Source organism: Pseudonocardia sp. CA-107938, assembly GCF_050936315.1.
Taxonomy (GTDB): Bacteria; Actinomycetota; Actinomycetes; order Mycobacteriales; family Pseudonocardiaceae; genus Pseudonocardia.
On the sequence record NZ_JBNJNA010000001.1, the window covers coordinates 5,488,609 to 5,543,349 of the forward strand.

At 72.7% G+C, this 54,741-nt stretch carries 60 protein-coding genes (2 of these 60 cut by a window edge); 25 read left to right on the forward strand and 35 right to left on the reverse strand.

The genetic code is table 11. From position 1 onward, the window contains the following. The 7 genes from whiA to ACQEVB_RS27140 form a co-directional block, all read left to right on the forward strand. Window positions 1-792, forward strand: the 3' portion of a protein-coding gene (gene whiA, locus ACQEVB_RS27110) for a DNA-binding protein WhiA (RefSeq protein ID WP_432976855.1). The gene continues 192 nt to the left of window position 1, outside the view; 792 of the gene's 984 nt are visible here — the last part of the coding sequence; its start codon lies off the left edge, out of view; it ends in the stop codon at window positions 790-792. 171 nt (window positions 793-963) lie between these two features. Next, the gene (gene gap / locus ACQEVB_RS27115; RefSeq protein ID WP_432976858.1) at window positions 964-1,977 is read left to right on the forward strand and encodes a type I glyceraldehyde-3-phosphate dehydrogenase; all 1,014 of its coding nucleotides are present in this window, start codon (window positions 964-966) and stop codon (window positions 1,975-1,977) included. Next, a complete protein-coding gene (locus ACQEVB_RS27120) occupies window positions 1,974-3,146 on the forward strand; it encodes a phosphoglycerate kinase (RefSeq protein ID WP_432976861.1) in 1,173 nt (390 codons plus the stop codon). Before gap ends, ACQEVB_RS27120 begins: the two co-directional genes overlap by 4 nt. After that, the gene (tpiA, locus tag ACQEVB_RS27125; RefSeq protein ID WP_432976864.1) at window positions 3,143-3,961 is read left to right on the forward strand and encodes a triose-phosphate isomerase; all 819 of its coding nucleotides are present in this window, start codon (window positions 3,143-3,145) and stop codon (window positions 3,959-3,961) included. The genes ACQEVB_RS27120 and tpiA overlap by 4 nt, the downstream gene beginning before the upstream one ends. 156 nt (window positions 3,962-4,117) lie before the next feature. Continuing rightward, the gene (gene secG, locus ACQEVB_RS27130) at window positions 4,118-4,354 is read left to right on the forward strand and encodes a preprotein translocase subunit SecG (RefSeq protein WP_432976867.1); all 237 of its coding nucleotides are present in this window, start codon (window positions 4,118-4,120) and stop codon (window positions 4,352-4,354) included. Between the two features lie 12 nt (window positions 4,355-4,366). After that, window positions 4,367-4,708: an RNA polymerase-binding protein RbpA gene (locus tag ACQEVB_RS27135; protein ID WP_432980608.1), complete on the forward strand. Its 342-nt coding sequence runs from the start codon at window positions 4,367-4,369 to the stop codon at window positions 4,706-4,708. 44 nt (window positions 4,709-4,752) lie between these two features. After that, window positions 4,753-5,517, forward strand: a complete 765-nt coding sequence (locus ACQEVB_RS27140) for a class I SAM-dependent methyltransferase (RefSeq protein WP_432976870.1) — start codon at window positions 4,753-4,755, stop codon at window positions 5,515-5,517. Between the two features lie 11 nt (window positions 5,518-5,528). Here the strand turns inward: ACQEVB_RS27140 and ACQEVB_RS27145 are convergent, their stop codons facing one another. The 9 genes from ACQEVB_RS27145 to ACQEVB_RS27185 form a co-directional block, all read right to left on the reverse strand. Continuing rightward, entirely contained in the window at window positions 5,529-6,392 is an 864-nt protein-coding gene (locus ACQEVB_RS27145) for an alpha/beta fold hydrolase (protein WP_432976872.1), read from the reverse strand. Window positions 6,393-6,469: 77 nt separating this feature from the next. Beyond that, the gene (locus ACQEVB_RS27150) at window positions 6,470-8,032 is read right to left on the reverse strand and encodes an HD domain-containing phosphohydrolase (RefSeq protein WP_432976875.1); all 1,563 of its coding nucleotides are present in this window, start codon (window positions 8,030-8,032) and stop codon (window positions 6,470-6,472) included. 32 nt (window positions 8,033-8,064) lie between these two features. Further along, entirely contained in the window at window positions 8,065-8,541 is a 477-nt protein-coding gene (locus ACQEVB_RS27155; RefSeq protein ID WP_432976879.1) for a thioesterase family protein, read from the reverse strand. After that, window positions 8,522-9,493 (reverse strand): 3-hydroxyacyl-CoA dehydrogenase NAD-binding domain-containing protein, encoded by a 972-nt coding sequence (locus ACQEVB_RS27160; RefSeq protein WP_432976882.1) that lies wholly within the window; start codon window positions 9,491-9,493, stop codon window positions 8,522-8,524. Before ACQEVB_RS27160 ends, ACQEVB_RS27155 begins: the two co-directional genes overlap by 20 nt. Beyond that, window positions 9,490-10,377 (reverse strand): 3-keto-5-aminohexanoate cleavage protein, encoded by an 888-nt coding sequence (locus tag ACQEVB_RS27165; protein ID WP_432976885.1) that lies wholly within the window; start codon window positions 10,375-10,377, stop codon window positions 9,490-9,492. Before ACQEVB_RS27165 ends, ACQEVB_RS27160 begins: the two co-directional genes overlap by 4 nt. Window positions 10,378-10,392: 15 nt before the next feature. Beyond that, window positions 10,393-12,171, reverse strand: a complete 1,779-nt coding sequence (locus tag ACQEVB_RS27170; RefSeq protein ID WP_432976888.1) for an ABC transporter ATP-binding protein — start codon at window positions 12,169-12,171, stop codon at window positions 10,393-10,395. A 1-nt stretch (window position 12,172) separates the two neighbouring features. After that, complete coding sequence (locus tag ACQEVB_RS27175) at window positions 12,173-13,003, reverse strand: ABC transporter permease (RefSeq protein ID WP_432976891.1); 831 nt, start codon at window positions 13,001-13,003, stop codon at window positions 12,173-12,175. Then, window positions 13,000-14,031, reverse strand: coding sequence for an ABC transporter permease (locus tag ACQEVB_RS27180; protein ID WP_432976894.1), 1,032 nt, complete (start codon window positions 14,029-14,031; stop codon window positions 13,000-13,002). Before ACQEVB_RS27180 ends, ACQEVB_RS27175 begins: the two co-directional genes overlap by 4 nt. 4 nt (window positions 14,032-14,035) lie before the next feature. Continuing rightward, entirely contained in the window at window positions 14,036-15,631 is a 1,596-nt protein-coding gene (locus tag ACQEVB_RS27185; RefSeq protein ID WP_432976897.1) for an ABC transporter substrate-binding protein, read from the reverse strand. 65 nt (window positions 15,632-15,696) lie between these two features. On the opposite strand from ACQEVB_RS27185, the gene ACQEVB_RS27190 reads away from it, so the two are divergent. Further along, the gene (locus ACQEVB_RS27190; protein WP_432976900.1) at window positions 15,697-16,476 is read left to right on the forward strand and encodes an IclR family transcriptional regulator; all 780 of its coding nucleotides are present in this window, start codon (window positions 15,697-15,699) and stop codon (window positions 16,474-16,476) included. Window positions 16,477-16,480: 4 nt separating this feature from the next. Here ACQEVB_RS27190 and ACQEVB_RS27195 read toward each other — a convergent pair whose 3' ends face one another. Together ACQEVB_RS27195 and ACQEVB_RS27200 are read right to left on the reverse strand one after the other, a co-directional pair. Then, window positions 16,481-16,999, reverse strand: coding sequence for a nitroreductase family protein (locus tag ACQEVB_RS27195; RefSeq protein ID WP_432976903.1), 519 nt, complete (start codon window positions 16,997-16,999; stop codon window positions 16,481-16,483). Next, window positions 16,996-17,487, reverse strand: coding sequence for a glutathione peroxidase (locus tag ACQEVB_RS27200; protein ID WP_432976906.1), 492 nt, complete (start codon window positions 17,485-17,487; stop codon window positions 16,996-16,998). Before ACQEVB_RS27200 ends, ACQEVB_RS27195 begins: the two co-directional genes overlap by 4 nt. A gap of 35 nt (window positions 17,488-17,522) precedes the next feature. Here ACQEVB_RS27200 and ACQEVB_RS27205 point away from each other — a divergent pair, with 35 nt between their 5' ends. Next, window positions 17,523-18,782: a TrpB-like pyridoxal phosphate-dependent enzyme gene (locus ACQEVB_RS27205; RefSeq protein WP_432976909.1), complete on the forward strand. Its 1,260-nt coding sequence runs from the start codon at window positions 17,523-17,525 to the stop codon at window positions 18,780-18,782. Window positions 18,783-18,784: 2 nt separating this feature from the next. Here ACQEVB_RS27205 and ACQEVB_RS27210 read toward each other — a convergent pair whose 3' ends face one another. Continuing rightward, window positions 18,785-19,186, reverse strand: coding sequence for a rhodanese-like domain-containing protein (locus ACQEVB_RS27210; protein WP_432976912.1), 402 nt, complete (start codon window positions 19,184-19,186; stop codon window positions 18,785-18,787). Window positions 19,187-19,286: 100 nt separating this feature from the next. On the opposite strand from ACQEVB_RS27210, the gene ACQEVB_RS27215 reads away from it, so the two are divergent. Further along, on the forward strand, window positions 19,287-19,781 hold the full coding sequence (locus tag ACQEVB_RS27215; protein WP_432976915.1) for an Lrp/AsnC family transcriptional regulator: 495 nt from the start codon (window positions 19,287-19,289) through the stop codon (window positions 19,779-19,781). Between the two features lie 7 nt (window positions 19,782-19,788). Here ACQEVB_RS27215 and ACQEVB_RS27220 read toward each other — a convergent pair whose 3' ends face one another. Then, window positions 19,789-20,634 carry a helix-turn-helix transcriptional regulator gene (locus ACQEVB_RS27220; protein WP_432976918.1) on the reverse strand — a complete coding sequence of 282 codons (846 nt, stop codon included), beginning with the start codon at window positions 20,632-20,634 and terminating at the stop codon, window positions 19,789-19,791. A 100-nt stretch (window positions 20,635-20,734) separates the two neighbouring features. Between ACQEVB_RS27220 and ACQEVB_RS27225 the strand changes: the two genes are divergently transcribed. Next, a complete protein-coding gene (locus ACQEVB_RS27225; protein ID WP_432976921.1) occupies window positions 20,735-21,337 on the forward strand; it encodes an NADPH-dependent FMN reductase in 603 nt (200 codons plus the stop codon). On the opposite strand, the gene ACQEVB_RS27230 is transcribed toward ACQEVB_RS27225, so the two are convergent. The 7 genes from ACQEVB_RS27230 to tkt are packed head-to-tail and all read right to left on the reverse strand — an operon-like array spanning window position 21,338 to window position 28,620. Further along, entirely contained in the window at window positions 21,338-21,775 is a 438-nt protein-coding gene (locus tag ACQEVB_RS27230; RefSeq protein ID WP_432976924.1) for a YunG family protein, read from the reverse strand. It abuts the gene before it with no gap. Next, window positions 21,772-22,173, reverse strand: coding sequence for a hypothetical protein (locus ACQEVB_RS27235; protein WP_432976927.1), 402 nt, complete (start codon window positions 22,171-22,173; stop codon window positions 21,772-21,774). Before ACQEVB_RS27235 ends, ACQEVB_RS27230 begins: the two co-directional genes overlap by 4 nt. Further along, window positions 22,170-22,910, reverse strand: a complete 741-nt coding sequence (gene pgl / locus ACQEVB_RS27240) for a 6-phosphogluconolactonase (protein ID WP_432976929.1) — start codon at window positions 22,908-22,910, stop codon at window positions 22,170-22,172. The genes ACQEVB_RS27235 and pgl overlap by 4 nt, the downstream gene beginning before the upstream one ends. Continuing rightward, a complete protein-coding gene (opcA, locus tag ACQEVB_RS27245; RefSeq protein WP_432976932.1) occupies window positions 22,907-23,857 on the reverse strand; it encodes a glucose-6-phosphate dehydrogenase assembly protein OpcA in 951 nt (316 codons plus the stop codon). Before opcA ends, pgl begins: the two co-directional genes overlap by 4 nt. After that, entirely contained in the window at window positions 23,858-25,384 is a 1,527-nt protein-coding gene (gene zwf / locus ACQEVB_RS27250) for a glucose-6-phosphate dehydrogenase (protein ID WP_432976935.1), read from the reverse strand. It lies immediately after the preceding gene. A gap of 1 nt (window position 25,385) precedes the next feature. After that, window positions 25,386-26,501: a transaldolase gene (gene tal / locus ACQEVB_RS27255; protein WP_432976938.1), complete on the reverse strand. Its 1,116-nt coding sequence runs from the start codon at window positions 26,499-26,501 to the stop codon at window positions 25,386-25,388. Window positions 26,502-26,505: 4 nt separating this feature from the next. Next, window positions 26,506-28,620: a transketolase gene (gene tkt, locus ACQEVB_RS27260; protein WP_432976941.1), complete on the reverse strand. Its 2,115-nt coding sequence runs from the start codon at window positions 28,618-28,620 to the stop codon at window positions 26,506-26,508. A 238-nt stretch (window positions 28,621-28,858) separates the two neighbouring features. Here tkt and ACQEVB_RS27265 point away from each other — a divergent pair, with 238 nt between their 5' ends. Continuing rightward, on the forward strand, window positions 28,859-29,782 hold the full coding sequence (locus ACQEVB_RS27265) for a heme o synthase (RefSeq protein WP_432980611.1): 924 nt from the start codon (window positions 28,859-28,861) through the stop codon (window positions 29,780-29,782). A 5-nt stretch (window positions 29,783-29,787) separates the two neighbouring features. Continuing rightward, on the forward strand, window positions 29,788-30,291 hold the full coding sequence (locus ACQEVB_RS27270) for a DUF2505 domain-containing protein (RefSeq protein ID WP_432976944.1): 504 nt from the start codon (window positions 29,788-29,790) through the stop codon (window positions 30,289-30,291). On the opposite strand, the gene ACQEVB_RS27275 is transcribed toward ACQEVB_RS27270, so the two are convergent. The 4 genes from ACQEVB_RS27275 to ACQEVB_RS27290 are packed head-to-tail and all read right to left on the reverse strand — an operon-like array spanning window position 30,275 to window position 34,619. Beyond that, window positions 30,275-30,676, reverse strand: a complete 402-nt coding sequence (locus tag ACQEVB_RS27275; RefSeq protein ID WP_432976947.1) for a DUF3806 domain-containing protein — start codon at window positions 30,674-30,676, stop codon at window positions 30,275-30,277. The genes ACQEVB_RS27270 and ACQEVB_RS27275 overlap by 17 nt on opposite strands. Before the next feature lie 4 nt (window positions 30,677-30,680). Beyond that, a complete protein-coding gene (locus ACQEVB_RS27280) occupies window positions 30,681-32,702 on the reverse strand; it encodes a S9 family peptidase (protein ID WP_432976950.1) in 2,022 nt (673 codons plus the stop codon). Between the two features lie 24 nt (window positions 32,703-32,726). After that, complete coding sequence (locus ACQEVB_RS27285) at window positions 32,727-33,671, reverse strand: quinone oxidoreductase family protein (protein WP_432976953.1); 945 nt, start codon at window positions 33,669-33,671, stop codon at window positions 32,727-32,729. Next, window positions 33,672-34,619 (reverse strand): COX15/CtaA family protein, encoded by a 948-nt coding sequence (locus tag ACQEVB_RS27290; protein WP_432976956.1) that lies wholly within the window; start codon window positions 34,617-34,619, stop codon window positions 33,672-33,674. It abuts the gene before it with no gap. Window positions 34,620-34,849: 230 nt separating this feature from the next. Here ACQEVB_RS27290 and ACQEVB_RS27295 point away from each other — a divergent pair, with 230 nt between their 5' ends. Then, the gene (locus tag ACQEVB_RS27295; RefSeq protein WP_432976959.1) at window positions 34,850-36,127 is read left to right on the forward strand and encodes a DUF6777 domain-containing protein; all 1,278 of its coding nucleotides are present in this window, start codon (window positions 34,850-34,852) and stop codon (window positions 36,125-36,127) included. Window positions 36,128-36,147: 20 nt separating this feature from the next. On the opposite strand, the gene ACQEVB_RS27300 is transcribed toward ACQEVB_RS27295, so the two are convergent. From ACQEVB_RS27300 to mptB, 3 genes are read right to left on the reverse strand one after another with little or no spacing between them, the layout of a single operon-like run. Beyond that, window positions 36,148-36,924 carry an ABC transporter permease gene (locus ACQEVB_RS27300; protein WP_432976962.1) on the reverse strand — a complete coding sequence of 259 codons (777 nt, stop codon included), beginning with the start codon at window positions 36,922-36,924 and terminating at the stop codon, window positions 36,148-36,150. Continuing rightward, entirely contained in the window at window positions 36,921-37,841 is a 921-nt protein-coding gene (locus tag ACQEVB_RS27305) for an ABC transporter ATP-binding protein (RefSeq protein ID WP_432976965.1), read from the reverse strand. Before ACQEVB_RS27305 ends, ACQEVB_RS27300 begins: the two co-directional genes overlap by 4 nt. 11 nt (window positions 37,842-37,852) lie before the next feature. After that, a complete protein-coding gene (gene mptB, locus ACQEVB_RS27310; RefSeq protein ID WP_432976968.1) occupies window positions 37,853-39,445 on the reverse strand; it encodes a polyprenol phosphomannose-dependent alpha 1,6 mannosyltransferase MptB in 1,593 nt (530 codons plus the stop codon). Between the two features lie 294 nt (window positions 39,446-39,739). Here mptB and ACQEVB_RS27315 point away from each other — a divergent pair, with 294 nt between their 5' ends. Genes ACQEVB_RS27315 through ACQEVB_RS27345 form a run of 7 tightly spaced genes read left to right on the forward strand, consistent with a single transcriptional unit; the run spans window position 39,740 to window position 45,969 of the window. Beyond that, window positions 39,740-40,501: a helix-turn-helix transcriptional regulator gene (locus ACQEVB_RS27315; RefSeq protein WP_432976971.1), complete on the forward strand. Its 762-nt coding sequence runs from the start codon at window positions 39,740-39,742 to the stop codon at window positions 40,499-40,501. Continuing rightward, on the forward strand, window positions 40,485-41,912 hold the full coding sequence (gene sufB / locus ACQEVB_RS27320; protein WP_432976974.1) for a Fe-S cluster assembly protein SufB: 1,428 nt from the start codon (window positions 40,485-40,487) through the stop codon (window positions 41,910-41,912). Before ACQEVB_RS27315 ends, sufB begins: the two co-directional genes overlap by 17 nt. Further along, on the forward strand, window positions 41,909-43,072 hold the full coding sequence (sufD, locus tag ACQEVB_RS27325; protein WP_432976977.1) for a Fe-S cluster assembly protein SufD: 1,164 nt from the start codon (window positions 41,909-41,911) through the stop codon (window positions 43,070-43,072). The genes sufB and sufD overlap by 4 nt, the downstream gene beginning before the upstream one ends. 20 nt (window positions 43,073-43,092) lie before the next feature. Beyond that, complete coding sequence (gene sufC / locus ACQEVB_RS27330) at window positions 43,093-43,857, forward strand: Fe-S cluster assembly ATPase SufC (RefSeq protein WP_432976980.1); 765 nt, start codon at window positions 43,093-43,095, stop codon at window positions 43,855-43,857. After that, window positions 43,854-45,110, forward strand: coding sequence for a cysteine desulfurase (locus ACQEVB_RS27335; RefSeq protein WP_432976983.1), 1,257 nt, complete (start codon window positions 43,854-43,856; stop codon window positions 45,108-45,110). Before sufC ends, ACQEVB_RS27335 begins: the two co-directional genes overlap by 4 nt. A gap of 2 nt (window positions 45,111-45,112) precedes the next feature. Then, window positions 45,113-45,556, forward strand: coding sequence for a Fe-S cluster assembly sulfur transfer protein SufU (gene sufU, locus ACQEVB_RS27340; protein WP_432976985.1), 444 nt, complete (start codon window positions 45,113-45,115; stop codon window positions 45,554-45,556). Then, a complete protein-coding gene (locus ACQEVB_RS27345; protein ID WP_432976988.1) occupies window positions 45,553-45,969 on the forward strand; it encodes a metal-sulfur cluster assembly factor in 417 nt (138 codons plus the stop codon). Before sufU ends, ACQEVB_RS27345 begins: the two co-directional genes overlap by 4 nt. Window positions 45,970-45,982: 13 nt before the next feature. Here ACQEVB_RS27345 and ACQEVB_RS27350 read toward each other — a convergent pair whose 3' ends face one another. The 4 genes from ACQEVB_RS27350 to ACQEVB_RS27365 form a co-directional block, all read right to left on the reverse strand. Continuing rightward, window positions 45,983-46,798 (reverse strand): hypothetical protein, encoded by an 816-nt coding sequence (locus ACQEVB_RS27350; RefSeq protein ID WP_432976991.1) that lies wholly within the window; start codon window positions 46,796-46,798, stop codon window positions 45,983-45,985. Between the two features lie 84 nt (window positions 46,799-46,882). Then, window positions 46,883-47,737, reverse strand: coding sequence for an adenylate/guanylate cyclase domain-containing protein (locus tag ACQEVB_RS27355; protein ID WP_432976994.1), 855 nt, complete (start codon window positions 47,735-47,737; stop codon window positions 46,883-46,885). A 152-nt stretch (window positions 47,738-47,889) separates the two neighbouring features. Beyond that, a complete protein-coding gene (locus ACQEVB_RS27360) occupies window positions 47,890-48,339 on the reverse strand; it encodes a universal stress protein (RefSeq protein ID WP_432976997.1) in 450 nt (149 codons plus the stop codon). Window positions 48,340-48,414: 75 nt separating this feature from the next. After that, a complete protein-coding gene (locus ACQEVB_RS27365) occupies window positions 48,415-49,605 on the reverse strand; it encodes a lycopene cyclase family protein (protein WP_432977000.1) in 1,191 nt (396 codons plus the stop codon). Between the two features lie 63 nt (window positions 49,606-49,668). Between ACQEVB_RS27365 and ACQEVB_RS27370 the strand changes: the two genes are divergently transcribed. Continuing rightward, a complete protein-coding gene (locus ACQEVB_RS27370; RefSeq protein ID WP_432977003.1) occupies window positions 49,669-51,129 on the forward strand; it encodes a deoxyguanosinetriphosphate triphosphohydrolase family protein in 1,461 nt (486 codons plus the stop codon). On the opposite strand, the gene ACQEVB_RS27375 is transcribed toward ACQEVB_RS27370, so the two are convergent. Together ACQEVB_RS27375 and ACQEVB_RS27380 are read right to left on the reverse strand one after the other, a co-directional pair. After that, window positions 51,126-51,428 (reverse strand): hypothetical protein, encoded by a 303-nt coding sequence (locus tag ACQEVB_RS27375; RefSeq protein ID WP_432977006.1) that lies wholly within the window; start codon window positions 51,426-51,428, stop codon window positions 51,126-51,128. The two genes, ACQEVB_RS27370 and ACQEVB_RS27375, sit on opposite strands and share 4 nt — an antisense overlap. Window positions 51,429-51,466: 38 nt before the next feature. Further along, the gene (locus ACQEVB_RS27380) at window positions 51,467-51,697 is read right to left on the reverse strand and encodes a hypothetical protein (RefSeq protein WP_432977009.1); all 231 of its coding nucleotides are present in this window, start codon (window positions 51,695-51,697) and stop codon (window positions 51,467-51,469) included. Window positions 51,698-51,764: 67 nt separating this feature from the next. Here ACQEVB_RS27380 and ACQEVB_RS27385 point away from each other — a divergent pair, with 67 nt between their 5' ends. Continuing rightward, a complete protein-coding gene (locus tag ACQEVB_RS27385) occupies window positions 51,765-52,319 on the forward strand; it encodes a maltokinase N-terminal cap-like domain-containing protein (protein WP_432977012.1) in 555 nt (184 codons plus the stop codon). A gap of 238 nt (window positions 52,320-52,557) precedes the next feature. Here ACQEVB_RS27385 and ACQEVB_RS27390 read toward each other — a convergent pair whose 3' ends face one another. Then, window positions 52,558-53,073 carry a putative immunity protein gene (locus ACQEVB_RS27390; RefSeq protein WP_432977015.1) on the reverse strand — a complete coding sequence of 172 codons (516 nt, stop codon included), beginning with the start codon at window positions 53,071-53,073 and terminating at the stop codon, window positions 52,558-52,560. Window positions 53,074-53,098: 25 nt separating this feature from the next. On the opposite strand from ACQEVB_RS27390, the gene ACQEVB_RS27395 reads away from it, so the two are divergent. Continuing rightward, entirely contained in the window at window positions 53,099-53,848 is a 750-nt protein-coding gene (locus ACQEVB_RS27395; RefSeq protein ID WP_432977018.1) for an inositol monophosphatase family protein, read from the forward strand. 7 nt (window positions 53,849-53,855) lie between these two features. On the opposite strand, the gene ACQEVB_RS27400 is transcribed toward ACQEVB_RS27395, so the two are convergent. After that, window positions 53,856-54,305 carry a MarR family transcriptional regulator gene (locus ACQEVB_RS27400; RefSeq protein ID WP_432977021.1) on the reverse strand — a complete coding sequence of 150 codons (450 nt, stop codon included), beginning with the start codon at window positions 54,303-54,305 and terminating at the stop codon, window positions 53,856-53,858. A 71-nt stretch (window positions 54,306-54,376) separates the two neighbouring features. Here ACQEVB_RS27400 and ACQEVB_RS27405 point away from each other — a divergent pair, with 71 nt between their 5' ends. After that, a protein-coding gene (locus tag ACQEVB_RS27405; RefSeq protein ID WP_432977024.1) for a tautomerase family protein crosses the window boundary here: on the forward strand, window positions 54,377-54,741 show its 5' portion. 37 nt of this gene lie beyond the right edge of the window; only the first 365 of its 402 coding nucleotides appear in the window; its start codon is at window positions 54,377-54,379; the stop codon falls past the right edge of the window.

Consider the following 54,741-nt stretch of genomic DNA (forward strand, 5'->3'; position numbering starts at 1 on the left):
CTCTACGGCCACACGTGCGAGGCGCACGTCATCACGGCCGGCGGGCTGCGCCGCGGTGCCCGCTACGTGATGCGGGTGGTGCGCGACGGCGAGGGGCTCGCCCGCCAGACGGGCCTGCTCGACGCCCGCGGGCGCCCCGTGCGGGGCCTGCCGCCGCCTGTCGTCTCGGGCGGGGTGTGCGACGCGGAGGCGGCCTGGCGGGGGGCGTTCCTGGCGCACGGCTCGCTGACGGAGCCGGGCCGCAGCTCGGCACTGGAGATCACCTGCCCGGGTCCGGAGGCGGCGTTGGCGCTCGTGGGAGCGGCGCGCCGGCTCGGGGTCACGGCGAAGGCACGCGAGGTGCGGGGAGCGGACCGCGTGGTGGTGCGCGACGGCGACGCGATCAGCGCGCTGCTCACCCGCATGGGCGCGCACGAGTGCGTGCTGGCGTGGGAGGAGCGGCGGATGCGCCGCGAGGTGCGGGCCACGGCGAACCGGCTCGCCAACTTCGACGACGCCAACCTGCGCCGCTCCGCGCGCGCTGCGGTCGCCGCGGCCGCGCGGGTGGCGCGGGCGCTGGAGATCCTCGGCGACGACGTGCCGCAGCACCTCATGCAGGCCGGGAAGCTGCGCGCCGAGCACACCCAGGCGTCCCTGGAGGAGCTGGGCCAGCTCGCCGACCCGCCCATGACGAAGGACGCGGTGGCCGGCCGGATCCGCCGCCTGCTCCACATGGCCGACAAGCGCGCCGCCGATCTGGGCATCCCCGACACGGAGTCGGCCGTCACCGCGGAGATGCTCGAAGAGGCCTGACCCACCTCCCGCACCGCACGCCCCGTGTGACGTGGCGATCGACGTGACGCGTCGCATGTTGATCGATACAGACCCTGCCCTCCAGCGCAGCGGCCGGCAACGCTAGGGTCGTGTGCGGAAGCCGCGCACCGACGGGTGTGACCGGCATACGGCGATCGAGGAGGCACGAGCGTGACAGTGCGCGTAGGCGTGAACGGGTTCGGACGGATCGGCCGCAACTTCTGGCGGGCGCTGGATGCGCAGAAGGCCGCCGGCGTCGACATCGAGATCGTCGCGGTCAACGACATCACGGACAACGCGACGCTCGCCAACCTGCTGAAGTACGACTCCATCCTGGGCCGGCTGCCCTACGAGGTCACCTCGACCGACGACGAGATCGTCGTCGACGGCAAGGGCTTCAAGGGCCTCGCGGTACGCGACCCCGCCGAGCTGCCCTGGAAGGACCTGGGCGTCGACGTGGTCGTCGAGTCGACCGGCATCTTCACCAAGCGCGACGCCGCCGCCAAGCACCTGGAGGCGGGCGCGAAGAAGGTCGTGATCTCCGCCCCGGCCACGGGCGAGGACATCACCATCGTCAAGGGCGTCAACGACGGCGACTACGACGGCTCGCAGGACATCATCTCCAACGCGTCCTGCACCACGAACTGCGCCGCTCCGCTGGCGAAGGTCCTCGACGACCTGGCCGGCATCGAGCAGGGCATGATGACCACGATCCACGCGTACACGCAGGACCAGAACCTGCAGGACGGCCCGCACAAGGACCCGCGCCGGGCCCGGGCCGCCGCGCTCAACATCGTGCCCACCACGACCGGTGCCGCGAAGGCCATCGGGCTGGTGCTGCCGCACCTCAAGGGCAAGCTCGACGGCTACTCGCTGCGGGTGCCGGTGCCGACCGGGTCGATCACCGACCTGACCGTCCAGCTGCGCCGCGAGGTCTCCGCCGAGGAGATCAACGCGGCCTACAAGGCGGCGTCCGAGGACGGCCCGCTCAAGGGCGTGCTGACCTACTCGACCGCGCCGCTGGTCTCGTCCGACATCGTCACCGACCCGGCGTCGTGCATCTTCGACTCGCCCCTGACCAAGGTCATCGGCAACCAGGTGAAGGTGTTCGGCTGGTACGACAACGAGTGGGGCTACTCGAACCGCCTCGTCGACATCGTCGGGCTCGTGGCTTCGAAGCTGTGAAGACCCATCAGGACCTGATCAACGAGGGCGTCGCAGGGCGCACCGTGCTGGTGCGCTCCGACCTCAACGTCCCGCTGAAGGACGGCGTGATCACCGACGACGGGCGCATCCGCGCGTCGGTGCCCACGATCAAGGCGCTGTCCGAGGCGGGCGCGAAGGTCGTCGTCATGGCGCACCTGGGCCGGCCGAAGGGCGGCCCGTCGGCGGAGTTCTCCCTCGCCCCGGCCGCAACCCGGCTGGGGGAGCTGCTCGGCACGGAGGTGGCGCTGTTCGCCACGCCGGCCGAGCGGTCCGAGATCGCCGACGGCGGGGTCGCGATGCTGGAGAACGTGCGCTTCGACGCGCGCGAGACCAGCAAGAACGACGACGAACGGGCCGAGCTCGCCCGCGAGCTGTCGGCGATGGCGCCCGAGGGCGCGTTCGTCTCCGACGGCTTCGGCGTGGTGCACCGCAAGCAGGCCTCTGTCTACGACATCGCGCTCGACCTGCCCGCCTACGCCGGCGGGCTGGTGCTGGCCGAGGTCGAGGTGCTGCGCCGGCTCACCACCACCCCGGACCGCCCGTACGCCGTGGTGCTGGGCGGGTCGAAGGTCTCCGACAAGCTGGCGGTCATCGAGGCGTTGCTGCCGAAGGTGGACGCGCTGCTGGTCGGCGGCGGGATGTGCTTCACCTTCCTCGCCGCGCAGGGCCTCGGCGTCGGCTCGTCGCTGCTGGAGGCCGACCGCATCGACACCTGCCGGGCGCTGCTGGAGACCGGCAAGATCGTGCTGCCGACCGACGTGGTGGTGGCCGACGCGTTCGCCGCCGACGCCCGCACCGACACGGTCCCGGCCGACGAGATCCCGGCCGGCTGGATGGGCCTGGACATTGGTCCGGCGTCGGTGGCGGCGTTCGCCGACGTCCTGGGCACGGCGAAGACGGTGTTCTGGAACGGGCCGATGGGCGTGTTCGAGATGGCCCCGTTCGCGGAGGGCACCCGCGGGATCGCCGAGGCGATCATCGCCGGCTCCGGGTACTCCGTGGTCGGCGGGGGCGACTCCGCGGCGGCCGTGCGCGCACTGGGCTTGGCCGAGGACGGGTTCTCGCACATCTCGACCGGCGGCGGTGCGTCGCTGGAGTACCTGGAGGGCAAGCACCTCCCCGGCATCGCCGTGTTGGAGGGGCCATGACCGAGGCGACACCGGGTTCCGCGCAGGCCGAGCCGCGCAAGCCGCTCATCGCCGGCAACTGGAAGATGAACCTCACGCACCTCGAGGGCATCCACCTGGTGCAGAAGCTGGCGATGGCGCTGCCGGAGAAGTACTACAGCAAGGTGGACGTGGCGGTGCTGCCGCCGTTCACGCACATCCGCAGCATCCAGACCATGATCGACGGCGACGAGCTGCTGATGGTCCACGGTGCGCAGGACATCTCCCCGTACGACTCCGGCGCCTACACCGGTGACGTGTCCGGCCCGATGCTCGCGAAGCTCGGCTGCCGCTACGTCGTCGTCGGGCACTCGGAGCGCCGCGAGTACCACGAGGAGTCCGACGCGCTCGTCAACCGCAAGGTGCTGGCGGCGCTGAAGAACGGGATCACGCCGATCCTGTGCGTGGGGGAGGGCCTGGAGATCCGGGAAGCCGGAGGGCACATCGCGCACATCACCGGGCAGCTGCGGGCCGATCTCGCGAAGGTGACCGCGGAACAGGCCGCCACCCTGGTCGTCGCCTACGAGCCGATCTGGGCCATCGGAACGGGCCGCGTGGCGAGCCCGGCCGACGCCCAGGAGGCGTGCGCCGCGCTGCGGGCCACCCTGGCCGAGCTGTACGACGCGAGCGTGGCCGCTGCCGTGCGGATCCTCTACGGCGGCTCGGTGAAGTCGGGCAACGTCGGCGAGATCGTGGCCGAGGCCGACGTCGACGGCGCGCTCGTCGGCGGAGCCAGCCTCGACGGCGCGGAGTTCGCGAAGCTGTGCGCCATCGCGGCGGGCGGCCCGCTGCCCTGACGGTCCGGTTCGCCGGAATCGGCCGGAACGTCGGTCATCCGGACGAGTGATCGATTCGAGATGTGGCCCGGGGCACGTGACCCTGCGTGCTCCGGGTACCCTCGAATGCCCCACCACCCGTCAGACCCGCGAAGGTCCGCGAAAGTCGAGGAACGGATGCAACTCGCCCTGCAGATCGTGCTCATCGTCACCAGCGTGCTGCTGGTGCTGCTGATCCTGCTGCATCGTGGCCGCGGTGGTGGGCTCTCGTCCCTGTTCGGCGGTGGCGTGCAGTCCAGCCTGTCGGGATCGAGCGTGGTCGAGAAGAACCTCGACCGCTTCACTCTGTTCGTCGGTGCCATCTGGCTCATCGCCATCGTCGGCATCGGCCTCCTCGTCAAGATCGGGGTGTGACTCCAGATGGCCATGGCCGGCGGTAACGCGATCCGCGGCACCCGGGTGGGTGCCGGACCGATGGGCGAGTCCGAACGGGGCGAGACGGCCCCGCGGGAGCGCATCACCTACTACTGCGCGAACGGGCACGTCACCACGCCCTCGTTCGCCAGCGAGGCCGACATCCCGGAGTCGTGGGACTGCCCGCGCTGCGGTCTCCCGGCCGGCCGTGACGGGCAGAACCCGCCCGCGGCGCCGCGCACCGAGCCGTACAAGACGCACCTGGCGTACGTGAAGGAGCGGCGCAGCGACGCCGACGGCGCGGCGATCCTGGAGGAGGCGCTCGGTCGGCTGCGCGCCTCGCGCGAGCTCTGAGTCCGATCGGACCCGCGCGCTACCTGCGCGCCGCCCGCAATGCCGTGCGGGACGGGCTCTACCGGGTCGTCGACGAGGCTGTCGCCCGGCACGCGGCGGAGCTGCACACCCGCATCGACGAGCTCCGGGACGAGGTGCGGTCGCAGACGCAGCGCGTGCTGGACGCCCTGCACGCGCAGGAGGTCCGCGACCGCCGCGACATGATCGCCGCCGCGGAACGGTCCGCGGTGGCGTCGTCGGCGGCGTTCGTGCAACGGGAGATGCGGGAGGCGCGCAACTTCCCGCACCCGCACGCGACGCTCGACCACGCGCTGTCGCTCGCTCCGCAAGGCGGCATGGCCCTGGAGTTCGGGGTCTACAGCGGCACCACGCTGAAGATGATCGCGGCGTCCCGGAACGGCGGCGAGGTCTACGGCTTCGACTCCTTCCAGGGGCTGCCGGAGAACTGGCGCACCGGCTTCGACACCGGCGCGTTCGGCGTCAACGCCCTGCCCGACGTGCCCGGCGCCGAGTTGGTTGTCGGCTGGTTCGACGACACCCTGCCCGGGTTCCTCGCCGAGCACGACGGCCCCGTCGACCTGCTGCACGTCGACTCCGACCTGTACAGCTCCGCCGCCACCGTGCTGCGGCTGGTCGGGCCGCGGCTGCACCCCGGCAGCGTGATCGTGTTCGACGAGTTCCTCAACTACGCCGGCTGGGAGGAGCACGAGGCCCGGGCGTGGCAGGAGTACGTCGCCGAGCACGACCTCGCGTTCCGCTACGAGGCCTACACCCACGACCACGAGCAGGTCGTCGTCCGGCTGCTCTGAGCCGGCGCCGGTCAGGCATCCGCTCCGTCGGTGGTGAGGAAGTCGGCCATCGCCGCGACCTTGGCGGCGGTGATGACGTGCCCGGTGTTCGGCAGGACGCAGAGCTGGCCGTGCGGCAGGTGCCGGTAGGCCCGGATGCAGTCCTCGACCGGCGAGTGCTCGTCGCGGTCGCCGACGAGGACGAGTGCCGGCACGTCGATCTGCGCGAAGTCGCCGAAGCCGTAGCCGGGCCAGTGCTGGGCGGCCTCGAAGAAGTGCTGCAGCATCGTCCGCCAGTGGCCGGGCCCGCCGGCCGCGTCGTGGTCGGCCTTGATCAGCTCCAGGAACTGCCGCATGTCCGGGTCGGAGCCGAACGCGGCCTCGACGGCGTCGGGGTTCGCCTCCTTGGCGTCGGGGCTGCCGCCGAAGACCTGACGGAGCATCGGGAACGATCTCGACTCGGGGTCGAAGATGTCGCATCCGGCGTCGTTGACCAGCGCCCGCGCGACGCCGGGGTGCCGGATCGCCGTGATCGTCGCGATCATGCCGCCGTTGCTGAACCCGGCGATGGCCGGCCGGTCCAGGCCGAGCGCGTCGACGAGCGCGGCCACGTCGTCGGCGAGCAGGCTCATCGACACCCTGCCGCCGCCGGCGTGCCGGGTCCTGCCGTAACCGCGGACGTCCGGGGCGACGACGTGGAACCGCTCACCCAGGGTGCCCAGGTAAGCGCCGTAGCTGAACGGGGTGCCGTCCCACAGGGGGTTCGTGCTGACCAGCCCGCCGTGGAGCAGGACGAGGTCGGGCGAGGTCGGCGAGCCGGCCTCGCGGTAGTGGACGTCGATGCCGTTGGCGTGGACGGTTGCGGTGCGGGGCGCTTCACTGGTGGTGGCGGTCATCGCGTGCTCCTCTGGCTCGGGGATGACCGACGCTAGGTGCGCGCCGCGGCCGCCGGATCGGGTGAACGCCCTAGTTTTCAGTTCGCGGGCTCGAAGTCCGACATGAGTCCGTGGCGCATGGCGAACAGCCCGGCCGTGGCGCGGTTCGTCGCCCCGGTCTTGGTGTAGATGTGCTCGACGTGGGCGCCCACCGTCTTGGGGGAGAGCACCAGGCGGTCGGCGATCTCGCGGTTGGTCAGGCCGCGGGCGAGGAGGCGCAGGACGTCGACCTCCCGGGCGGTGAGTCCGGCAGGCCAGGCCCGACGTCGAGGTGTCCGGTGGCCCGCCACGGCGAGGACCGCCTCGACGGCGTCGCCGTCGAGTGCGCCGCGGCGCACGTCGACCCGCAGCTGCGCAGCCGCGGCGGCCGGGTCGGCGGCACGGCGGTGCGGTCGCTCCTCGGTCGCCGTCGCGTAGCGGTCGGCAGCAGCCAGGATCCGGCCGGTGGCCGGGATCGCGGTCCCGGACAGGCCGCGCGGGTAGCCGGAGCCGTCGAGCCGTTCGTGGTGAAGCACGGCGATCGCGCCGAGCTCGGCCAGCCGCGGGGAGAACGCCAGCATCCGTTCGGTGAGATAGGGGTGGGTGCGTACGCGCTCCGTCTCGGCCAGCGTCAGCGGCGTCCGTTTGTCCCAGATGCCGTTGGAGACGCCGAGTCTGCCCAGGTCGTGCACCAGTGCGGCGCGGCGGAGCCGGGTGACGTCGTCGGCGACGAGGCCGAGCCCGGCGCCGGCTCCCTCCGCCAGGTGGGCCACGGTGCGCGCGTGCCCGATGAAGTACGGCGACTTGAGGTCGGCGAAGTCCCCGATCGCGCCCAGGACGTGGTCGAGCTCGGCCTCGTCGACGGTCCGGGCCAGGCCGGGTTCGCTGTCGAGGACCTGGGCCCAGTGGCTGCCGCCGTCGAGGCCGTCGAGCACCTCGTGACCGTGGCGGCACAGCAGCGCAACGAGATCGGGGTCGAACTGCCCGCCGGACCGCTCCCGCGCCATGCGCAGCGCGGCGTCCGCACCACCCAGCCGCTCGAAAGCCGCGACCACGTCGGCGAGGTGGACCAACCGGGACGTGAGCCGGATGCTCTCGCCCCGGAGCCCGGCGGCGCCGCGGCCGTCCCAGCGCTCGTAGCTCTCCACCAGGCTGCGCCGGATGTCCTCACCGAGTCCGAGCTGCTTCGCCAGCAGGTCGGTGGCCTTCCAATGGCTCTCGAGGAGCGTGGAGAACCAGCGCAGCCCGCTCAACGGGAACGTGACGGCGGTGCGGACCCGATCCGGGAGGGAGCCGCCGCTGCCCAACCGGCGCACCAGCAGCCGGGCCAGGTCCGCCGCGCTGTCACCGGCCAGCATCGCCTCGCGCTTCATCGCGATGTCGTCCCCGAACCACTTGGCCTGCTCGTAGGCGTCGGTGTGGCACCCGACCCAGGCCAGCAGGCCGGAATAGTAGACGACCGTCCGGTCCTGCTCGCTCAGGTCGAGCAGGGCGGCGAGGCGCAACGCGATGATCGTCTGGCGGATGACGTGCTCCATCGGCTGGCCCAGTCCGAGGTCCGTGCCCAGCGAGATGGTTGCCACGAGTTCGGCGAGGCGAACCCGGGCCGGCGCCGCCGCCACGGGCGGAGTGTAGGCCGTTCCGGCCGGTGCGGTCAGCCCAGCGTGATCCGGCGGGAGGCCTGCTCGGGGACGGGCACCTGCAGCTGCTCGATGCGCTCGCGCAGCGCGTCGGGCATCGGGCTGGAGCGCCCCACCAGCGCGTCGACGTGCACCATCAGCACCTCTTCCGTGGCCCGCAGCTCGCCGTCGCACCACATCTCGTGCCACAGCCAGAGGAGCTTCGCCGTGACCTGCAGGACGGACGTGCGCACCTGCAGCCGCGCGCCGGGCGGCACCTGGTACAGGTACCGGACGTGCGCCTCCAGCGTGTACATCGACGTCCCGACGGCGGCCACGTGGTCGGGCGACATGCCGAGCCACGCCAGGAACGCGTCGGTGGCGTGCCCGAACACCAGCACGTAGTAGGCCTCGGACAGGTGGCCGTTGTAGTCGATCCACTCCGGGCGGACGTCCTCCACCCAGAGCGGGTCGGGCAGTCGGACAGCGGTCTCAGTCGGCGTCTCGGTCATCGTCCTCCAGTTTGCCCAAGAACCGGAGGAGGGCGACGAGGTTGCGGTCGCGCTCCCGTACGAGGTCGGCGACGGTTCGCGTACCCGCTTCGGCCAGGCAGCCGGCAACGACCTCGTCGCGCAGCTCCGGGGTGAGCTCCGGCGCGGCGAGGCGCGTCCACGGCGACTTCAGCGACGGCCCGAAGTGGTCGAGCATGTGGCTCATCCCACCCGGTCCACCGGCCAGGTGGAACGTGAGCATCGGACCCTGGAACGCCCAGCGCAGGCCGGGTCCCTCGGTGATCGCGGCGTCGATCTGCTCGACGGTGGCCTCGCCGTTGGCGACCATGTGCAGGGCCTCGCGCCACAGCGCCTCCTGGAGCCGGTTGCCGACGAACCCGGGCACCTCGCGGTCCATCGTGATCACCGACTTGCCGACGTGCCGGTAGAACGCGGCCGTCCACGCGACGACCTCGGCCGCGGTCTTCTCCCCGCCCACCACCTCCACCAGGGGGATCAGGTACGGCGGGTTGAACGGGTGCGCGACCACGAGGCGGTGCGGTGCGGCGGCGTCGGTGGCCATCTCGGACATGCCGTAACCCGACGTCGAGGACGCGATAACGACGTCGTCGGGGGTGGCGGCGTCGATGTCGGCGAGCAGCCGCCGCTTCAGGTCGAGGTCCTCCGGGGCGCTCTCCTGCACCAGGTCGGCGCCGGCGACCGCGTCGGCCAGCTCGGCGGTGACGGTCAGCGCGTCGACGGACGCGCCGTCCGCGAGGCCCAGTTCGGTCAGCGCCGGCCAGGCGTCCGCCACGAGGGTCCGCAGCCGCTGCTCCGCGCCCGGTGCCGGGTCCCACGCCCGCACCCGGAGGCCCCTGGCCAGGAAGTACGCCACCCAGCCGCCGCCGATGACACCCGCGCCGACGCACGCGACGGTGCGCACGTCCTGCGGTGCGATGCGGATCCCGCTCATGCCCGCGGTCGCAGCGAGAGGATCTCGCGCGCCTCGTCCGGGGTGGCCACCGACGCCCCCATCGCCTCGATGATCGTCACCGCGTTGGTGACGAGCTCGGCGTTGGTGACGGCGTTGCCGCGACCCAGGTAGAGGTTGTCCTCCAGGCCGACCCGCACGTGCCCGCCGAGCAGGATGGACTGCGCCACCCACGGCATCTGCATGCGCCCGATCGCGAAGGACGCCCACACCACACCGTCGGGGATGCGGTCGACCATCGCGACCAGCAGAGCCGGCTCCGGGGGAGCGCCGTACGGGATGCCCATGCAGAGCTGGTACATGCCGGGCGGGTCGATCAACCCCTCCTCGACGAGCTTGTTGGCGAACCACAGGTGCCCCGTGTCGAAGATCTCCAGCTCGGGGCGCACCCCGAGCTCCTGGATGCGCTTGGCGCCGGCGCGCAGCATGTCCGGGGTGCTGACGTAGACGAGGCTGCCCTCGCCGAAGTTCAGGCTGCCGCAGTCGAGCGTGCAGATGTCGGGGAGCAGTTCCTCGACGTGCGCCAGTCGCTCGATGCCGTTCACGAGGTCGGTGCCCTCGGCGAACCCGTCCGGCCGGTCCGGGTCCAGGTAGAGGTCACCACCCATCCCCGCGGTCGTGTTGATCACCACGTCGACGTCGCTCGCGCGCAGCCGCTCGACGACCTCCCGGTAGAGCGCCACGTCCCGCGTCCCGGCGCCCGTGCGGGGATCCCGCACGTGCACGTGGACGATCGCGGCACCGGCCTTCGCCGCGGCGATGCCGGACTCGGCGATCTGCGCCGGTGTGACGGGCACGTGCTGCGACTTGCCGGTGGTGTCACCGGCCCCGGTCAGCGCGCACGTGATGATGACCTTGCGGTTCACGGTCCTCCTCGCTGGTCAGCGGATGGCCGGGGTGTTGCTGATGAGCCGGCGGGTGTACTCCTCGCGCGGGCTGTCGAGCACCTCGACGACGAACCCCGACTCGACGAGCTCCCCGGCGTTGAGCACCTGCACCCGGGCCGCGATCGAGCGCACCAGCGCCAGGTTGTGGGTCACGAAGAGCATGCTGATCCCGCGGCTCTGCCGGAGCTCCTCGAGCAGCGCGACGATCGATCCCTGCACCGAGACGTCCAGCGCCGAGGTGATCTCGTCGCAGATCAGCAGGTCGGGCTCGGCGGCCAGCGCCCGCGCGATCGCGACGCGCTGCCGCTCGCCGCCGGAGAGCCGGTTGGTCTGCAGGTCGAGCACCGCCGGGCCCAGCGCGACCGCTTCCAGCAGCTCGGCGACCCGGTCACGGGCCTGCTTCCCCTTCGCGATGCCGAACAGCTCCATCGGCCGCGACACGATCTGGGCGATCGTCATGCGCGGGTTCAGCGACAGGTACGGGTTCTGGAAGATGTACTGGATCCGCTTGCGGTCCTCGACGCTGCGGGCGCGCGAACCCGTGGCCAGCGGGCTGCCGTCGAACACGATGTCGCCGGTCCACTGCCGGTGCAGCCCGCCGACGCACCGCGAGATCGTCGTCTTGCCACTGCCCGACTCGCCGACGAGCGCGACCACCTCCGCCTTGGCCACGTCGAAGTCGACGCCGTGCACGACCTCCTTGCGGCCGTACTGGACGCGCAGGTCGGCCACCGACAGCAGGATCTCCCGCTGCTTCGCCGGGTCGGTGTCGGCCACGTCGCCCCGGTTGATGTCCCATGGCCCGATCTCGCCGATTCGCACACATCGGGCCACATGGTCGGGAGCGACCACCAGCTCGGGCGGCTCGACCGTCCGGCAGCGGTCCTCGACGTGGGGGCAGCGGTCGTGGAACCGGCAGCCCGAGGGCCGGCGGCCCGGCGCCGGGGTGTTGCCCGGGATGCCGGTCAGCGCCCTGGCCTGGGACAGGTGCGGGATGGCGTCGAGCAACGCGCGCGTGTACGGGTGCGCGGGTGCGGTGAACATCGCCGCGCGCGGGCCGAGCTCGACGATCCGGCCCGCGTACATCACCGCGACCCGGTCGGCGATGTTGGCGACGACGGCGAGGTCGTGGGTGACGTAGAGCGCGGCGACCTGGTGGCTGCGGCACAGCCGCCCCATCGTCTCGAGCACCAGCCCCTGCGTGGTGACGTCCAGGCCGGTCGTCGGCTCGTCGAGGACCAGCACCTTCGGCCGCGGCAGGAACGCCATCGCGAGCGCCACGCGCTGCACCTGCCCGCCCGAGAGCTGGTGCGGGTAGCGGGCGAGGAACTCGTCGTCGTCGGGGAGGCCCACCTCGACCAATCCGGCCCGGGCCCGTTCCAGCCGCTCGGCGGGCGTGCCGATGCCGTGCAGCTCCAGCAGCTCGACGATCTGGCGGCCGATGCGGATGGCCGGGTTGAGCGCGGCGCCGGGGTCCTGCGGCACGTAGGCGATCTTCATGCCGCGGATCGGCCGGACCTGCTCCCAGGTCATCGCGAGCACGTCGATGCCTTCGAACATGACCGAGCCGTGCTCGATGACCGCGCCCGGACGGGCGTAGGCGAGCAGGGCAGTGCCGGCCGTCGTCTTGCCGGAGCCGGACTCGCCGACCAGCCCGACCACCTCACCCGGTCGCAGCTCCAGGTTGATCTCGTCGACGACGTCGTTGCGGCTCGCGGCGAGCGCCACCCGCAGGTCGCGGACGATCGCACCCTCTTCCAGGGTCTCGGTCATGTCAGTCTCCCCGGCCGGTGAGCTGGGTGATGCCGTCGGCGATCAGGTTGGTGCCGATCGTGAAGACGCCGATGACGATGACCGGCGCCAGCACACCCCATGGCTGGACGAGCAGCGCGAGCCGGTTCTCGTTGATCATCTGGCCCCAGTCGGCCGCGCCCGGGTCGGTGGCGAAGCCGAGGAACCCGATGCCGGCCACCATGCCGATCGAGTACGTGAGCCGCAGCCCGGCCTCCGCCAGCAGCGGCGCGGTCATGGTGGGCAGCACCTCGGCCGTCAGCACCCGCAGCCGGCTCTCGCCGATCGCCTCGGCAGCGGCCACGAAGTCCCGCGAGACGACGCCGAGTGCCATCCCGCGCGCCACCCGCGCCACGCGCGGGGCGTGCGAGAGCCCGACCAGCGCCACGACCAGCCAGGACGTTGGCTGGTCGACGGCCGTGAGCACCAGCAGCGCCAGCAGGATCTGCGGGAACGCGAGCGCCACGTCGTTGAGCCGCATCACCAGCTCGTCGAACCAGCCGCCGGCGTACGCCGCGACCACGCCGATCGCGATGCCCACGACCATGCCGAGCAGCGTGGCGAGCACCGAGATCATCAGGATCGAGCCGCCGCCGGCCAGCACCCGGCTCCACACGTCCTGGCCCAGGTAGTCGGTGCCGAGGAAGGCGCCCTCGTGGCTGAACGGCTTGCCGACGATCTCCGTCTCGCCGTACGGGGCGAGCCACGGCCCGACGATCGCGAGGACGACCACGACACCGGTGATGACCAGCCCGGTGACGAGCCGGCGCTGGGACAGGATGCGGCGGCGCAGGCTGCGCACGGGGGCGGTCATGACGTGATCGCCGTTCGCGCGCGCGGGGTGAGCAGGATGGAGAGGACGTCGGCGACGAGGTTCACCACGACGTAGACGGTGGCGATCGTCATCGCGAGGAGCTGCACCACCGGGAAGTCGCTGTTGCGGACCGCGTCGACGAGGCTCGCGCCGACCCCGGGGTAGGAGAACAGGTACTCCACCACGACGATGCCGCCGGCCAGCCAGGCCAGCTGCAGCGCGACCACCTGGATGCCGGGGACGACAGCGTTCCGCAGCGCGTGTCGGCGCAGCACGATCCGCTCCGGCACGCCTTTCAGCCGGGCCAGCTCGACGTAGTCGCTGTCGAGCACCTCCAGCAGGCTCGCGCGCACGATCCGCGCGACGTACGGCGCGACGGCGATGACCAGCGTCACGACGGGCAGGATCATCGACGCCGGGTTGGACCAGGGTGGCGCACCGCCGCCGGCGATGGTGACGGCCGGCAGCAGGTGCAGCACGGTCGTCGAGAAGAGCGCGACGAGCAGGATGCCGACGACGAACTCCGGCAGCCCGGCGAGCGCGATGAGCACGATCTGGATCACGCCGTCCGTGCGGCGGCCGCGGGCGTTCGCGGAGATCATCGCGATGCCGAACGCGACCGGGATCGTCACCAGCGCGGCGACGAGCACCAGCACGCCCGAGTTGAGGATGCGGTCGCCCACCAGCTCGCCGACGGGCAGCTTGTTGACGACCGACTGGCCGAGGTCCCCGGTGAGCAGCCCGCCGAGCCAGTCGAGGTAGCGGCCGATCACCGGCTGGTCGAGGTGCAGCTCGGCGGTGATCTCGGCGACCCGTTGCGGGCTGGTGCCGTAGTCCTTGCCCAGGATCGCCCGGACCGGGTCGCCCAGCGCCGCCGTCGCGAAGAAGACGAGCACCGAGCAGAGCCACAGCGTGAGCACGGCCAGGCCGAGCCGCCGGGCCAGCCAGCCCAGCCACGCCCCCGCCGCGGACGTCGTGGGCTCGGCGGCGGGCGGTGCCACGGTGGTGGGTTGCGCCAGATCGGTCATGGCCTCACTCCTGGACCTGGGGAGACACGAACGAGGCGTGCTTGAAGCCGAAGGCGCCGCACGGCAGGTAGCGGTGCGGGGTGATGCCCTGGACGAGGTTGGAGAACGCGTCGACCTGCCGCTTGAACCCCCAGATCAGGTAGCCGCCGCGCTCGTACTCGATCTGCTGCGCGTCCTGCAGCAGGGTGCGGCGCTTCGCCGGGTCGGCCTCGCTGCGCGCCTGTCCGATCAGCCCGGCGAACTGCGGGTCGTCGAAGTGGGTCTCGTTGTAGGTCGCGCCCTTCAGCGCGCAGACCGCGACCTGAGGCAGGTAGTTGCGGGTGTTCCAGAAGTCCTGGGCGAAGTTCCAGGTCAGGTACTGGTCGCCGTAGAAGACGTTGGCGTCGGCCTTGTTCAGCCGCACCGTGATGCCGGCCTGGCGGGCCTGCTCGACGAAGAGGTTCGCCGACTCGACGGCGCCCGCGCCGACCGCGGTGCTGGTGACCAGCTCGACCTCGAGATCGGGGTGCCCCGCCTGGCGCAGCAGCGACTTCGCCTGGTCGATGTCCTGCACGCGCTGCGGCAGGTGGCTCGCGTAGGCGGGATCGAACGGCGAGTACATGTCGTTGCCCAGCACGCCGAACCCGTTCAGGGCCTGGTCGATCATCTGCTGCCGGTCGCACACCAGGCGCAGCGCCTGCCGCACCCGCACGTCGGAGAACGGGGCGACGTCGACGCGCATCGTGAACGGCACCCACGCGCCGGTCTCCGACACCAGCGGCGACGCCCCCTGGTCCTCGATCGTGCGCGCCAGGTAGGTGGGCAGGTTGTCGATGCTCTGCACCTGCCCGGCCAGGAGCGCGTTCACCTTCGCCGCGTCGTCGGCGAAGTCGTAGATGAACAGCTCGTCCACCCAGGCCGGCCCGTCCCAGTAGTTGTCGAAGCGGGCGAACTGGGAGAGCTGCCCGGGCACGAAGCGGCGGTAGGAGAACGGGCCGGTGCCCACCGGGCGCGCGGGGTCGAAGTCGGTGGGGATGATGCCGACGGTGTACTCGGCGAGCAGCTGGTCCAGGACCGCGTAGGGCGAGTTGAGCTGCAGCATCAGTGTGCGCGCGTCGAGCACCTTCGAGTTGGCGAGCTCCAGGATCCCGGACAGCTCCACCCCACCGGACGTGGGGTTCTTCGGGTCGGCGACGATCGAGAGGGTGTGCAGGACGTCCTGCGGCGTGACGGTCTTGCCGTGGTGGAACTCGACGCCGTCGCGCAGCCGCACGGTCCACTGCGTGTTGTCCGCCGACGGCGTGACCGACTCCGCGAGCGATGGTTCGATCTCGTAGTCGGCGTTCCAGCGCAGCAGCGGCTCGTACAGCTGCATGGTGCGGCTGATGTCGGGGTTGGTGACCGGTGCGTGCGGGTTCAGGGTGTCCTTGAGGCCGCCGCCGGTCGCGCCGTGGCTGTAGATCCCGCCGCGCCGTTGGGGTGTGCCGGGCGCCGGGCGGGCCGGGACGGCGGCACAGGCGGACAGAGCAGCGATCCCGACGGCTGCCGAGGCCCCGAGTCGGAGCACGTCGCGCCGGGTCATCCCGCCGGTGGCGGGTCGTACCAAGTGATGTCGCACCATGCGAACCCCCTCGGAACGATGCGAACCGTATAGTGATGCGCGCCACTGGTCAACCGGAGGAAAGCGTGGAGACGGAGACGGGGACGGCGCGCATCCAGTCGGTGGACCGCGCCATCGACCTGCTGCTCGCGGTCGCGGCGGGCCCACCGGCCGAGGCGACCGCCCCGGCACTGGCCAGGCGGTGCGGCATCAACCGGGCCACCGCCTGGCGGCTGCTCAAGACGCTGCAGGCGCGCGGGCTGGTCACGCTGGACGAGTCGACGCAGCGCTACGCGGTCGGCATGACCGCCGTCGAGCTGGGTGCCGCGGCCGGCCCGGACTCGCTGGTCGCGGTCGCGCACCCGGAGCTCGAGCGGATCTGCCGCGAGACCGGCGAGACGGCGTCGCTCGCGGTGCCGGGCATCGGTGGCCTGACCTACGTCGACGAGGTGCGTCCCCACGCGGTGCTGGCGGCCAGCTGGCTCGGCGTCTCGGTGCCGGCGCACGCCACGTCCACGGGCAAGGCGCTGCTGGCGTTCCTCCCGACCGACCAGACCCGCCGCCTCATCGGCGGCACCCTGACGGCCTACACGTCGACCACGATCACCGACCCGGACGCGCTGGTCGCCGAGCTCGCCGCCACCCGTGCCCGCGGCTACGGCACCTGCGCCGGCGAGCTGGAAGCCTCGCTGTACGGGGTGTCGGCGCCCGTGCTCGACCGCGCCGGGCGGCCGCTCGCCGTGCTGTCGATCTGGGGGCCGCAGGACCGGGTGCGGGTGGAGCTGTTCCCCGAGCTGGGGGCGCTCGCCGTCGCGGGGGCGGCACGGATCAGCGCGTCGGCCACCGCCCGGCACCGCAGCGCTTGACCGGTCACGGGAGGTGCCAGCGCAGCAGCTCCGGCACGGGGAGGCGACCGCCCGGCACCGCGGAACGGCCCGCCGGCCGGGGCGCGGGATGGCCGAGCGACAGCGCGTGCCGGGGCACCCAGCCGGGGCCGACCGCCAGCGCGGCGGCGGCCCGGGCGATCTGCGGCTCCGGGTAGAACGTGGCCAGGCAACTGCCCAGCCCCGCCGCCGTCGCGGCGAGGGTGAGCGACTGCGCCACCCGGCCGAGGTCGAACTCGGTGTCGCGGCGACCGTCGTCGGCTGAGAGCAGCACGATCGCGCACGGCGCGCCGGCCAGGTGCCCGGCGTACGCGCCGCAGCCGGCGAGCAGCCGCAGCGTCGCCACGTCGTCGACGGCGACGAACCGCCACGGCTGCCGGTTGCGGGCGGACCCGGTGCGCCGGGCGACCTCGACGAGCTGCTCGACGGTCGCGCGGTCGACGGGCCGGTCGGCGAACGTGCGCACGGACCGCGCCGCGACGAGCGCGTCCAGGTCGGGGCTCACGCCTGGGGGAGGACCGCCTCGACCGCGTCGGTGACCTCGGCGGCCAGCGGCTCGGTGCGCGGGCGGAAGCGGGCGGCCACGCGGCCGTCCGGCGCGACGAGGAACTTCTCGAAGTTCCACTGGACGTCACCGGCGGCGCCGGCGGCGTCCGGTGTCGCGGTCAGCTCGGCGTAGAGCGGGTGCCGGTCCGGGCCGTTGACGTCGACCTTCTCGGTGAGGGGGAAGGTGACACCGTACGTGGCCGAGCAGAACGTGGCGATCTCCTCCGCGCTGCCCGGCTCCTGGCCGCCGAACTGGTTGCACGGCACGCCGAGCACGGTGAAGCCGCGGTCGCCGTAGGTCTTCTGCAGCTCCTCCAGCGCGGTGTACTGCGGCGTCAACCCGCACTTCGAGGCAACGTTGACGACGAGGACGGCCTGCCCGCGCAGGGCGGCCACATCGAGGGGGCTGCCGTCGAGCGCGGCGATGGAGGTGTCGAACAAGCTCATGACGTCGACTGTAGAACCGGACTAGATTCCCGCGGATGAGCCGCTGGTCACTGCCGCCCACGTCGCTCCCCACGGCGTGGTTCAACGTCGTCCCGCACCTCGCGTCCCCGCCGCAGCCGCCGCTGCACCCCGGCACGCGCGAGCCCGTCGGTCCCGACGACCTCGCCCCGCTGTTCCCGATGGCGCTGATCGGGCAGGAGGTGAGCGGCGAGCCATGGGTCGACATCCCCGGCGAGGTGCTCGACATCCTGCGGCTGTGGCGCCCGACCCCGCTGGTCCGGGCGACCCGCCTGGAGCAGGCGCTGGGCACGCCGGCCCGCATCTACTTCAAGGACGAGTCGGTCTCGCCGGCGGGCAGCCACAAGCCCAACACCGCCGTCCCGCAGGCGTTCTACAACAAGCAGGAGGGCATCTCCCGGCTCTCCACGGAGACCGGGGCCGGGCAGTGGGGCACCGCGCTCGCGTTCGCCTGCGCCCAGTTCGACCTGGACCTCAAGGTCTACATGGTGCGCGCGTCGTTCGAGCAGAAGCCGTACCGCAAGATCGCGATGGAGACGTGGGGCGGCGAGGTGGTCGCGTCCCCGGTGGACGAGCCCGGCCACCCTGGCTCTTTGGGCAGTGCGATCTCCGACGCCGTCCGCGACGCAGCGGGCCGCGCCGACACGCACTACTCGCTCGGTTCGGTCCTCAACCACGTGCTGCTGCACCAGACCGTGATCGGCATCGAGGCGAAGGAGCAGCTGCAGCTCGCGGGGGAGCGGCTGCCGGACGTGGTGATCGCGCCGTGCGGCGGCGGCTCCAACCTGGGCGGCATCACGTTCCCGTTCGTGCCGGACGCGGGGGTGCGGCTGCTCGCCGTCGAGCCGCTGTCGTGCCCGACCCTGACGCAGGGCCGGTTCGAGTACGACTTCGGCGACACCGCGGGCCTCACCCCGCTGCTGCCCATGTACACGCTCGGCCACGACTTCGTGCCGCCGTCGATCCACGCGGGCGGGCTGCGCTACCACGGCGACTCGCCGCTCGTGTCCCAGCTGGTGCGCGACGGCCGGATGGAGGCGGTCGCGTACCCGCAGGGCAAGGTGTTCGACGCCGCGGTGCAGTTCGCCCGCGCCGAGGGCAAGATCCCGGCACCGGAGGCCGGGCACGCGGTCCGCGCCGCGATCGACGAGGCGCTGGCCGCGAAGGAGACCGGCGAGGAGAAGGTGATCCTCTTCAACTTCTGCGGGCACGGCTTCCTCGACCTCGCCGCCTACGACGACTACAACAACGGCCGGCTCCCGGAGGAGCAGGGCTGACCTCAGCAGCCGCAGGGCACGGTGAGTGGGTCGGGGTCGGCCGTCACCGTGCCGTCGCGGGTCTCGACCGGCAGGCCCTCGCGGATCCAGTACTCGATGCCGCCGATCATCTCGCGCACGTCGAAGCCGAGGCGGGCGAGCGCGAGCGCCGCCCGGGTGGCGCCGTTGCAGCCCGGACCCCAGCAGTAGGTCACCACCGGGCGGGTGCGGTCGAGCACGGCGTCGGCGCGGTCCGGGATCTCCGCGGTCGGCAGGTGCACGGCGCCGGGCACGTGCCCCTGGTCCCATGCGGCGCGGCTGCGGAAGTCCACGACCGTGACGGTGCGGCCGGCGGCCGCGGTGTCCGAGACGTCGGTCTGGTAGGCGAGGCGGGCGGCGAAGAAGGCGATGGCGGCGTCGTTCACGAGCTGGACGCTACGGGTGACCGAAGGTCAGGCGAAGAGAGAATCCACGGCAGATCCCGTGATCTGCCGACGAATCCACTGTCGTACTAGGATCAGTGTGGTGGATTACACTCCCGACGACGTCGACTGGCGGATCCTCGAAGCGCTGCAGCGCGACGGGCGCGCGAGCTACGCCGACCTCGGCCGGCTCGTCGGGCTCTCGCCGAGCGCCGTCACCGAACGGGTGCGCCGGCTCGAGGACGCCGCGATCATCACCGGCTACCGGGCCGAGGTGGACGCGGAGAAGCTCGGCCTGGCGATCCTGGCCCTCGTCCGGCTGCGCTACCCGCACGGCAACTACAAGCCGTTCCACGACCTGCTTGCCACCACTCCCGAGGTGGGGGAGGCGCACCACGTGACCGGGGAGGACTGCTTCGTCCTGACCGTCCGGGCGCGGTCGATGCGGCACCTGGAGGAGGTCGCGGGGCGGATCGCCGGCCTCGGCCCGGTCACCACCAGCGTCGTCTACTCCAGCCCCTTGCCGCGCCGGCCGGTCGTGGCGAGCGCGGTCGCCGCCAGCGCGGCCGCGGCCAGCGCCTCGCGCCGGCGGGCGTGAACCCGGCTCACCCGAGGGACCGCAGTGTCCGCCCCGCATCCAGACGGGCCAGCCCCTCGGCGCTCACCGCGTCCGCGGGGACCAGCACCGTGAGCCACTGCGACTCGCGATCGGCCACCGTCAGCGGTTCCGGCGTGAGCCGCAGCATCCCGACGGCCGGATGCACGACGCCCAAGGTGCGCAGGTGCAGGTCGGGGACCGGGCGGCGGTCCCAGCGCTCGGTGAACTCCGGGCCGGCGCGCTCCGCCAGCTCGTCGGCGAACCACTCGATGCCGCAGTCGCCGCGGCGCCGGGCGTGCAGCAGCGCGACCTGCTCGTCGGCGACGGCCGCCCAGTCCGTCAAGGTGGTGCGGGCCCGCTCGTCGGTGAAGACGAACTGCAGCAGGTTCGGCGGCTGCCCGTCGAGCATCCCCACCGGGCGGGCGAGCTGTTCGAAGCCTTCGTTCCACGCGAGCAGGTCGCCGCGGTGGTTCACGACGTAGGCCGGCTGGGGGTCCAGGGCGTCCAGGATCGCGGCCACCGGCGGGCGCACCGCGGCCGCGGTGCGCGGCCGACCCGTGCGGTAGATCTCGATGCCCTGACCGGCCACGGCCAGCTCGTGCAGGTGGTGCCGGTCGGCGCCGGACAGCCGCAGTGCGTCCGCCAGCGCGGCCAGGATCTGCGGCGACGGGTGCCGGTCGCGGCCCTGCTCCAGCCGGATCAGGTAGTCGACGCTGACGCCGGCGAGCGTCGCCAGCTCGGCGCGGCGCAGCCCGGGCGTGCGTCGCCGGCCCGCGTCGGGCAGGCCGACGTCCGACGGTCGGGTGGCCTCCCGCCTGCTGCGCAGGAACGCGCCCAACTCCCCTTCGATCACCCCGCCAGTCTGCCCGACCGCGCGGCGCGGAGGGTGGCCCTCCCAGTGCCATGCTGATCGCGGTCTCCCTGCCGGTCGTCGCCGGTCGCACAGTGGCGGCATGAACGAACTGCGCATCGCCGTCCTCGTCGGAAGCACCCGCGCCGCCCGCCGCGGCCCCGCCGTGGCCTCCTGGGTGGCCGAGGCGGCCCGCCGCCACCCCGACCTCGCCGGCGCCCGGGTCGACATCGTCGACGTCGCCGACGCCGAGCTGCCCCTGCTCGACGAGCCGGTCCCCGCCATCGCGGGCGACTACCGCAACCCGCACACCGTCCGCTGGGCGGAGACCGTGCGCAGCTACGACGCGTTCGTCGTCGTGACGCCGGTGCACAACGCGTCCTACCCGGCGTCGCTGAAGAACGCGATCGACTACCTGTACGCGGAGTGGAACGGCGCGGTCGTCGGCCTCGTCGGGTACGGGGCCCACGGCGGCACCCGCGCCATCGACCACCTCCGCACGGTGTTCGCCGAGGTCAAGGCCATCACCCTGGCCCAGGAGGTGTCGCTGGAGATCTTCGGGGACTTCGACTTCTCCGACGCCGACCCCACCGACCGCACCGCCATCGGCCGCGTTGCCCCGCGGCCGCAGCAGGTCGAAGCGCTGCACGCGCTGCTCGGCGCCGTCGCCGCCTGGGCCCGCCCGCGGGCGGCCGTCGCCGCCTGATCAGTGCCAGTGACCCTCCGGCTCGACGGCAGCGACGCCGCCGGGCACGGGCGGCAGCTCAATCGCCAGGCCGAGCAGCCGGGACACCCGCTCGGCCAGCACATGGGCCCGACGCGGGTCGCCGTCGATCACGGGCTCCGTGACGATCTCCGGGCCCAGGCCCTCGCCGTCGCGGAACTGGTCGAAGGTGAAGTCGACGTGCCGGCCGTCCGGCAGGACGTTCCAGGCGTGCCCGTCCGGGGTGCGCTCGCCGGCGCGGTCGAGCACCGTCGCGATCACGATGTCGCCGCCGTACAGGGCGCGGACGACCAGCGCGGACACCGCGCACTGCCCGAGTGACCGGTTGTCCTCCGACCAGCCGTCCGGGTCGTCGGAGGTGTCCCGCGTCCACGACGCCCGCAGCGCTGCCTCGACGGCGGGCAGGTCCGGCGCTGTCATCGCAGCACCGCCCGCAGCGCACCCGGACCGACCACGGTCGCGCCGCCGGCGGCCACGATCCGTCGCAGCTCGCGGTCCGCCGTCACGACGACGACGTCACCGGGCAGCTCCGCGGCCACCGCGGCGATGGTGCTGTCCCCGTCGGCAGGTGCGCGCACGACGACCAGGTCGGCGTGCTCGGGCAGGTCCGTGGCGCGTGCGGCTCGGCCCTCCAGCACGACGTGCACCCGGATCGGAGCCGGCACGCCGACGGCCGCAGCCAGCGCGGCCGGCTCGGCGAGCGCGGCCGCGAGCTGCTCCGCCAGCCGGCGCGCCGCCCCTTCCCGGTCCCGCCACCAGCCGTCGGGCCGGGAACCGACCACGTTGGCGGCATCGACCACGACGTGGGCGACGGTCACGTACGCGGCAGCTTCGCCGCCGACGCGGTGTCGAGCAGCCACAGGGTGCGCTCGCGGCCGGTGGCCCCGGCGACCGGGATCTCGACCTCCGACGCCCCGCCAAGTGCGGCGGTCACGGCGTCGGCCTTCGCCTCGCCCGCCGACACGATCCACACCTCCGCGGCTGCACGGGCCGCGGGCAGGGTGAGGGAGATCCGGGTGGGCGGCGGCTTCGGGCAGTCGTGCACCGCCACGACGCCGGGCTCGGTCTCGTGCACCGCCGGCGAGTCGGGGAACACCGACAGCGTGTGCCCCTCGCCGCCCATGCCGAGCAGCAGCACGTCGAACGCCGGCACCCCGGAGCCGCCGGCGGCCTTCGCCAGCACCTCGGCGTACGCGGCCGCGGCGTCCTCCGCGGAACCGCCGGTGGCGGCACCCATGGGGAACACCTTCGCCGGGTCGACCGGGACGTGGTTCAGCAGGGCCTCGCGGGCCTGCAGCTCGTTGCGCTCCGGGTCGTCCGGTGCGACGAACCGCTCGTCACCCCAGTAGAGCTCGACCCGCGACCAGTCGATCGCCGCCTGCGCGGGTGACGTGCGCACCTGGGCGAGCATCTGGATGGCGACGCCGCCACCGGCCAGCGCGATCCGCGGCACCCCGCCGCCGACCTGCAGGTCGACGATGCGCGTGATCAACCGTGCCGCGGCGGCCGCGGCGAGGGTGTCCGCATCGGGATGGACGACGACCGTCGGGCTCATAGCTCCGCCTTCACCGGGGTGCGGCCGCGGGCGACCGAGCTCCAGCCGGCCAGCGCCTCGGCATACGGCTCGTCGTCGTCGAGCCGGCGCAGCTCCTCGGCGAGGCAGTCACGCACCTCACGCCGGATCAGCGCCACCTGCCGGTCGGGCTGACCTGGTTGCCGCAGCGCGCCCACCTTGCCGTCCGGTCGCACCAGCTCGACCGGCCCGGACGGACGCTCCAGCCGCACGGTGGTGAGGCCGGGCCCGCCGTCGTTGGGGGAGCGCTTCACCTTCGCGTCCAGCCGCGCGGCGAGCCAGCCCGCCATCAGGTCGGTCGACGGCGACACCGCCTCCCCGGCCACGGTCGCCGCGGTGACGTCCTCGAACGGTGGCGCGTCCAGCGCTGTGGCGAGGAGCGCCCGCCACGGCGTCAGCCGCGTCCAGGTCAGGTCGGAGTCGCCCGGCACGTAGTTGGCGCGGCGCTGCTCGAACGCCTTCATCGGGTTCTTCGACGCCAGCGCGTCCGTGACGCGGCGCTGCGCGAGCCGGCCCACCGGGTCGTCGGACGGCACGGCGGGTGCCTCACCGGGCCACCAGGCCACGACCGGGGCGTCCGGGAGCAGCAGCGGCATCACCATGCCGGCGCCGGCCTCGTCGTCGGCCAGCGGACCGTACCCGCGCAGCACGATGACCTCGCTGGCCCCGGCGTCGCCGCCCACCCGGATCTGCGCGTCGAGCCGCGCAGAGGCCTTCTTCGCTCCCTTGGCCAGCACGATCACCCGGCACGGGTGCTCCCGGCTGGCGGAGTTGGCGGCCTCGATGGCCCCTTCGAGCGCGTTGCTGTCGTCGGTGACGATGACCAGCGTCAGCACGCGGCCGAGCGCGAGCACGCCACCCTTCTCGCGCAGCTCCACGATCTTCTTGTTGACCGCGGACGTCGAGGACGACGGAAGATCGACGATCATCTAGGGCCGCCTCCACGTGCGTCCGGTGCGGGCGAGCATCGCGTTGGCCGAGTCCGGACCCCACGAGCCCGCCGGGTACGGGTCCGGTCCGGCGTCCTGCTTCGCCCAGTGCTCGATCACCGGGTCCAGGATCTCCCAGGAGCGCTCCACCTCGGCGTTCACCGGGAACAGGCTGGGCTCGCCCAGCAGCACGTCGAGGATCAGCCGCTCGTAGGCCTCCGGCGACGCCTCGGTGAAGGAGGTGCCGTAGCCGAAGTCCATCGTGACGTCGCGGACCTCCATCTGGCTGCCCGGCACCTTCGACCCGAACCGCATCGTGATGCCCTCGTCCGGCTGCACGCGCACGACCAGCGCGTTCTGCCCGAGCTCCTCGGTCATCGTCGCGTCGAACGGCAGGTGCGGGGCCCGCTTGAAGATCACCGCGACTTCAGTGACGCGGCGACCCAGCCGCTTCCCGGTGCGCAGGTAGAACGGCACCCCCGCCCAGCGGCGGGTGTCGACCTCACAGGTGATCGCGGCGTAGGTCTCGGTGCGGGACTCGGGGTTGAACCCCTCCTCCTCCTTGAGACCCGGCACCTTCTCGCCGCCCTGCCAGCCGCCCAGGTACTGCCCGCGGGCCGTGGTCTCGTCCAGCGGCCCGACCAGCCGGGTGGCGTTGAGGACCTTGATCTTCTCGCTGCGCAGCTCGTTGGAGGAGAACGACGTGGGCTCCTCCATCGCGGTGAAGGCGAGCAGCTGCAGCAGGTGGTTCTGGATGACGTCGCGGGCTGCGCCGATGCCGTCGTAGTAGCCGGCACGGCCGCCGAGCCCGATGTCCTCGGCCATGGTGATCTGCACGTGGTCGACGTAGTGGGCGTTCCAGATCGGCTCGAACAGCTGGTTCGCGAACCGCATCGCGAGGATGTTCTGGACCGTCTCCTTGCCGAGGTAGTGGTCGATGCGGAACACCGAGTCCTCGGGGAACACGTCGTTGACGATGCCGTTGAGCTCGATCGCCGACTTCAGGTCGTGGCCGAACGGCTTCTCGATCACCACGCGCCGCCAGTGGTCGCCGTTCGGCGTCGCGAGCCCGGAGCGGGCGAGCTGCTTGCACACCACCGGGAAGGCGCCGGGCGGGATCGAGAGGTAGAACGCGTGGTTGCCGTTGGTGCCGCGCTCGGCGTCGAGGGCGCGGACGGTGTCCTCGAGCCGGTCGAACGCCTCGTCGTCGTCGAACGATCCGGGCACGAAGCGGAACCCCTCGGCGAGCCGGTCCCACACCTCCTGCCGGAACGGCGTGCGTGCGTGCTGCTTGACGGCCTCGTAGACGACCTGGCCGAAGTCCTGGTCGGCCCAGTCCCGCCGGGCGAACCCCGTGAGCGCGAAGCCGGGTGGCAGCAGACCACGGTTGGCCAGGTCGTAGATCGCGGGCATGAGCTTCTTGCGCGAGAGGTCACCGGTGACACCGAAGATCACCAGGCCGCAGGGCCCGGCGATCCTCGGCAGCCGCTTGTCCCGCTCGTCGCGCAGCGGGTTCTTCCAGGTCACGTCAGCTCTTGTTCGCTCCGTCGAGCTGCCCCTGCACCGTCTCCAGCAGCTCGGCCCAGGACTTCTCGAACTTGTCGACGCCCTCGTTCTCCAGCGTGAGGAACACGTCGGTGAGGTCGACGCCGGCCTCGGCGACCGCGTCGAAGATCCGCTGTGCCTCCTCCGCCCGGCCGGTGACGGCGTCGCCCTTGACCTCGCCGTGGTCGGCGAACGCGTCGAGGGTCTTCTCCGGCATCGTGTTGACGGTGTCGGCGACGACCAGCTCGGTGACGTAGAGGGTGTCGGGGTAGTCGGGGTTCTTCACCCCGGTCGACGCCCACAGCGGGCGCTGCGCCTTGGCGCCCTTCGCGACGAGCGCCTCCCAGCGCTCGCCGGAGAAGATCTCCTGGAAGGCCGCGTAGGCCAGCACCGAGTTGGCCACGGCCGCCTTGCCGCGCAGCTCCAGGGCGCTGCCTCCGATGGCCTCGAGCCGCTTGTCGATCTCGGTGTCGACGCGGGAGACGAAGAAGCTCGCCACCGACGTGAGGCCGGCGAGGTTGTGCCCGTTGGCCGCGGCCTGCTCCAGGCCGTCGAGGTAGGCGCCCATCACCTCGCGGTAGCGCTCCACCGAGAAGATGAGCGTCACGTTCACGCTGACGCCCTCGGCGAGCGCCTGCGTGATCGCGGGCAGGCCCTCCTGCGTGGCGGGGATCTTGACCAGCAGGTTGGGCCGGTCGACGGCCTTCCACAGGTCCACGGCCTCGGCGGTGGTCTTCGCGGTGTCGTGCGCGAGGCGGGGATCCACCTCGAGCGACACGCGGCCGTCGACACCGCCGGTGGCCTCCCAGGTGCCGGAGAACACGTCGCACGCCTGCTGGACGTCCGCCACGGTGATCTCCCGGACGGCGTCGTCCACCGAGGCGCCGCGGGTGGCGAGCTCGCGCACCTGCGCGTCGTAGGACTCGCCGTGCGAGAGCGCGTTCGCGAAGATCGTCGGGTTGGTGGTGACGCCGACGACGTGCTTGTCGGTGATGAGCGACTGCAGGTTGCCGCTGGTCAGGCGCTCACGGGAGAGGTCGTCGAGCCAGATGGAGACGCCTGCGGCAGCCAGCTCTCCGAGTCGGTCGGTCATGGTCATCCTCTCAGGAGTTGCTCTTCGCAGTGACACGGCCCAAGCTCCGGCGCGCAGCGGCCACCACGTTCTCCGTGGTGAAGCCGAACTCCCGGAACAGGGTCTGGTAGTCGGCGCTCGCGCCGTAGTGCTCGATCGAGACCTGCTCGCCCGCGTCGCCGGTGTACTTGAACCACGGCATCGCGATCCCGGCCTCGACGCTGACCCGGGCCCGCACCGCCGGCGGTAGCACCGATGCGCGGTAGTCCTCGTCCTGCTCCTCGAACCACTCGACGCACGGCATCGACACCACACGGGTGGGAACGCCGTCGGCCTCCAGGACCTTCCGGGCGTCGACGGCGATCTGCAGCTCGGAGCCGGTGGCGATGAGGATCACCTGCGGTTCCCCGGAGGACGCCTCGGCGAGGACGTACCCGCCCTTGGCGACGCCCTCGGCGGACGTGCCCTCCAGCACCGGGATGTTCTGCCGGGTCAGCGCGATGCCCTTGGGGCCCTCGGGCCGCTCCAGCGCCGCCTGCCACGCGTAGGCGGTCTCGTTCGCGTCGCCGGGGCGCAGCATGGCCAGCCCCGGGATCGCCCGCAGCGCCGCCAGGTGCTCGATCGGCTGGTGCGTCGGGCCGTCCTCGCCGAGGCCGATCGAGTCGTGGGTCCAGACGTAGATGACCGACGACTTCATCAGCGCGCCCAGCCGCACGGCGCCGCGCATGTAGTCGCTGAAGGTCAGGAACGTGCCCCCGTACGGACGGGTGGGCCCGTGCAGCGCGATGCCGTTGAGGATCGCGCCCATGGCGTGCTCGCGGATGCCGAAGTGCAGGGTGCGCCCGTAGGGGTGCGCCTTCCACATCTTCGTGGCGATCGACTCCGGCCCGAACGAGTCGGCGCCCTTCATCGTCGTGTTGTTGCTCTCGGCGAGGTCGGCCGAGCCGCCCCACAGCTCCGGCAGCACGTCGGCCAGCGCGTCCAGCACGGCCTGCGACGCCTTGCGGGTGGCCACACCCTTGGGGTCCGGGTCCCAGCTGGGCAGCGCCTTCGCCCAACCTTCCGGCAGGCTGCGGCCGATCAGCCGGTCCAGCAGCTCCTTGCGCTCCGGCTCCCGCGCGGCCCAGTCGTCGAACGTCTTCTGCCACGCGGCGTGCGCCTCGCGGCCGCGGTCGACCACCTTGCGGGCGTGCGCGAGCACCTCGTCCTCGACGACGAACGACTTCTCCGGGTCGAAGCCGAGGAACGACTTGATCCCCGCGACCTCCTCGTCGCCCAGCGCGGCACCGTGCGCCTTGCCGGTGTTCTGCAACGTGGGCGCCGGCCAGCCGATGATGGTGCGCAGCACGATGATCGACGGCTTGTCGGTGACCTCGCGGGCCGCCGCGAGCGCGTCGAGGATGCCCGTGACGTTGTTGCCGCCGTCGACGCGCTGGACGTGCCAGCCGTAGGACTCGTAGCGCAGCGCGACGTCCTCGGACAGCGCGATGTCGGTGTCGTCCTCGATGGAGATCTTGTTGTCGTCGTAGACGAGCGTCAGGTTGCCCAGCTGCTGGGTGCCGGCCAGCGACGACGCCTCGGAGGTGATGCCCTCCTCGATGTCGCCGTCGGAGGCGAAGACGTAGATGTGGTGGTCGAACGGGCTCTCACCGGGGGCGGCGTCGGGGTCGAACAGGCCGCGCTCGCGACGGGCGGCCATCGCCATGCCCACCGCGGACGCCAGGCCCTGGCCGAGCGGCCCGGTGGTGATCTCGACGCCCGGGGTGTGCCGGTGCTCCGGGTGCCCGGGAGTCCGCGAGCCCCAGGTGCGCAGCGACTCGATGTCCGCCAGCTCCAGGCCGTAGCCGGAGAAGAACAGCTGCAGGTACAGCGTGAGGCTGGAGTGCCCGCAGGAGAGGACGAACCGGTCGCGGCCGATCCAGTCCGGGTCGCTCGGGTCGTGCCGCAGGACGCGCTGGAAGAGCGTGTAGGCGAGCGGCGCGAGGCTCATCGCGGTGCCGGGGTGGCCGTTCCCGACCTTCTGCACCGCGTCGGCGGCGAGCACGCGGATCGTGTCGACGGCCCGCGCGTCCAGATCGGTCCAGTCGTCGGGCGTGCTGATCTTGGTCAGGTTCTCGATCGAGGTGTCGGATGTCGGGGCGGCCACAGCTCTCCTCGTGAGTCACAGCAGGTGGGGCGGGTCGGGCGGCGCTCTCGGCTCTGCGAGCGAGGCCGGTTCGACCACACCCTAGTCTCGCGCGCGGGCCACGTGTGATCACCGCGCATCGATTCACCGGACGGCTACCCGGGAACGGGTCGGGTTATGCCCCCGGCTACCATCGACACGCCGTAGAAGAAGCGCCGTAGAAGCGTTCCCACCACACGCGAAGAGGTTGCCGGTGAGCCTGCCCGTGTCCGATCAGGGCTCCGCGCGGGTGCGCCGCGTGCGGGACCGGATCGACGCCTACGTCGGGCTCACGAAGACCCGGATCATCGAGCAGTTGCTCGTCGTCACGGTGCCGGCGATGTGCCTGGCGGCCCGCGGGCTGCCGTCCGTGTGGCTGATCCTCGCCACCCTCGTGGGTGGTGCGCTGGCCGCGGCCAGCGCGCACGCCCTCAACTGCGTGGTCGACGCCGACATCGACGCCGTGATGAAGCGCACCGCCCGGCGTCCGCTGGCCAAGGGCCAGGTGCCCCCGCGCAACGCGCTGGTGTTCGGCCTGGTGCTGGGCGTGGTCGCCGCGCTGCTGCTCGGGTTCACCACCAACTGGCTGGCGGCGGCGCTCTCCGTGGCCGCCATCGCGTTCTACGTGCTGGTCTACACGCTGATCCTCAAGCGGCGCACGTCGCAGAACATCGTGTGGGGCGGCGCGGCGGGCTGCATGCCCGTCGTCATCGGCTGGGCGGCGGTCACCGGCACCGTCGAATGGCCGGCGCTGGTGATGTTCGCGGTGATCTTCTTCTGGACGCCGCCGCACTTCTGGGCGCTCGCGATGCGCTACCGCGAGGAATACGCCGCCGCCAACATCCCGATGCTGCCCGTGGTCGCCACGCCGCTGCAGGTGTCGCGCCGCATCGTCGCCTACACGTGGGTGATGGCGCTGGTCACCCTGCTGCTGCTGCCGGTCACGTCGTGGATCTACGCCGTGGCCGCGGTGCTCGGCGGGGTGTACTTCATCTACCAGGCGCACCACCTGCACCACGCGGTCGCGAGCGGTGCCGAGCCCACGCCGATGAAGCTGTTCCACCTGTCGAACGCCTACCTGTGCGGGCTGTTCGTGGCCATCGCCGTCGACGCCGTGATCGGCCTGCCGACCCTGTTCGGCTGAGCCCGGTGGCCTCCCGCGTCCGCGTCGACACGACGTTCGCGGCGCCGCCGGACGTGCTCGCCGCCGAGGTGTTCGGCGAACCGTTCCACCGGGCCAAGCTGGCCGCGATCGGTGGCCCGGGTGCCGTGCTGGAGTCGTTCGAGCAGGTGTCGGACGACGAGCTGCGGGTGGCGCTGCGTCAGGTGCTCGTGCGTGAGTCGCTGCCGGCGATCGCGCGCCCGTTCGCGTTCTCCGACCTCACCCTGCGCCGCCACGAGGAGTGGACGAGCGACGGCGCGCTGCCCACCTGCCGGTTCACCACCAGCGTGGCCGGAGCGCCGCTGCACGGGCGCGGCACCGTCGCGTTCGCCGCGGATCCGGCCGGCACCCGCGTCACCATCGACGTCACCGCCCGCATCACCATCCCGTTCGTCGGACGGGCGGTGCAGGGCGTGGTCACCGAGGTGACGAAGGCCCTCGCCGACGACGAGCTGCGCTTCGCCCAGGAGTGGTTCAGCGACCACTCCTGAGCTGCGCGAACAGCGGCCCCAGGAAGCCGGTCGTGCGCTGCGGCCAGTGCCGGGCCACGACCTCGGCGGGGAACAGCAGGAAGTCGTCCGGCCCCTGCACGGCCATCTCCGTGCCGCGGTCGTCCTCGACGACCACCCAGCGCAGGTCCAGATCCTCGACCAGCCGCTGGCCGAACGCGAGCCCGACGGCGTGCACGACGCCGGTGGCCTCCGCGGCAGCCGGGCCGCTCGCGATCCACGCCGCCCACAGCGCGTCCAGGTCGTGGACGGACAGGTGCTCGGGGGCATCCGGCACCCACCTGGCGGCCAGATCACCGGCCGCCTCGACGTAGCCGGCGATCCATCCCTGCTCCGCCGGGGTCGGCTCGGTGATCCGCTGCGTCACGGGGTCAGGTCAGGGTCGCCGGGGTCTCCCAGTCCTTGCCCAGCACGTGGTGGTCGAGGAACGCGAGCACCGTCTGGTACCACACCACCGCGTTGCCCGGCGTGAGGATCCAGTGGTTCTCGTCGGGGAAGTACAGGAACCGGTGCGGGAACTCGTCCGGGTCGCCGTCGTAGCCGTTGACCAGGTCGTACCAGAGACGCAGCGCCTCGCCGACCGGGACGCGGTAGTCCTTGTCGCCGTGGATCACCAGCATCGGCGTGGTGATCTTCTCGCCGAACCGGTGCGGGCTGTTCGTCCGTTCCATCTCCGGTGACATCTCGTGCCGCCAGTAGGTGGCCACGTCGGTGGTGGTGCCGAACTGGTCGAGCGCCCACAGGCTCGCGTGGGTGACGACGGCGCGGAACCGGTCGGTGTGCCCGGCGATCCAGTTCGCCATGTACCCGCCGAACGAACCGCCGGCCGCGGCCGTGCGGGTCTCGTCGATGTCGGGACGGGCCTCGGCCGCGTCGGTCAGGGCGAGCAGGTCGGTGTAGGGCGCTGCGCCCCACGCACCCCAGCCGCGGCTGACGAAGTCGATCCCGTAGCCGGTGGACAGGGCGGGGTCGGGCAGCAGGACCGCGTACCCGCGGGCCGCGATGAGCCACGGGTTCCACCGCCACTGCCACGCGTTCCAGCTGCCCAGGGGGCCGCCGTGCACGGCCAGCACGAGCGGCGCAGGGTTCTCCGCCGACGCGCCCTCCGGCAGCACCAGCCACGAGCGCAGCGGGGTGCCGTCCTCCGCGGTCGCGGTGACCTCGGTGAGCATGCCGGGCAGTTCCGGGGTCTCCGCCGGCGCCCGCAGGTACACCGGCTGCTGGTCGGGCGTGGCCGGGTCCAGCCGCACCGGGGCGGGGAACCGGTCGACGCTGCTGCGCAGCGCGTACACCGCGCTCCCGTCGGCCGCGACGGCCAGATCGGTGTAGGCGCCGTCGTCGCCCGTCAGCCTGGTCACCGTCCCGTCGAGCTCGATGCGGAACACCGGCGAGCGCCCGCCGTCGTCGGCGGTGACGATCAGCGCGGACGAGTCCGCAGCCCACTGGTAGCCGGTTGCCCAGCGGTCCCAGCCGTCGGTGACGACGAGCGGCTCGGCGCTGCCGTCCGATCGCAGCACGACGAGGTCCTGGTCGGAGCAGCGGGTCGGCGAGGGGAGGGTCGAGCGGCTGCAGACCACCCATCGGCCGTCCGGGCTGATCAGCGCCCCGCCGTAGTCGTGGTGGGCGTCGCCGGCGAGGGTGCGCCGGTCGCCGGTCGCCACGTCGATCGCGACGACGTGGAACCGCTGGTCGCCGCGCTCGGCGGGCACCGCCCACTCGGTCACGACCGTCGCGCCGTCGGGCGAAACGTCGGGCGCGCTGCTCAACAGCGCCGTGCCCGCATCGGGGGTGAGGTCGCGCCACTCGATCCGCGACCCGTCGGCGGGCAGGTCGCCGGCGAGCAGCCGCGGCCGGTCCGGGCCCAGGTCGGCGTCCCAGTACCGGACCGGGTAGCCGCTGTGCAGGATGCCGCTGACCTTCCGCTCCTTGCGCGCGGTACGGCGCTCCTCGTCCTCCTCCGCGGAGCCGGCCGCCGGCAACGTCATCGACGTCACGACCACCGTGCCGGCCGTGCGGGCGACCACCGGGCCGGAAACGCCGCCCGGACGGGTCCCGACGACGTGTCCCTCACCCGTGACGGGCAGCAGCCACAGCGCCGCCGGCGCGTCGTCGTCGGGGTTCTCGGCGGCCGGATCGGGGCGGGCCGAGGTGAACAGCAGATCACCGGACGGGGTGAACGCCGCCGACGTCTCCGGCTTGGTCCCGCGGGTCAACCGCTGCGCCGGCCGCTCCCCGGCGGGGTCGATCTCCCAGAGGGCCGGCCGGAACCGCACCCCCTTCGGGTCCAGCTCCGCCACAGCCGTGACCAGCCTGGTTCCGTCGGGGGACAGGATCAGGCCGGAGAGGCGGGGGAGCTTCTGGTAGGCGTCGAGGTCGTGGAACGTGGTCGGCACGCCCCCGAGTCTGCCGGAGATCGATCAGGGCACGAGCAGCAGTTTGCCCGTGGTGCGCCGACCTTCGAGGTCCTCGTGCGCGGTGCGCACGTCGTCGAGCGGGTAGCGGCCGCCGATGCGCACGTCGAGGGTGCCGTCGGCCACCGCGCCGAGCACGGCGTCGGCGCGGGCGAGCAGCTCGTCGCGGGTCACGATGTAGTCGTAGAGCTTCGGGCGCGTGAGGAACACCGAGCCGGCCGCGTTGAGCCGCTGCGGGTCGAACGGCGGCACCGGCCCGCTCGCTGCGCCGCACAGCACCAGTGTGCCGCGCCGGCGCAGCGCGGCCAGGCTCGCGTCGAACGTGGAGGCGCCCACCCCGTCGTAGACGACGTGCACGCCGGCTCCGCCGGTGAGGTCCCGCACCGCCGCGGCGACGTCGTCGACCTCGCTGTAGTTCACGATCTCCGCGGCCCCGGCCTTCCGGGCCAGCTCCGCCTTCTCCGGCGTCGACACGGTGCCGATCACCCGGGCGCCGCGGGCGGCGGCGAGCTGCGTCAGCTGGAGTCCGAGGCCGCCTGCGGCGGCGTGGACGAGCACGTCCTGACCTGCCTGGACCGGGAACGCGTCGACGACGAACGCGTGCGCCGTCATGCCCTGCAGCAGCGCGCCCGCGGCCTGCTCGTCGGTGAGCGACTCGGGCACGGGGACGGCCTTGTCGGCCGGCACCGCCATGCGCTCCGCGTAGCTGCCCAGCGGCTCGACCCAGGCCACCCGCTCGCCGGTGCCGACGACCCGGCCGACCCCCTCCGTGCCCAGCACGAACGGGCGCGGGATCGGGTAGAGGCCCTTGCGGTGGTAGGTGTCGATGAAGTTGACGCCGGCGACGCTGACGTCGACGAGCAGCTCGCCGTCCTGCGCGACGGGCTCGGGTGCGTCGCTGACGGCCAGCACCTCGGGCCCGCCCGTCTCCGTGATCCTGACCGCGCGCACCTACACCACCTCCGCCGGGGCCGTCGCCGGCACCGTTCGTTCCGCCAGTGAGCGTCGGGCGGTGCCCGCCCACAGCGCCGACGCGGCCACGACGGCCAGCATCGAGCCCAGGACGTGCAGCGACACCAACGCCTCCGGAACGCCGAGGGCGTACTGGATACTCCCCAGCGCCCCCTGCGCCAGCACGACGGCCACGAGCACGACGTAGCGGCGCCACAACCCGGCAGACACACCGACCGCGCGCAGGGCGAACCCGAGCCCGACGACCAGGCCGAGGTAGGCGAAGACGAGGTCGGCGTGCAGCTGAGCGGTGGCCTGGACGCCCAGTTCCAGGCGCGGGGTCTTCGCGTCGCCGGAGTGCGGCCCCGCCGCGGTCACGAGCGTGCCGGCCACGAGCAGCAGGCCCAGCACGCCGGACGAGGTGGCCACGAGCGCCCTGACCGCGCGGGGCACGGTCGGCAGCGGGGGCCCGTCCCCGTCGTCGACCGCGCAGACGAGCTGCACGGCGAGCCAGACGAACACCACCGAGATGAGGAAGTGCAGCCCGACCGACCACCAGACCAGCTGCGCACGCACCACGAACCCGCCCACGACGGCCTGCGTGATCACCCCGACGGGCTGCAGCCACGCCAGCCGGACGAGTCGCGGGTGGCGCGGCTTGTAGCCCCACGCGGCGATGAGGCAGGCGGCGGCGACGAGCACGACGACCCCGGTGAGCAGCCGGTTCCCGAACTCGATCCACTGCGTGAGGGGCTCGACCTCGGGGTGCGGGGTCGGGACCATGCTGCCGGGGAAGCACTCCGGCCAGGTCGGGCAGCCGAGACCGGAGCCGGTGACCCGCACGACGGACCCGGTTACGGCGATCCCGGCCTGGGCGACGACGGCGGCGATGGCGACCGGGCGCATCACCGCGCGCGGAGTGGCCGGCAACCGGTCGAGGAGTCGCATACTACGGATGGTAGAAGGTGGCGCCGCGGCACCGTCGTCCGCGGTGGGCGCTCGGCGAGAATCGGGCCGATCGACGTATTGGGAGTGCCTCCCGCCTGTGGGATTCTTGCGGCCCCCGAAGCTGAGGTGCTGATGAGCGTGCGTGCGAGCGTTTTCTCGACACAGCGCGGCGGGGCGCCGACGTGAGGGAGTGGCCGCCGCGCCCGGGTGCGCCGCGTCGGCGGGCTCGGGTGTCGCCGCGTACGGGGCTGCTGGCCGCCGCGGCGGTGGTCGTGGCGCTCGCGGCGGTGGCAGCTGTGCTCGTCGTGACGTCGTCGGGTGATGACACCGAGAGCGTCATGTTGGAGCCGGTGGCTGCGGACGGCGCGCATCCGTTCATGCCGTCGGTGGCGAAGCGGCAGGGCCCGCTCACGCCACCGGTCGGAACGGGTGGGCCGCTGCCTGCGTCCACGCACGGGCTGTACGGCGGCGTGCTGGGCGAGGCGAGCTGCGATGCCCCGGCGATGCTGGCGTTCCTGCAGGCGGATCCGGCCAAGGCGATCGCGTGGGCGGGTGTGCTGGGGATCGGGGTGGCGGAGATCCCGGCGTACGTCGCGGACCTGACGCCGCTCGTGCTGCGCTCGGACACGTACGTGACGAACCACGGGTTCGCCGACGGCCGGGCCACGACGGTGGTCTCGGTGCTGCAGGCGGGGACGGCGGTGTTCGTGGACCGGTTCGGGCTACCGCGGATCCGCTGCACGTGCGGGAACCCGCTCACGGCGGCGAGGGCGCCGGACGGTCCGGTCTTCATCGGGGCGTCGTGGCCGGGCTTCAACCGGGCGACGATCACCGTGGTCGAGGACAGCACCGGGCTGATCGACGAGTTCACGCTGGTCGACGTCGTGACCGGGAGCGAGTTCCTCCGCGCTCGGGGCCCGGCCGCGAGCGGTGATCGGTCGGCGTCGGATGCCGCGGTGGCCTCGGCCGCGGCGGGGGCACCGGCGGAGGCTGCCCTGCCGACCGCCGGTGCGCCGACGGCGCGGCCGCCTGCTCCGCCGCAGGCGCGGACCGTCGAGGGCACGCACGTGCTGACCCAGGAGGACGGCGCGGGCTGCAGCTTCTCCGACGCGCCGCGCATCACCGGCTCGTTCACCCTGACCGTGCTGCTCGACGGCTCGGTGAGCGGCCGGCTGGCGGGGCAGGGCAGCGGTACGCGCGACGTCACGTGCGCCGAGTCGAGTGCGCGCATGGCGTGGGGCCAGCGGTACTCAGGAACGTTCACGGGACGGGTGGCGGGTGGGCGGCTGACCGGCAGCGGGACGCTGCACGACGTCAACTCGACCCGGCTGACGGGGTGCACCAACGGTGGCCGTCCGGTGAACTGCGCGCCGTACCAGTCCGGGCCGGTGGACCTCCCGATCACCCTCAGCGGCAGCTACGACCCCGTCACCGGGCGGAGCGAGGGCACGTTCGTCGTCGGGCAGACGGCCCGTCCGACGTCGGGGACGTGGGCGGCGCAGCCCTGATCTCAGCGCCAGCCCTGATCTCAGCGCCAGCGCACGAGCTTCGCGGCGGCGCCCGCAGCAGCGGCGGTCCAGGCCAGGAGTACGAGCACCGGTCCCCAGCCGGGAGCGGCCCCGGTCGTGAGGGTGGTGCGCAGGCCCTCGGCCAGCGCGCCCGACGGGAGGAGGGACGCGACGGCGGCGAGCGGCCCGGGCAGCTGGTCCAGCGGCACGACGATGCCGCCGGCGAGCAGCAGCACGAACCACACGACGTTGGCCAGCGCGAGGGTGATCTCGGCGCGCACCATGCCGCCGAGCAGGATCCCCAGCGAGCCGAACGCGGTGCAGCCCAGCACCACCAGGAGCAGGCCCCAGCCCAACCCGGACGGCGCGGGCGACCAGCCGAGCACGGCGGCGATCAGGCCGAGCACCACCAGCTGCACGACGACGATGCCGGCGACGGCGGTGAGCCGGCCCGCGACGAGCAGCCAGCGCGGCAGCGCGGTGGCCGCCAGCCGCGCGATCACGCCGTAGCGGCGGTCGAAGCCGAGCGCGATCGCCTGCCCGGTGAACGCCGTCGACATCACCGCGAGCGCCAGGACCCCCGGCGCGACGGCGGCGACCCGCGGCTCCGGCAGCGGGACGAGCGGCAGCAGCGTCAGCCCGACGAGCAGCAGCGCCGGGATCAGCAGTGTGAGCAGCACCTGCTCGCCGTTGCGCAGCGCGAGCTTCAGCTCGGTCGCGGCCTGCACGGCGAGCATCCGGCCGGGCCGGCCGGGTCCCGGCTGCGGGGTGAACGTGCCCTCAGGGAACAGCGTCATCGCAGCTCACGCCCCGTCAGCTCGAGGAAGACGTCTTCGAGGCTGCGCCGGGCGACCTGGACGTCGTCGGCGAGTGCGCCCTGCTGCGCGCACCAGGTGGTGACGGTGGCGAGCACGGTGGGATCGATGCGGCCCTGCACGAGGTAGCGACCGGCGACGGGCTCCGCGGCGCGGTAGTCGGCGGGCAGGGCAGCAGCGAGGCCGGCGACGTCCATGCCGGGCTTGGCGCGGAAGCGCAGCTCGCGCTGCTCGGTGCCGGCCGTGAGCGCGGCCGGGGTGCCGCAGGCGACGACCTTCCCGTGGTCGATGATCACCACCTGGTCGGCGAGCGCCTCGGCCTCCTCCATGAGGTGGGTGGTCAGCAGCACGGCCACCCCGTCGCGGCGCAGCGCCCGGATGAGGCCCCACACGAGGTGGCGCCCCTGCGGGTCCATGCCGGCGGTCGGCTCGTCGAGGAACACCAGCTCGGGCCGGCCGACGACGGCGCAGGCCAGCGCGAGGCGCTGCTGCTGCCCACCGGACAGGCGCTTGAACGGCGTGCGCGCGCAGGACTCGAGGCCCAGGGTGGCGAGCAGCCACGCGGGGTCGAGCGGGTGCGCCGAGCACGCGGCGACGAGGCGCAGCATCTCGGCGGCCCGCACGCCGGGGTAGGCACCGCCACCCTGCGGCATGACCCCGATGCGGGCGCGCAACGCGTCCGGCGCACCCGCGGGGTCGGTGCCGAGCACGCGCACCTCGCCACCGTCGGCGCGGCGGAAGCCCTCGCAGACCTCCACGGCCGTGGTCTTCCCGGCGCCGTTGGGGCCGAGCAGCGCGAGCACCTCGCCGGCGTCGAGCCGCAGGTCCAGGCCGTCGACGGCGGTGACGGCCCCGTAGTTCTTGACGAGGCCGCGCACGTCGACAGCAGGTGGGCTCACGATCGGGAAGCTTAGAGCGACGGCTGCGGTGTTTCGGGCGGGGCAGGGGCCCGTCGCCTCCCGGGCAGCATCTCGATGTCGTAGCCGCGCTGCCCGATCAGGAGGCGTCGCTGGACGGCGAGCACGAGCACCAGCAGGAGCACGCCGGCCACGATGGCCAACGGCAGCTGGAACGCCCGGAAGTTGAAGTCGGCCCCGGTGGGTGGCACGACCACGGCGAGGACCGCGGAGATGGCCAGCACGGCACGCCGGTAGCCGGGTACCGCCCGGGTGGCGGCCAGCGGGATCACCGCCCACAGCAGGTACCAGGGGTGCACGACGGGGCCGAGCAGCACGAACGCGGCGAGCGCCGCCGCCATGCCGGTGAACGCGTCGACCCGTCCGCGGTAGGTGAGCCACAGCACCCACGCGACGGCGGCGGCGCCGAGCAGGAGCCCGATCGCGCGGGTGACGGTGAGCACGCCCTGCGTGTGCTCGCCGAACCCGGCGATGATGCCGACCTGGCCACCGATCATCCCGAGATCGGTGGTGACCGACATCCAGCTGAGGATCAGGCTGGGGATGGCGAGCGTGGTGGCCCACCCGATGCCGACGCCCAACCCGGCCGACAGCGGCACGTAGACGATCAGCGCGACCGCGAGGAGCAGACCGGCGGCGAGCGCGACGTCGCGGATGCGGTTGCCGCGCTTGCGCGCCCAGTCCATGCCGAGGAAGCCGAGCGCCAAGGCCGCAGGCAGCTTCACCGCCGACGCGCAGACGATGAGCAGGGCTCCGCCGAGCAGCATCGGATCGGTGATCCGCTCCGTCGCGCGCAGCCCGATCTCCATCCCGACGAGCATCAACCCGACCATCAGCGCCTCGTTGTGCATGCCGCTGATCAGGTGGAACAGCACGATCGGGTTGGCAGCACCGAGCCAGAGCACCAGGCCGGCGTCGAGGTTGCAGCGCTTCGCAAGCTTCGGCAGCGCCCAGATGATCATCGCCAGGCCGGCGAGGGCCAGCACCCGGTAGCAGAAGATCCCCAGCACGAGGTCGTTGCCCGAGATCGCGGTGATGCCGCGCCCCAGCACCAGGAACAGCGGGCCGTACGGCGCGCCGGTGTCGCGCCAGATGTTCGGGATGCTGCGCACCAGCGGGTCGTCGATGCCCAGCGCGGTGACGGGCGGGAGCGTGTACGGGTCGAGCCCACGGGCGAGCGTCGCGCTCTGGGCGAGGTAGCTGTAGACGTCGCGGGAGAACAGCGGCGGCGCGAGCGCGAGCGGCACCGCCCACAGGATCGCGGTCTTCCACAGCTGGACGCCGTCCGGCGCGGGGGCGACGGCGCCGTTCTCGCGCAGCATCTTCCCGATCCACAGCCAGCACATCACCAGCAGGAGCAGCCCCGTGTAGGTGATGGCGATGGCGATGGTGACGTTGCGCGCCGGGAGCCCCAGGATGCGCACCCCGAACAGCGGGTTGGGCGAGGGCAGCGCGCCGGCCCCGAACGCGCCGATGCCCATCAGCAGCGTGCCGACGGTGCCCAGGCGCCGCGCGACCCGGCTCGGGTCGCGGGGCGGTACCTCTGCCTCGACGGCAGGTGCGCCGTCGACCGCAGACGTGACCATGTCGGGGGAGCCTAGTGCCGCGTCAGGGGACGTCGGCACGTACCTCGGCGGCCCGGACGCCGCCTGGCGGCGTTGCCGGCCCGCTCGAGTACGCCAGGTACGTGTCACGGACCGGCGCCTTGCCAGCCGACGCCCGGATCCACCGATCTACGCACCAACGTCCCCTGACGCGGCACTGGCCAGACGCCGGCGCGTGACCCACGTCACCTATCGGGACGCGATCGACGCGGAGACCTCCGTCACAACGGGCGGGTGGGTTTGTCTCCCCGCGCGAAAATAGGAAACACTGGTGTTGTGAAAAGCGCCGAGCACCCGCACGTCGATGGCCTCACGGCCACCGGCGAGGGTCGCACACGCGTCGCCGTGGCCCGCATGCTGATGGAGCAGGGTCCGGTCACCGCCGGCGAGATCGCCGCGGCGCTGGAGATCTCCGGTCCGGCCGTCCGGCGCCACCTCGACGCATTGCTCGCCGACGGGGAGGCCGAGGCCAGGGAGGCACCGGCCCGCGGCCGTCGCGGCCGCGGCCGGCCGGCGCGCAGCTACCTGCTCACCGCCGCCGGTCGCACGAGGTTCGGGCACGGGTACGACGACCTCGCGGTCGCGGCGCTGCGCTACCTCGCGGAGCAGGGCGGCCAGGAGGCCGTCGAGGGCTTCGCGCGCAAGCGTGCCCGCGACCTGATCGGTTCGGCGGCCCCCGCCGTCGGCGCCGTCGAGAGCCCCGGCGACCGGGCCGACGTGCTCGCCGGCGCGCTCACCGAGCGCGGCTACGCGGCGCAGGCCCGCGCCGCCGGGACAGGCGCCCGCACGGGCGTGCAGCTGTGCCAGCACCACTGCCCGGTCGCCCACGTCGCCGCCGAGTTCCCCGCCCTCTGCGAGGCCGAGACGGCCGCCATCGCAGACTTGCTCGGCACGCACGTGCAGCGGCTTGCCACCATCGCGCGCGGCGACGCCGCGTGCACCACCCACGTCCCGCTCGACGTTCCCGACGTCGCGCGGCGACCGCACCCCACCACAATCCCGAGAGGGAGGCAGTCCACACATGACGACCGCTCCTGAGTCGCTCACCCAGGAGGAGACGCTCGCCACGCTCGGCCGGTACGACTTCGGCTGGGCAGACCCGGACGCCGCAGGCGCGTCCGCGAGGCGAGGGCTCTCCGCCGACGTGGTCGCCGACATCTCGGCGTTGAAGAACGAGCCCCAGTGGATGCTCGACTTCCGGTTGAAGGCGCTCGACATCTTCGAGCGCAAGCCGATGCCGCGCTGGGGCGCCGACCTGTCGGGCATCGACTTCGACAACATCAAGTACTTCGTGCGGTCCACGGAGAAGCAGGCCACCAGCTGGGAGGACCTGCCCCCGGACATCAAGAACACCTACGACAAGCTGGGCATCCCGGAGGCGGAGAAGGCCCGCCTGGTCGCCGGCGTCGCCGCGCAGTACGAGTCCGAGGTCGTCTACCACCAGATCCGCGAGGACCTGGAGGCCCAGGGCGTGATCTTCCTGGACACCGACACCGGGCTGCGCGAGCACCCGGAGCTGTTCAAGGAGTACTTCGGCTCGGTCATCCCGTCGGGCGACAACAAGTTCTCCGCGCTCAACTCCGCGGTGTGGTCGGGTGGCTCGTTCATCTACGTGCCGCCGGGCGTGCACGTCGACATCCCGCTGCAGGCCTACTTCCGGATCAACACCGAGAACATGGGCCAGTTCGAGCGCACGCTGATCATCGTCGACGAGGGCGCGTACGTGCACTACGTCGAGGGCTGCACGGCGCCGATCTACAAGTCCGACTCGCTGCACTCCGCCGTCGTGGAGATCGTGGTGAAGAAGGGCGGGCGCTGCCGCTACACCACGATCCAGAACTGGTCGAACAACGTCTACAACCTGGTCACGAAGCGGGCCAAGGCCGAAGAGGGCGCGACCATGGAGTGGGTCGACGGCAACCTCGGCTCCAAGGTCACGATGAAGTACCCGGCCGTCTGGCTGATGGGTGAGCACGCCAAGGGCGAGGTGCTCTCCATCGCGTTCGCGGGCGAGGGGCAGCACCAGGACGCCGGCGCGAAGATGGTGCACCTGGCGCCGCACACGTCCTCGACGATCATCTCGAAGTCGGTGGCCCGCGGCGGTGGTCGCACGTCCTACCGCGGCCTGATCCAGGTCAACCCGCGCGCCCACCACAGCCGTTCCACGGTGAAGTGCGACGCGCTGCTGGTCGACACGATCAGCCGCTCCGACACCTACCCCTACGTCGACATCCGCAACGACGAAGTGACGATGGGGCACGAGGCCACGGTCTCGAAGGTGAGCGACGACCAGCTGTTCTACCTGATGAGCCGCGGCCTCACCGAGGACGAGGCCATGGCGATGGTCGTCCGCGGGTTCGTCGAGCCGATCGCGCGCGAGCTGCCCATGGAGTACGCGCTGGAGCTCAACCGGCTCATCGAGCTGCAGATGGAGGGGTCCGTCGGATGACGGAGGTAGCAGGTCTCGCGCCGGAACTGGCGGGCGCGAAGAAGGGTCAGGGCTCCAAGCCGCTGGCCTCGGCGAGCGAGCGCTTCACGTCCTACGATGTCGACGCGTTCGAGGTGCCGGGCGGGCGCGAGGAGAACTGGCGGTTCACGCCGATGCGGCGCCTGCGCGGGCTGCACGACGGCACCGCGGCGCTCGACGGCTCGACCGCCGTCACCGTGCTGGGGGCCGAGACGGAGAGCGTCGGGCGTGACGATGCGCGGATCGGCGAGGGCGGCGTCCCGGCCGACCGCGTCGCCGCGGCGGCGTGGTCGGCGTTCCGCACGGCCACCGTCGTGACGCTGGACGGCACGCCCGACCCGGTCACCGTGACCGTGGAGGGACCGGGTGAGGGCCGGTCGGCGGTTGGCCACCTGCAGCTGCGCACCACGCCGCACGCGCAGGCCACGGTCGTCGTCACCTACTCGGGCTCGGGCACGCTCGCCGACAACCTCGAGGTAGTGCTCGGCGACGGCTCGCAGCTCACGCTGGTCGTCACCGACGAGTGGGCCGACGACGCCGTGCACGTGGGGGCTCAGCACTACTCGATCGGTCGCGACGCCACCCTGCGCGGGGTCGGCGTGGCGCTGGGCGGCGACCTCGTGCGGATCAGTCCCACGGTGCAGTACCGGGGCCCCGGGGGCGACGCCGAGCTGCTCGGCCTCGGCTACGCCGACGCCGGCCAGCACCTGGAGCAGCGCCTGCTCGTCGACCACTCGGTGCCGCACTGCCGCTCCAACGTGAACTACAAGAACGCCCTGCAGGGCGACGGCGCGCACACCGTCTGGATCGGCGACGTGCTGATCCGCGCGGCCGCCGAGGCCACCGAGACGTTCGAGCTGAACCGCAACCTGGTGCTCACCCCGAAGGCCAGGGCCGACTCGGTGCCGAACCTGGAGATCGAGACCGGCGAGATCGCCGGTGCCGGCCACGCCAGCACCACCGGCCGGTTCGACGACGAGCAGCTGTTCTACCTGCAGAGCCGCGGCATCCCCGAGGACGTGGCCCGCCGGCTCGTCGTCCGCGGCTTCTTCGGCGAGATCCTGTCCAAGATCACCCTTCCCGACCTGCGGGAGCGGCTCGAGCAGGCCATCGAGGCCGAGCTCGCCGTGACCGGCGCCTGAGCACTGGAGTCCACCACCACATGTCCACTCTGGAGATCAAGGACCTGCACGTCTCGGTCGCGACCGAGGACGGTCCCAAGGAGATCCTCAAGGGCGTCGACCTGACCCTCGAGTCGGGCAAGACGCACGCGATCATGGGCCCGAACGGCTCGGGCAAGTCGACGCTCGCCTACGCGATCGCCGGGCACCCGAAGTACGAGGTCACCGGCGGCAGCGTCACCCTCGACGGCGAGGACGTCCTCGCCATGACCGTCGACGAGCGCGCCCGCGCCGGCCTGTTCCTGGCCATGCAGTACCCGGTCGAGGTGCCCGGGGTGTCGATGGCGAACTTCCTGCGGTCCGCGGCCACCGCGATCCGCGGCGAGGCCCCGAAGCTGCGCACCTGGGTCAAGGAGGTCAAGGGCGCGATGAGCGACCTCGACATCGACCCGTCGTTCGCCGAGCGCTCGGTCAACGAGGGCTTCTCCGGCGGCGAGAAGAAGCGCCACGAGGTGCTGCAGCTCGCGCTGCTCAACCCGAAGTTCGCGATCCTCGACGAGACCGACTCCGGCCTCGACGTCGACGCCCTGCGCGTCGTCTCCGAGGGCGTCAACCGCTACCGCGCGAGCGGCGAGACCGGCGTCCTGCTGATCACGCACTACACGCGGATCCTCAACCACATCAAGCCCGACGTGGTGCACGTGTTCGCCGGCGGCCGCGTCGTCGAGTCCGGCGGACCCGAGCTGGCCGACGAGCTGGAGAAGAACGGCTACGTGCGGTTCACCCAGGCGGGAGCCTCGGCGTGAGTCTCGACCTCACGAAGATCCGGGCGGACTTCCCGCTGCTGCACCGCACGGTGCGCGGCGGGAAGCCCCTGGTCTACCTCGACTCGGGCGCCACCGCGCAGCATCCGCGCCAGGTCGTCGACGCCGAGCGCAGCTTCCTGGAGCAGCACAACGCGGCCGTCCACCGCGGCGCGCACCAGCTGTCGGAGGAGGCCACCGACGCGTACGAGTCGGCGCGGGCCCGCATCGCCGCGTTCGTCGGGGCGGTGCCCGAGCAGCTGGTGTTCACCAAGAACGCCACCGAGGCGCTCAACCTCGTCGCGTACGGGTTCTCCAACGCCGCCACGGCCGGTGAGGACGCCGCCCGATTCGCCATCGGCCCCGGCGACGAGATCGTGATCACCGAGCTGGAGCACCACTCCAACCTGGTGCCGTGGCAGGAGCTGTGCAAGCGCACGGGGGCCACGCTGAAGTGGTTCGGCGTCACCGAGGACGGCCGGCTCGACCTCGAGTCCGACCCCATCACCGAGCGCACCAAGGTCGTGGCGTTCGCCCACCAGTCCAACGTGCTCGGCTCGATCGCGCCCGTCGCGGAGCTGGTGCGCCGGGCCCACGCGGTCGGCGCGCTGGTCGTGCTCGACGCATGCCAGTCGGTGCCGCACATGCCGGTCGACCTGGCCGCGCTCGACGTCGACTTCGCCGCGTTCTCCGGCCACAAGATGCTCGGACCCACCGGCATCGGCGTCCTCTACGGACGGGCGGAGCTGCTGGCGGCGCTGCCGCCGTTCCTCACCGGCGGCTCGATGATCGAGCTGGTCCGCATGGAGCAGACGACGTTCGCGCCGCCGCCGCAGCGGTTCGAGGCCGGCACCCCGATGTCGTCGCAGGCCATCGGCTTGGCCGCGGCTGTCGACTACCTGTCGGGCATCGGGATGGACGCCGTGCACGCGCACGAGCTGGAGCTCACCGAGCTGGCCATCGACGGCCTGTCGGCGATCCCGGGTGTGCGGCTCATCGGCCCGCCCGACCTCACCGATCGCGGGGGAGCGGTGTCGTTCGTCGTCGACGGCGTGCACGCGCACGACGTGGGCCAGGTGCTCGACGACCGCGGCGTCGCGATCCGGGTGGGGCACCACTGCGCGTGGCCCCTGCACCGCCGGTTCGGTGTGGCCGCCACGGCTCGGGCCACGTTCGCCGTCTACAACACGCCCGAGGAGGTCGGCGCGCTCGTCGACGGCGTCCGCGCGGCCCAGGACTTCTTCAAGGTGAGCTGATCGTGCAGTTGGAGCAGATGTACCAGGAGATCATCCTGGATCACTACCGCAACCCGCACGGCTCGGGCCTGCAGGAGCCGTTCGACGCGGAGTCGTTCCAGATCAACCCGACCTGCGGCGACGAGATCACCCTGCGCGTGCAGCTGGACGGCGAGAAGGTGGCCGCGGTGTCGCACGAGACGCTGGGCTGCTCCATCAGCCAGGCGTCCGCGTCCGTGCTCACCGATCTCGTGGTCGGCCGGTCGATCGGCGAGTCGATGAAGATCCTGCAGGCGTTCCAGGAGATGGCGCAGGGTCGGGGTACCGTCGAACCCGACGAGGACGTGCTCGGCGACGGTGTCGCGTTCGCTGGCGTCGCGAAGTACCCGGCGCGGGTGAAGTGCGCGTTGCTGGGCTGGATGGCGTTCAAGGACGCCGTCTCCCGATCCCAGGAGGGAGCCGCATGACCGAGCAGACCGAAGCCACCAGCACCGAGGACGAGGTCGTGCGCGGCGCCGCCGGGATGCCGGAGCCGCCCGCGCCGTCCGACGATTCCCCCTCCCTCGACGACCTCGAGGAGGCCATGCGCGACGTGGTCGACCCCGAGCTCGGCATCAACGTGGTCGACCTGGGTCTGGTGTACGGCATCCAGACCGACGGCCGGAAGAAGGCCACGATCGACATGACGCTGACGTCGGCGGCCTGCCCGCTCACCGACGTCATCGAGGAGCAGGCCCGCGCCGCGCTCACCGGCAACGGCGCGCCGGGCGGGCTGGTCGACGACATCGCGATCAACTGGGTCTGGATGCCGCCGTGGGGCCCGGAGAAGATCACCGAGGACGGGCGCGAGCAACTGCGGGCCCTGGGCTTCCGCGTCTGACCTGCGCACCTGGTCAGATGCCGTCCGGGGCGGATGAGGGGGCGGCGCCGGACACCTTCGGCAGCGGGCGGAAGGTGCTCGCGATCCGCAGGCACTCCGCCCGGACCTGATCGCGCTGTGCCATGGGCACGTCGCAGTTGACGCCCCACTGCACGGCGTGGTGCGGATCGGTGATCCACACCGCGACCGTCGCCCGGTCCGGGACGCCCCCGGCCTGGGCGAACTCGGCGTAGATCCCGTCGACACCGTTGGCGACCACGGGATGCAGGTCGATCGGTCGGGCCCCGGACCTGCGTAGCTGAGCTCGCGCGTCCGCCATGAGCGCGTCCTTCCCGGCGGGGGGACGGGCTGTGATGGTCACGACCACCATCCGCACGTCCTTGCGGTCGGTGTCGAGCAGGAGCGCCCGGACGTTGTTGCGAGCGGGATCGGCTGCCGTGATCCGGCTGGCCTGCGCGCCCCATGCGGGGTCGCGGCGCTGCACTTCGGACACGAACTCCAGGCTCGGCTTGCCCGGCGTCCACGTCGACCGGTAGCCGGCCGGCACGGCGACGGTGAAGCTGCCCAGCCCGCTCTGCACGATCACTCCGGTCCGGTGGAAGCCCGCGGGCACGTCGTCGCGTGGTCCGCCGGCGACGCGCGCCTCCAGGGCCGCCATGTCGACGGTACCGGCGCTGTCCGCGGTCTCCTCGGACACGACCCGGCCGGTGCCGGCGACGCCGTCCGCGGCACCGATCGCCGAACCGGAGACCTGGTGCGCGCACCCTGTGCACACCGACACCGCGATCGCGACGGCCACCGTCGCGACGATCTGCTGAGCCCTGCGCATGACGTCCCTCGCTCCTGGTCCGGTGGAACAACACAGGAGACGAGCCGCGAAGGCTGCGGATGGTTGGGGGGCGGCAGGGTCGGGTCACGCCCGTCGGTCGAGGACCCACGGGTTCAGCCGGCTGTAGCCGCGCACCGAGACCGGCTTGATGCGGTGCAGCGTGAACCGCGGGTCGTCTGCGAGCGCCTCCGCCACACCCCGGTCGACGAGCACGCTGTCGGGGTGCGCGGTGCTGGTCAGCCGGGCCGCGATGTTCACGACCTCGCCGTACACGTCGCCGAAGTGCGGCAGCACCGGCCCGGCCGCCAGCCCGATGCGCAGCTTCGGGAGCGCGTCCTCGGCACGGACCCGGTCGCGCAGGCCGAGCGCGATGTTCGCCCCGTCAGCGACCTCGTCGACGACGAACAGCACCTCGTCGCCGACGGTCTTGACCAGCCGGCCACCCCCGTCGGCGATCACCGCGGTGGTGACGGCACCGAACTGCTCGATCATCTCCGAGAGCTCCGCAACCGAACGGCGCCGCGTGGTGCGCGTGAAGCCCACCATGTCGGCGAACCCGACGGTCAGCTCTTCCGTGGCGTCCGACGCCGACGGTGGATGCACGACCATGCGGGCGATCGCCGCGGCGAGGTGCCGCCGCCACACGTACGACTGCAGGCCCTCCAGCACCGGCAGCACCGCGCGCGTCAGCTCGAGGGAGCCGTCGGCGGGCGGCTGGTCGAAACCGGTGTCCTCGAACAGCCGGCGCAGCAGCCCGACCTGCCACTCCGCGAGCTGGGACGCCGACTGGGCGGTGGCCCGCGCAACGGCCTCCGACACCTCGGCATCGACGATCCCGGCGGCGGTCAGCCCGGCGAACGCGCGGGCCGCGGCGACGTCGTGGTCGGTGAACAGGACCTCGTCGTCGCCGGCCTCCGGGAACCCCAGGGAACGCCACAAGCGACGCGTCTCGTCCGGGCTCATCCCGGCGGCCTCGGCCAGCTGGATGCGCGTCCACCGGCGAGCACCACCGAGGACGACCTCCTCGATCGCGAGCGGCAGCCGGTGGTCGGGCTCCGCGGCCGGTGGCTCGGCGCTGATGCCGACCCCGCTCAGGTGGTGTGGACGATGAGGACGTCGACGCCGGAGCGCCGCGCCACGTCCGATGGCACCGAGCCGAGCAGGCGCCCCGACAGGGTGTTGAGGCCCTTGTTGCCGACCACCAGCAGGTCGGCCTTGTTGTCGATGACCGCTTGGCGGAGCACATCGGCGGGGGCCCCGTCGACGGCCACGGTGCGGACCTTCTTCGCCCCGGCGGCGCTGGCGCGCTCCTCGGCGGTTCGCAGCGTCTCCTCGGCGGGCGTCCAGCCCACGACCAGGTAGGCCTCGTCCTTGAGCGCGTCCTCGGCAGCCGCGGTGTCGTCGCGGGTGGCGGGGGTGTACGCGCAGACGATGATCAGCTCGGCGGAGCTGTCGGCCGCGACGGCGGACGCGCGCTCGACGGCGGAGAGCGACGTCTCGGACCCGTCGGTGCCGACGACGATGGTGCGGTAGGCGGACATGGTGGCCTCCCTGGGGGAACGTCGGTGCAGGTTACCGCCGGTAGGACGACGCTCGCGCACCGGGTACGCCGAGGGTCAGCGACTGTTCGGCCCTACGGGTTGGGCAGAGGGGAGCAACGCCGGCCCGACCAACCGCATCCGCAGCCGCATGTCCGCACGCGCGAACAGGGCGGCCATGGCCACAGCCGTGGCCGCCGGTGCCGCGCGCTCGGACAGGTAGGCGTGCTGGTGCCGCTCCGGCAGGGCGAAGAACGTCTCGAAGAAGGCCGGTACCTGCTCGGGGGGCATCCGCAGCAGCGCCTCCAGACCGATCCGCCGCACCCGGTGCACCACGATGGCCGACGCCGGCCACACCGCGCGCCGGGCCGCGCGGCGACGGCCCGATGCCAAGGCGTCCGCCAGCCGGGGGACCGCGGCGAGGGTGGCGGCGAGGTTGAAACCCGACGCCGGGTGCACGAACGGGGCGGCCGCGCCGAACCCGACCACGCCCGGTTCGCGGTGTCGCGGCACGTCGAGCGGGAAGCGCACGCGCTCCACGGCGCACTCCAGGGGCGCGTCGACCCCGTGCGCGGCGAGGCGGGCGGCCAACCGGTCGCGCAGCTCGCGCAGGGGCAGGCCGGGCCGGCGGGCCAGCGAGGTCTCCTCGAGCAGCACCGTGTCCTGCCCGAGCGGCACACCGTAGAGGAACGTCGGCGCACCCGGAGCCCCGTGATCGGGCCGCCAGTCCATGAACAGGGCCGAACCGGGCGGGACGATCGGGGCAGCCGTGGCTGCCGGCACCACGATCCCGTACGCGGTCTGCTCGGCAGCCGCACCGGTGCGCGGCCGGCTCGTCAACGGTTGCCGGTGTCCGCCCGCGTCGACGATCCACCGCGCCCCGATCCGGTCCCCGCCCGCGAGCACCAGCCGTCCGTCGACGGCACGCACCGCCCGTCCCGCGCGCAGCTCGACCTGCCCGGCTGCGAGCCGGTCGTCGAGGTGCGCGCGCAGCTCGGCGGTGTCCAGGACGGCGTACCGCCGGGCCAGCTCGTGCCGCGTGCGCGCGATCGCGAAACCCGCGGCCTCTGCCGCGACGCAGCCGGGCGGCAGATCGTCCGGCAGATCGGTGACCCACGACCCGTACGTGGCCGACCACGGCGCGTCCGGGTTGCGATCGACGAGCACGGTCGCCAGCCCGCGGGCGGCGCAGGCAGCAGCGAGGGCGCGACCGGCCGGCCCGGCACCCACCACGGCGACGTCCATGTCGGACCGGGATCCGCCGCGCACGCCACCGTCCTCCCACTCCGGCCCTGCCGATGCGGGGGCCGTCCGTCCCCCTAGTGTCGTGCCATGCGCACCCTCCGGCGGTCCCGGGCCGCGGAGTTCTCCGCCGGTCGGGCCGGTTCGCCGTACCGCACCGACCGTGACCGCATCGCGGCGTCACCCTTCTTCGCCCGGCTGGCCGGGGTCACACAGGTGGTGAGCCCGGCCGGCACCGGGCTGCTCGTGCACAACCGGCTGACGCACAGCCTGCAGGTGGCGCAGGTGGCCCGAGCCATCGCCGAGCGGCTCATGTCCGACGCCGACACGGCGGCGCTGCTGGACAAGCTCGGCGGGTGTGACACCGACGTCGTCGAGGCGGCCGGGCTCGCCCACGACCTCGGCCATCCACCGTTCGGTCACCTCGGTGAGCAGGTGCTGGACCGGCTCGCCCGTGAGGAGCTGGGGCTGCCCGACGGCTTCGAGGGCAACGCGCAGAGCTTCCGCATCGTCACCACGATCGACCTGCACGGCCCCGCCGGCGTCGGGCTCGACCTGACCGCCGCGGTGCGGGCGGCGGTGCTCAAGTACCCGTGGACCCGCCGCAGCCACCCCCAACCGCACCCCAGCACCGCCGTGCTACCGCCGCGCGGCGCCGGCCCGGCCGCCGACGCGCCACAGGCCGGTTCGGCGAAGTTCTCCTGCTACGACACCGAGCTGGAGGAGCTGATCGAGTCCCGCGAGCCGTTCGCCGAGGCCATCGGGCCCTGGCAGCAGACGGTGGAGGCAGCCGTCATGGACACCGCCGACGACATCGCCTACGCCATCCACGACCTGGAGGACTTCCACCGCGTCGGGGTCCTGCAGGCCACGGGTGTGGCTGCGGAGCTCACCGGCTGGCGCGCCGGCACCGGGCGCGGCGGGGGAGCAGGGGCGGACCTGGAACGGCTGCGGCAACGCCTGCGGGTGAAGGACGGATGGGCCTACGACGACGACGCGTTCGCCGACGCCGTCGACCGGGTGCGGGAGGACCTCGTGGACGAGCTGCTCGGCCGGTCCTTCGACGGCTCGATGGCAGCGGAGCGGGCCGTCGCCGAGTTCTCCGCGCGGTGGACGGCCCGGCTCGTCGGCGGCGTCGAGGTCGCCGCGGACCCACCGGTCCGCTCCGCGCACGTCCGGCTCGGCACCGCCCAGTGGCACGAGGTCGCAGTGCTGAAGTTCGTGCACCAGCGATTCGTGCTCCTGCGCGCCGATCTGGCCTCCTACCAGCGCGGACAGGCCACCGTCCTGACCGGGCTCGTCGGGGCGCTCGGGGACTGGCTCGCCGCGGACGGGGACGGCCCCCGACTGCCACCTCGCCTGCACGACCTCGTCGAGCTGGCCTCCGAGGAGTACGCGCGACTCGTCCCGCGGCGCGAGGTGCGCCGGCGCGCCCGCGGACGCGCCGTCATCGACTACGTCGCCTCCCTCACCGACGGGCAGGCCGGCGCGCTGCTGGACGTGCTGACCGGCCGGTCCGCGCGGATCTGGACCGACGCCGCGGTTCTCTAGGAGAGAGCGGCCAGCCAGCCGTGCCCGGGGTGCACGTCCTGGATGGCGGCGCGCAGCCACTGCCAGGCCGCCGCGTCGAGCACCGGCAGGCAGTTGTCCAGATCGACCTCGTCCTGCTTCGCATTACAGCAGGACGATCTCGGGCCGGACGTACGGGATGCCGGTCGCCGTGGTGGCGCGCATCTCGGACCAGGGGAGTCGCACCGCCGGTGGTCGCGCGTGCGTCGCCCGAGGTACAGGTCGACCGCCCATCCGGCGGCGGCGGCGCACGGCACGTCGACCCCTGCCAGGCGGTGCACGAGCTCCTCGGGCGTCCAGGGACGCCACGGCAGGCCCGTCACTGGTGGGTGAGCCCCAGGTCCCGCCGCACCGTGTCGAGGACGTCCTGCGGCGGCGGGCCACCGAACACGCGTTCGAGCTCGGCGAGGCCGCGGATGCGCGCGACGTGCGCGCCCAGCGCGTCGGCGACGAAGACCGACACGCTCTCGGCGGCACCGGTCTCGACCGCCTGTCGGGCTGCGTCCAGCAGCTCGACAGGCAGGTCCAGCGAGACCCGCTCGGTGGTCATGGCGCGAGGGTAGCGCCAGGTCAGGCCGCGGGCCACCGCATGTGACGGCCCCGGTACCGTCGAGCGCGTGGCGGTGATCCATCGGGCCGAACTGCAGCCGACGAAGCGCGAACTGCTGGCAGCGTGGCTGCCGCAGCAGCCGTGGGGCGCGGCCCTCGACGCCGTGCTGGGCGCGTACCGGCTCGACGATCCCGACGGCGAGGTCGGGATCGAGGTGCACATCGTCCGCGGCGTCGACGGGGTGGTCCGCCAGGTGCCGGCGACCTACCGCGCCGCGCCGCTGACCGGCGCCGCGTTGATCGGCACCACTCTGCACAGCGTGCTCGGACAGCGCTGGGTGCACGACGGATGCACCGACCCGGTCGCCGTCGCCGCACTCGCAACCACCATCCGATCGGGTGGTGCCGGAGCAGAGGAGTGGGTGGAGCAGGAGACGGGCCCGCCGGTGCGCCGACAGGCGAGCGCGGAGGTGCGCGGCGTGCCGCCCGTCGACGACAGCGACGGGGAACTCGTCGTCCGGCGCGTGCTCGACGAGACCGCACCAGCGGACGGGGCCGCAGGCGTTCTGCTCGCGACGTGGAACGGTCAGGAGCAGCCGGTGGTCGTCGCGCACCTGACCTGACTACGTCCGCCGGCGTTATGACAGATTCAAGCGTCTGAGTTCGGTCAGGCCGTGCTGGGGCCTCGGAAGGATGGTCGGCGCAACCCGGAGCTGTTCGTCCTCGCGGCGGGCAGCTGCCCTTCGATGGCCTTGATGATCGGTGAGCCAGGGGGCCGCACGCGGACCAGCCCGTTCGCAGCCGAACTGTCATAACGTCGATTATCGGAACGATTTCCTGATCTGGAACCGCGTGCCGGCCTCAGCAGTCGAAGACCGACCAGCAGATGTCGTTGCGCAGCCGTTGATCGTCCAGCACGAGCTCGCGGATCGCGTCCGGGAGCTGGTCGCGCTGCCACTGGCACTCGAGGCGACCGGCAGCGTCGGCCTCGTCGGCAGGTGCGGCGGCTCGTGCGGCCTTGATGGCGTACGCGGCGGCGCCGAGCTCGTGTGCGGCGACGTGGGCCACGGCTCCTGCCTGGCCGGCGGCGTAGGCGGCGTGGCGGGCCGCACCGCGCTTGTCCCGGGCCGCGCCCATCGCGTGACCGCCGGCAGCCCGCGCGACCATCATCCCGACCTCGCCGCGCACCCAGGCGCGGGCGTGTTCGATGGCCTGCCGCGGCCGCGGGTCGTCGGGGTGGGCGGACTCGAACAACGGCAGGACGTGCTCGGCGCAGGCCGCCGCCCACAGCGCGAGCAGGTGATGGTGCGCGTCGGTCAGCGTGCCGCCGCGGCGGATCGTCACGAAGCGCGGGTCGCGCACCTTCGGGAGGATCACGGCGGCAACGCTACATTCCGCGTTCATGACTTCCGATGTGAGCGACGCGCGCCTCGCGGCCGCACTGGCGGAACGGGCCGGTGCCCTGCTGCTCGACGTGCGCGAGCACAGCGGATTGACGGGCCGCGATCTCGGGAAACGCGGCGACGCGGACGCGAACGCCCTGCTCCTGCAGGAACTCGCCGCGGCACGGCCGGAGGACGCCGTGCTGTCGGAGGAGTCGGCCGACTCCCCCACGCGTCTCACCGCGAACCGGGTCTGGATCATCGACCCGCTCGACGGCACCCGCGAGTTCAGCATGCCCGGCCGGGACGACTGGGCCGTCCACGTGGCGCTCTGGGAGCAAGAAGGCGGGATCACGGCGGCCGCGGTCGCTGAGCCGGGCCGCGGTGTCGTCCACGCCAGTGACACGGCCCGGGTGGCGCCCAGCGCGCGAGACGGGCTCCGCTTCCTCGTGAGCGCGACCCGGCCACCGGCCTGGGCCGAGCCCGTGGCCGAGCAGCTCGGCGCCGATCTGGCGCCGATGGGTTCGGCCGGCGCCAAGGCGATGGCCGTCCTGCGCGGGGACGCCGACGCCTACCTGCACGACGGCGGCCAGTGGGAGTGGGACTCGGCAGCCCCCGTGGGAGTGGCGGTCGCCGCCGGCCTGCACGCGTCCCGGATCGACGGGCGCCCGCTGCTGTACAACCGCCCCCACCCGTACCTGCCCGACCTGCTGATCTGCCGCGCCGACCTCGCCGAGGAGCTGCTGGAAGCCATCGCGGCTGCGCGATAGGACCCGATCAGGTCTCCGTCACGCCCAGCGCGTCCTGGAACGCGCGGAACGCCTGCACGACGACGAACCGCTCGGCGTCGGTGAGGTCGGCCAGCGCCGCCGTCCAGGCACGTGCGCTGCCTCCGAGCCACTCCGCGATCGCGTCAGCCAGGTCCGGTGCGATCGCGACGATGCGCCGACGACGGTCGGACTCGTCCTCCCGGCGGACGAGCACGCCGCGACGGGACAGCTCAGCGACCATGAGACTGACCGTCGTCGGCGCGACCTCGAGCCGCTCGGCGAGCTGTCCGACGGTCAACGGGCCGTCGTACTGGAGCTGCGCGAACAGCGAGAGATGGCGAGGCGCGAGATCGAGGTCCAGGTCGCGCAGCTGCTCGGGCACCGGCAGCCGTTTGACGCGCCCGACGATGCGCGGCATGAGCAGCAACAGCGAACGGACCGCGTCAGCGGTGGACATGCCCTCGGCCATCGATTACCTTTGTTTGCAAAGATGATTTGCTCTCGATGCCATCGTCCCATGGAGCTCGCATGCCGCATCTGACCGTTTCCGTCGCCGAGTCCCAGCTGGCCGGACGCGAGGCACCGCTGATCTCGGCGTTGACCGACGCCGTCGCCGCCGTCTACGGCGAGTGGGCCCGTCCGCTCGTGGTCGTGCAGCTCGTCGGCCTGCCCGCCGGCAGGTGGGCGGTGGGCGGCCGCGTCGTCGAGGCGGAGGCGGCGCCCGAGGTGCGGTTCGGCATCCGTGCCGGCGCGCTCACCCGGCCCGACGGCCCCGACATCGCGCGGCGGCTCGTCGCCGCCGTCACCGATGCCGTGGCCGCCGGGCTGGGCGAACGGCTGCGGAAGTCCGTGCTGGTGGAGCTGGCCCCGCAGGCCGACGACCTCGTCGGCGT

What these genes read in the sequence shown, in the direction of transcription:
- ACQEVB_RS27360 (WP_432976997.1), bottom strand. Translation starts at nt 48,339, where the DNA reads ATGTCCGCCTACCGCACCATCGTCGTCGGCACCGACGGGTCCGAGACG.
- pgl (WP_432976929.1), bottom strand. Translation starts at nt 22,910, where the DNA reads ATGAGCCCGACGGTCGTCGTCCATCCCGATGCGGACACCCTCGCCGCG.
- ACQEVB_RS27160 (WP_432976882.1), bottom strand. Translation starts at nt 9,493, where the DNA reads ATGAGCGGGATCCGCATCGCACCGCAGGACGTGCGCACCGTCGCGTGC.
- tal (WP_432976938.1), bottom strand. Translation starts at nt 26,501, where the DNA reads ATGACCATGACCGACCGACTCGGAGAGCTGGCTGCCGCAGGCGTCTCC.
- ACQEVB_RS27145 (WP_432976872.1), bottom strand. Translation starts at nt 6,392, where the DNA reads ATGACCGCCACCACCAGTGAAGCGCCCCGCACCGCAACCGTCCACGCC.
- ACQEVB_RS27135 (WP_432980608.1), top strand. Translation starts at nt 4,367, where the DNA reads ATGGCCGGCGGTAACGCGATCCGCGGCACCCGGGTGGGTGCCGGACCG.
- sufB (WP_432976974.1), top strand. Translation starts at nt 40,485, where the DNA reads ATGACGACCGCTCCTGAGTCGCTCACCCAGGAGGAGACGCTCGCCACG.
- ACQEVB_RS27175 (WP_432976891.1), bottom strand. Translation starts at nt 13,003, where the DNA reads ATGACCGCCCCCGTGCGCAGCCTGCGCCGCCGCATCCTGTCCCAGCGC.
- ACQEVB_RS27205 (WP_432976909.1), top strand. Translation starts at nt 17,523, where the DNA reads ATGAGCCGCTGGTCACTGCCGCCCACGTCGCTCCCCACGGCGTGGTTC.
- ACQEVB_RS27350 (WP_432976991.1), bottom strand. Translation starts at nt 46,798, where the DNA reads ATGCGCAGGGCTCAGCAGATCGTCGCGACGGTGGCCGTCGCGATCGCG.
- sufC (WP_432976980.1), top strand. Translation starts at nt 43,093, where the DNA reads ATGTCCACTCTGGAGATCAAGGACCTGCACGTCTCGGTCGCGACCGAG.
- sufD (WP_432976977.1), top strand. Translation starts at nt 41,909, where the DNA reads ATGACGGAGGTAGCAGGTCTCGCGCCGGAACTGGCGGGCGCGAAGAAG.
- ACQEVB_RS27230 (WP_432976924.1), bottom strand. Translation starts at nt 21,775, where the DNA reads ATGACAGCGCCGGACCTGCCCGCCGTCGAGGCAGCGCTGCGGGCGTCG.
- ACQEVB_RS27185 (WP_432976897.1), bottom strand. Translation starts at nt 15,631, where the DNA reads ATGGTGCGACATCACTTGGTACGACCCGCCACCGGCGGGATGACCCGG.
- secG (WP_432976867.1), top strand. Translation starts at nt 4,118, where the DNA reads ATGCAACTCGCCCTGCAGATCGTGCTCATCGTCACCAGCGTGCTGCTG.
- ACQEVB_RS27395 (WP_432977018.1), top strand. Translation starts at nt 53,099, where the DNA reads ATGACTTCCGATGTGAGCGACGCGCGCCTCGCGGCCGCACTGGCGGAA.
- ACQEVB_RS27345 (WP_432976988.1), top strand. Translation starts at nt 45,553, where the DNA reads ATGACCGAGCAGACCGAAGCCACCAGCACCGAGGACGAGGTCGTGCGC.
- tpiA (WP_432976864.1), top strand. Translation starts at nt 3,143, where the DNA reads ATGACCGAGGCGACACCGGGTTCCGCGCAGGCCGAGCCGCGCAAGCCG.
- ACQEVB_RS27300 (WP_432976962.1), bottom strand. Translation starts at nt 36,924, where the DNA reads ATGACGCTGTTCCCTGAGGGCACGTTCACCCCGCAGCCGGGACCCGGC.
- mptB (WP_432976968.1), bottom strand. Translation starts at nt 39,445, where the DNA reads ATGGTCACGTCTGCGGTCGACGGCGCACCTGCCGTCGAGGCAGAGGTA.
- ACQEVB_RS27180 (WP_432976894.1), bottom strand. Translation starts at nt 14,031, where the DNA reads ATGACCGATCTGGCGCAACCCACCACCGTGGCACCGCCCGCCGCCGAG.
- ACQEVB_RS27200 (WP_432976906.1), bottom strand. Translation starts at nt 17,487, where the DNA reads ATGAGCTTGTTCGACACCTCCATCGCCGCGCTCGACGGCAGCCCCCTC.
- ACQEVB_RS27400 (WP_432977021.1), bottom strand. Translation starts at nt 54,305, where the DNA reads ATGTCCACCGCTGACGCGGTCCGTTCGCTGTTGCTGCTCATGCCGCGC.
- ACQEVB_RS27370 (WP_432977003.1), top strand. Translation starts at nt 49,669, where the DNA reads ATGCGCACCCTCCGGCGGTCCCGGGCCGCGGAGTTCTCCGCCGGTCGG.
- ACQEVB_RS27225 (WP_432976921.1), top strand. Translation starts at nt 20,735, where the DNA reads ATGAACGAACTGCGCATCGCCGTCCTCGTCGGAAGCACCCGCGCCGCC.
- ACQEVB_RS27290 (WP_432976956.1), bottom strand. Translation starts at nt 34,619, where the DNA reads ATGCGACTCCTCGACCGGTTGCCGGCCACTCCGCGCGCGGTGATGCGC.
- ACQEVB_RS27170 (WP_432976888.1), bottom strand. Translation starts at nt 12,171, where the DNA reads ATGACCGAGACCCTGGAAGAGGGTGCGATCGTCCGCGACCTGCGGGTG.
- ACQEVB_RS27380 (WP_432977009.1), bottom strand. Translation starts at nt 51,697, where the DNA reads ATGACCACCGAGCGGGTCTCGCTGGACCTGCCTGTCGAGCTGCTGGAC.
- opcA (WP_432976932.1), bottom strand. Translation starts at nt 23,857, where the DNA reads ATGATCGTCGATCTTCCGTCGTCCTCGACGTCCGCGGTCAACAAGAAG.
- ACQEVB_RS27155 (WP_432976879.1), bottom strand. Translation starts at nt 8,541, where the DNA reads ATGACCGAGACGCCGACTGAGACCGCTGTCCGACTGCCCGACCCGCTC.